Raw genomic sequence first — 57,671 nt, 5'->3', positions numbered from 1 at the left:
CGACATTATCCATATCGAATCGCTGTCCAATGACCATATGGTTTTCATTCTCTGAAATCCACGTGCTGTTTGCATAATAAATTTCACCATTAGCGTCAATTAATTGATTAAACACGCCTTTAAATTCATTTTTTTTATAGGTTAAAACTTTATATTCAATTTCAAAGTTATCTTTTATTTCAAGCTCGATATTAATATTCTTAGGCTGAGTAATGATTTCTTTCTTGTCAAAATCAATTACTACTATATCATCAGTCTTATCAATGGCTTCAATTTCTCGAAATTCAATTGTAATACTTTTTGGGATACGGAAATAATTGCTCTCGAGCATGATGCTAAATTGTTTATCTTCATAATTACCAAATCCAGAATAACCGTTTCGAATTTTGCCCCATTGCTCTTGATGTTCATCATATATGCGAATATCATCAAAGTTTAATATTTTCTTGGAATTCGATGAATCAATCGACATTTTTAATTCAGTTCTAATCGGAGAAATTATAAGCTCATGAATAGTAAAGCCTTGCCCATCAACAGTTAAATGTTTATTAATAGGGTATTTTTTCGATGCTTTAACTTCATTTTTTAATGTAAAGGGTATGTCAAAGACTATTTCTGGATGCTCTCTAAGAGACAAAGTAATTTCAAAATCTTGCGATGAATAATCCATACCTTGGCTTGCGGCCACTTCAATTGTATTTTCCACTTCAAACGTTCCTTCTTGCTGTGCTGACCAACTAGTTCCTACAGATGCATAGATTTGTTCACCTTGCTGTGTAACCTCTGTATTGATGCCAGTGATATTCGCTAAGTCTTCATCTGATTGAAGTTTATAGGAAATGATCATTCCTGATTCATCTGCCACAACACTTGTAATCGTAAGCGTTTTTCCATCGATTGTTTGGCTAACATTTATAGGTTCGTAATAGTCATTGTTAATAATATCTTTAATGCCTTTATCTAAAGCAATCATTTCAACAAGTGGTTTTAATACTGGAATTTGTGCCATCGTATAAGCAAGAGCGGGCGATACCCTAATGGAACTAATAAGGGCAATCATGAGAATCGCAGCAGTAATCACAACTTGTAAAAGTCGCTTATGACGAGTTCTTTTTTTCAATTGCTTGTATGCCGTGAACTGTTTATTTGACTGTAATGATTCCATAGGCACCGATTCAAGTAACTCTAAATATCTTTGTTGCTGTTCATTGTCCAGCTGGCTCATGTAATGCCCCCCTCTCCTAATAAATGGCGAAGTTTTTTTAATGTTTTATGTAATCTTGATTTAACTGTGCCTTCAGGTATTTTTTGTATCGTGGCAATTTCGCTGTTTTTTAAATCTTTAAAGTACTTCAAATGAATAAGCTCCTGTTGTTCAATAGGTAGCTTTGTAATAACCTCATTAAGTTCAAATAGTTCCTCCATTTGCTGAGGTTGTTCTCCTATATCATCTGTTACGACAATGCGTTTTTGCTGACGTTTCATCATTAAACATGTATTGATAACAATGCGTACGAGCCACGTTTTAAAATACTGAGGCGACTGCACTTTATGAATGTTTTTTAAGCATTGATACGTCATTTCTTGTAGCGCATCATTTGCATCATGTTCATTTTGCATATAACTATACGCAACGCGATACATAGGTTCTTTATATATTTGTAAAAGGCTTAGCTGTGCTGCTTCATTTCCATTAATCGCTTGTTTGGCAAGTTCGATTTCGTCCATCTCCATGCCTCCTTTAATGATTAGATGCACCAAGTAAATCATTCGTTCATTTTATTTTAATAATTTTATAAAACACTTTTTAGTGGGGAAATTTTGGGTCAGCAGTAGTCGGGAAAATCGGGGGAGTTGTTGAACTTTAGAGATGTCGTGTTACATAAAGAAATCCCTTCCATGAAAAACCGTATCACAAGTAAACAGAGTATGCCAAATAGAAAAAAGGAGCCTTTCGATTAAGAAAGGCTCCTTTTATTTTCTTGCTAGTGAGTAATCGCTTTATTTAGCGATTTCTACAGTAGGTTGATCTTTATGCTGGATGTGACTTGAAATCCAAGCAATGATGAAAGCGATTAAAAGATAGATGAGTAAAAGCGATCCTTGTGTGACTAAGTTTGACCAGCCACCGAGGGTAATCACTTCTTGGAAACCTTGTAGTGAGTGCGCCATCGGCAAAAATGCGCCAATCTTAGCTAGTATAGGATTTCCAAGCTCACCAGGGAAAGTTCCGCCACATGTTGCTAATTGGAATACTAATAACGTAACAGCAATAAATTTACCGACATTTCCTAATAAAATAATGAGCATTAGGATGAGGGTCATGAAAGTGAGGGATACAATCATACTTGAAAGGAAGAACAGAGGTACACTTGCTACTTCTAATTTAAATCCTAACAATATAACGATATCTACAATAATAGATTGAATGAAACCAACTACGTAAACTAATCCTAGTTTATTAATAAAGTGAACGGTACCAGTCACTTTAAGAAGTTCTCTGCGTCCTAGTGGCAGAATATTAGAGGCCATAATGCCCCCAACGAATAGTGCAAGTGACAAGAAATAAGGTGCGATGCCTACACCATAGTTTGGAACGTCAGATAAATCAGATTCTACTAATTCGATTGGTTGCGCAAACATCGATGTCGTTGCATCGCCAGATTGAAGCGTAGATGTTTTTACTGAAGCACTATTTAGTTTGGATGCTAGCTCGTTAGACCCCACTACTAAAGAGGAAAGCCCTTGCTGTAGTTTTGGGAATCCGACTGATACTTCATTGATGCCATTAGATAGAGCTGTAATGCCCGTATTAAGCGTAGTAAAGCCTGTAGACCATTTTGCAAAACCATTTGCAAATTCAGTCGCTCCTTGGTGAAGTTGTTTTGCCCCAGTGGTAGCTTGAGTCATGTTTGTGCCAAACGATTGCATGCTAGTTTGAAGAGTAGTTTGACCAGTAACGATTTTATTTGCAGCTGTGCCTACTTGTTGTTGCCCATCTGCTAAAGTGGTTTCTGTTGCAGATAATGTCTCTGCTAAAGCAATGATTTGTTGAAATGCTGAATCTTGCTTCGCTTCGGGATGGTCTTTTATATATTGAACTAATTGCCCATTTAAATCACTTGCAGCTTTAGCTGCTTGTTGTTGTCCTTGAACTAGCTCTGTATTTTTTGTAGACCAGTCTGTCATACTTTGGCTAATTTGACCGATTCCTGATTGAAGGGATTGTTCAGCTCCAGTTAGTTGCTGTAGTCCACTATATAGGGAGTCAGAACCGCTAATGAGTCCTTGTGCGCCATTAGATAAGTTTTCCTGCCCAGCTGAAAGGTTTGTACTTCCCGTTTGAAGTTTTTGAGCGCCTTCATCTAAACTGTGAATGCCGTCTGCTAACTTATCACTTCCACTTTGTATGGCAGTCGCTCCTTTATAAAGCTGTTCAGCTCCAGTTCCAGCCGTAGCAAAACCAGTAGAAGCATCCTGGAATTTAGTGAGAATAGATTCAGAATAAAACTTCGTAATGCTAGTGTTAATTTTCGTTTTCATTTTTTCCACGGCTGTTGTAGTAATCTGTGAAGCGACAAAGTTTTTCCCAGGGTTAATTTCATATGAAAGCTTAGCTGTTTTTGGAGTTTCTTCCATTAAAGTGGTTACACTTTTGGAGAAATCCTTTGGAATGGTGATGACCATATAATAGTCGCCTGCTTTAAGTCCCTTATCAGCAGTTTTTGCAGAGACAAAATGGAAGTTTAATTCTTTACCTTCCTTCAGTTCGGTAATAAAGTCATCACCAACATGTAAAGATTCATCATCTATAGTAGCTCCTTCGTCAAGATTTACGACAGCGACGGGGAGTTTGTCTAATTGACCATATGGATCCCAATATCCTGCTAAAAAGAATCCAACGTAAATTAAAGGAACAAGAATAAGAAAAATAAAGGCTGTTCGTCCGTGCTTATGTTTCCAAATAGCCACTAAGTCTTGCAATATTAATTGAAATCCTTTCATGAAATAATCCTACCTTCCTATTTTTAAAAGATTATTTCATAATAATCTATTATATATATGTTGTATAATACATAAATCGTTATTATATAATAGATTTAAATCTATGCAATAGGGGGAACAATATGGAACTTTTACAGTTAAAGTACTTTCAAACGGTTGCTCGGCTTGAACATATGACAAAGGCAGCAGAGCAACTTCAAATTGCACAGCCGTCACTCAGTAAAACCATTGCTCGCTTGGAAGAGGATTTGGGTGTGGCGTTGTTTGACCGAGAACACCGTAAAATTAGCTTAAATGAAGCGGGAAAAATCTTTTTAAACCGAGTGGAAAGAGCATTTGCAGAATTAAATGAAGGTCAAAGGGAACTGGCTCAATTCTCTGAGCAAGATCAAAAGAGCATTACATTGGCAGTAACGATCCCAAGAGTATTGCCTGCATTATTAGGTTCGTTTTTATCGAAGTATCCAGATGCTCGTTTTCAACAGTTTCTAAAGTCTGTGTCGTCTATGAAAAAATTGTTGATGGAAGGGGAATTAGATTATTGTATTTCTTCCGTCCCTATTGAGGGTGAGGGGATTAGATGGGAGCCACTCATTACAGAAGAAATTTTTATTATTGTGCCTCCTAATCATCGGTTAGCCAATAGGGATAGTATTCAACTGGCAGAAGTGAAGGATGAGGCGTTTATTAGTATGAATACAGGGTTTGGCTTCCGCAGCTTGACGGATCAGTTTTGTCGGGAAGCAGGGTTTGTTCAAAATATTGCTTTTGAGGGAGACGAACCTTCCGTTATTTCTGATCTAGTAAGACAAGGATTAGGTGTTGCTTTCGTCTCTGAATTATCTTGGGTTCCAAAGTCAGAGGAGTTCCCACATAAACTGCGGATTGTTGAACCAGCTTGTCAACGAACAATTGGGCTAGCGTGGTCCGAAAAACGCTATTTAACGCCTATGGCTAAACAATTTCGTCAATTTGTGTTTGAATACTTTTCCACTCTTGCTTAATAATTTAAAATTTAAGGTTGCATCTAATAGATGACCCATTTAGTAAGTAGGGTCATCTAATAGTAGGCTTTTGTCCCTTAACTAATTATTACTTAGGGGTCGAAACATCTTAGACATTGAACTATAAAAGTCTTGTAAAATTGGATTGCTTAGGTTTTTGGTTAAAGCAATGAGTTTGACTGGAATGTTCGACGTATAGGTTTCTAAAACGGTTGCCGTGCCATCCTCGATTTCCTTTTTTATTCTGTTTGTCCCAATCACTCCGAGATACGGATGATTGAGGACGGCATTTTTTATGCTCTCATCACTATTACAGTGAATCGTATTGGGGAAATGAATTCCTTTGTTTAATATTTCAAATTTTATAAAGGGAGCTCTTAGGTCGACCAATACAGGATATTTTGCTAAGTTGCTTTCCATTTGAGAAGTGTCATTCGCCACTTTCCTTGAAGAGAATAGCACTAGGCTTTCATAATCAATGCATTGATTGGAAATATCCGAGTTTAACGTTCTTCCATTTACAATAGCAAAGTCCATCTCATTTTGGGTTACCTTTTTTAAAGCCTCATCACTACTATCTACAGAAAAAACCTCTATTAAAATATCTTGGTTCCTTTTCTGGAAATTCACTATATGTGGTAGAAAAAAGCGGTCACAATGTTCATCTAATGCACAAACGCGAATAACTTGCTTTTCTCCTTGGAATTCTTCGATTTTTCTTTGCAACGTAAACATCTCATTTAAGATATTTTTTGCATGTTCATAAAGAATTTCTCCAGCTTTAGTTAACTTCCTTTTATTATCTACTTTTTCAAAAAGGGGTACGCCAATCTCATCTTCTAAATGCTGTAAATGCTTTGTAACAGTAGGTTGTGAATAATTAAGGCGCATTGCTGCTTGGATTAGTCTTTTTTCTTCTGCTACGATCTGAAATGTCTGAAGGTGTCTAATTTCCAATTAAGTAACAACCTTTCCTGTTAATTTCTGAAGCTATAAAGTAAATAAAAATGATTATATATTGCTGATTTAATTTTTGAAATATAATTATAACGCGAAATATTTAAAATAGTAATATTGAATATTCACTATTAGAATATCAACGACCTGTAATGCATTATAAAATGAAATCTATGAAAGCGTTAGCAATATTGGGTATTTTCTAAATTTTTCTAATTTTATTTTTAGCCGAGAGGATGATTAAAACTCGACCGTTTTTTAGAGTTCATTCATAGTATGACAGATTGCTTTTTACACAAATCACAAAGGGGTGTTATGTTTGAGTACTGCCAAACCATTAAAGATAGAAGAGGGTACTGAAAAAAAGAAAAAGAAAAAGGGCGGGTTAAATGCCTATGTCTTGATGTTTTTAATTATTACTGTTCTTACAGTATTAACCTATGTTATTCCAGCTGGTCAATACGATAGATATGAGGAAAATGGCAGAACGATTATTGATCCTACTAAATTTGAATATATTGACAATACACCTGTAGGGTTGCTAGACATGTTTAATGCTTTCCACCAAGGGATGGTCAAAGGTGCACCAATTATATTATTTGTTTTGCTAATTGGTGGTGCGCTTGGGATTATGCAAGCTACAGGATCTATCGATGCGTTAATTCGATTTACTGCGCAAAAATTTGGTAAAAAGAAGAAATTAATTATTCCAGTGATGGTACTGCTGTTCTCATTACTAGGGACCCTTATCGGAGCGGCTGAAGACTCACTGGTTTACATTACGATTGTTGCTCCAATGACGATTGCTTTAGGTTTTGATGCGCTAACAGGCGTTGCGATAGTATTTCTCGGTATGATAGGTGCCGGATTCACTGCTGGTATAACAAATCCATTTACAATCGGTGTTGCGCAAACAGTTGCCGAGCTCCCAATGTACTCAGGTATGGGCTTACGTATCGCGATTTACGTAATCTTCTATATTTTATCGGTTGCCTTTATTTTACGACATGTCAATAAAATCGAGAAAAATCCTGAACTAGCTGAATACGGCAAATTTAACCCGAATGAAAGAATTACGTTTGATGATGATTTCAAGTTGAGTAAAAGACATGCACTTTCTCTTTTAGTGTTCTTAGGATGCTTTATCGCGTTGATTTATGGCGTTATTAGTCTTGGCTGGTACATCAGTGAAATTGTAGGAATTTTCTTATTAGGTGCAATTATTATGGGTCTTATCGGAAGACTTTCTGGAAATGAAATGACAGATGCATTTTTAAAAGGATGTTCTGAAATGATTTCAGGTGCGATGATTATTGGGATTGCTAATACAATTCTTGTCGTACTTACTTCAGGCAACTTATTAGATACGATATTACATGTTACTTCTAATTTACTAAATGGCCTTTCACCAAGCGTGACAGCGGTAGGGATGGCAGTTGTCAATTTCTTTATCCATTTCTTAGTACCATCTGGAAGTGGACATGCATCATTAGTAATGCCAATTATGGCACCGTTAGCAGATCTAGTTGGAGTATCAAGACAAACTGCTGCATTCGCTACTGTAATGGGTGGCGGTGTCTCTAGTTTAATTATCCCGACAGGTGGCTTATTGTTAGCAGCTTTAGGTATGATGGGCATTCCTTATTCAAAATGGGCTAAATGGGTATTCCCATATGTTGCTATTCAAATTGTCATTGTTGTGATCTTTTTATTTATTGCCCAGGCAATTAATTATGGGCCGTTTTAATAGCGAAGATAGATCAGTATAGAGCGTTGACTCTTTTCTTTATTCGCCATTTTGCTGAGGTGAAATGGCGAAATAATAGGGAAGTATGATGCATTTGTTAGGATTTTGAGCTTAATAAAGTTCTAACAAAAATATTATTCTAACGGGGTGAATGAAATGGATTATCGTACTATTTTATCAAAGGTTATTGAAGAAAAAAGACAAAAATTAATTTCTGTAAGTGATCAAATTTGGGGTTATGCAGAAACAGGATTTGAAGAGTTCCAATCAGCACAATTATTATGTAACACTTTAGAAGAAGAAGGCTTTACTGTAGAAAAGGGAGTAGGCAATATCGATACTGCCTTTATTGGTAGTTATGGTACAGGGAAGCCGATTATTGCTGTATTAGGTGAATTTGATGCACTAACGGGCTTAAGTCAAGTTGGTGGAGATATTCAGTACAATCCAGAAGTCACGAATGGTAATGGACATGGGTGTGGACATAATTTACTTGGTACAGGGGCATTAGCTGCGGCCATCGCAATTCGTTCATATTTAAAGGAAAACAATCTTGAAGGCACTGTTCGATACTATGGATGCCCTGGCGAGGAAATCGGTAGTGGTAAAACCTTTATGGTAAGAGAGGGACTATTTGATGATGTAGACTTTGCTGTATGCTGGCATCCTTGGTCTCGCAATTCTGTCTGGTCCATGTCATCACTTGCTTGCTATGAAGTTTCCTTTAGATTTAAAGGGAAAAGCTCTCATGCCGCTAGTACCCCTCATCTTGGTAGAAGTGCACTCGATGCAGTTGAACTTATGAATGTCGGAGTTAACTATTTACGAGAACATATTATTCCTGAAGCAAGGGTTCATTATGCTGTAACAAATACAGGTGGTGTTTCACCTAATGTTGTACAAGAAAAGGCGGATGTATTGTATTTCATTCGTGCACCACGCGTAGCTCAGGCAGAAGAAATTTATCAACGTATTTGTGATGTCGCAAGAGGAGCGGCTCTTATGACTGGTACGCAAGTTGAAATTGATTTTGCTTCTGCAGCTTCTGATATATTGCCGAATAATACATTGGAAAAAGTGATGCATGATAACTTTGTTGCCCTAGGTGTTCCACAGTATGATGAAAAGGAACAACAATTCGCGAAGGACATCCGTGCAACTTTATCGGAGGCGGATAAAAAAGAAGATATTAAGGCGAATAAAGAACTAAAAGGCAAAGATTTGGCACATGTTATCGATCCATTTATTCCATCTAACGGAATATTACCAGGTACGAGTGATGTTGGCGATGTTAGTTGGGTTGTCCCAACCGTACAATGTATGGTGGCATGTGAACCGATAGGAACACCGCTTCATACTTGGCAGATTGTTTCAACAGGTAAAACGTCAATTGCACATAAAGGCATGCTACATGCTGGTAAAGTTATGGCGGCAACTGCTATTGAAGTACTACAAAACCCAGAAATTCTTGAAAAGGCGAAACTAGAATTAATTGAACAACGAAACGGGGAGGAATATGTATGTCCGATTCCTCCTGAAGTAAAAAAGTATAAACTTCAAACTGTTTAAAATAGATAAAATCCACTGTGCTTCTATACAGCGCAGTGGATTTTTACTATTGAGGAGCAATTAGAAAGGAACACCCTTTTAGGTGCTTAACACCAAACAATGACTTCATGTGGCGTAGTTTGTGCAGGAATGCTTCTTGTCGTAGGTCCATACACAACAATGAGAGTACGATTTGCAGGGCTCTTTGAAAAAGGCTGCCCATTTCTAAGCAAAATCGGCGTGTATGGAGCAAGGTTTAATTGTAATTGACCATCACTACTTAATAATTGGGAGTTAAAAAAGTCTACTTTTACATTTTGATAGCTATTTTCTTTAGCAATGATCAGTGCTTGATATTGTGGAGGATAGATTAACGGGACAGGTGCATTTGCATCATAATAGCCAACAATACGATCACCACGGCTTACGACCTCTTGATTTACAAAATAAGTAGAAGGCGAAATAACAAAATTAACAATGCCGCCTGCACCATTTTCTACTGTCATTAACGTATAACATCCTTCACTTTCACCGTTTTGCCCGACTGCAAAATCATTTATCTGTGTAACTGTGCCCTGAAAAAAATTAAAATTTACCATAGCCATTCCTCTCTTAAAAAAGTTTAATCAATTATTGAAGGTGACTTTTTGTGTCATTAGCGAAGTAACCTTCTTTTAATACCATGTCATTTTAATCTATGTCACAAAACATTTATGGGTGACAGTATATGTTTTAGCTTAATGTCATTATAAAAAGGAATAATATATTTTTTTCACAAATCACTATATACTAAACATGGACTAAAACGTAATTTTTCTAAGGAGGGGAGCCTTTTGAATTGGATTTCTAAAAATAAGAAACCCTTTTTAGCATTCATCGTTATTATCATAATTATTGCGGGTCTGCTCGATATTAAATATGAGGGACTATTCTTTCAAATGTTACCTAAATCTTTGCAATCTTATTTAGCTAACATGTTTTAAAAACGTTTCAGCTTACATGACCCTTTTTATAAATAAAAACGCATGAGGTTGGCCAAACTTTATGATGAAAAGTATTTGAACAGAGATTAACTGTTTTATTACTTTTCAATAAAATCAATGGGGGATGGCTATGTCAAATATAAACACAAATTGTAACAATGCAAAAGTTCGGGACAAGCATAGTGCGAAAAAACGAGAAGTAAATCAAAACGGTAAAAAGCTCTATAAAGAGGAGTTTGGATCTGATTTCGATATTGATGCAACATCCGCTCAAGCAAATAACTTTCCTGAAGCACGGGGGAAAACCGATACCCAGCAACCAGTAAGTGAGCGAACTGCATGGCACTAGTTTGTATTTGACATCTATTCAATTCATTGAGTTAAAGGACTAAGGTGGAAGCCTTAGTTCTTTTTTTATAATGAATACAGATTACTGCTTTTGCGATTTTCCTGTAGAAGTTGCCCTATAATAATAGGCATCAAGCGTATGACCTTCTTGATGCCTAATAAAAACTGTTTAGCCATTTTAATTTATTTCCTGTGGAATTTTAATTGTGACAGTCGTACCGATTGTTGGGCTTGAATTAATTGTAATTCCATAGTTAGAACCATAGTATAGCTTAATACGTTGATCTACATTTTGAATGCCAACCCCACCAAGCTTAGTTCGCTTCTCGGTAGTATCCGTACTTAGTTGTTTAACGTTAAAGCCTTGTCCGTTGTCTCGGACTATTAGCTCCACATCTTTACCACTCGCTATTGCACTAATATGAATATGTCCATTATGAGGGATACTTCGAATACCATGATATAAAGCATTTTCAACAATTGGTTGTAAAAGAATTTTAGGCATTCGTACATTTCGGATGGATTGATCACAGACAATGTTGTAATTTAACTTATCTCCGTAACGCTCTTTTTGTATAAACAAATATTGACGAACATGATGCAATTCATTTTCTACGGTTGTCATTTCATTCCCGCCACTAAGCGATAAGCGGAAAAATTGAGCAAGTGCTTTTGTGATTTCTATAACCTTCTCACTGTCATTAAATTCTGCCATCCAAACGATTGTATCTAAAGTATTGTATAAGAAATGAGGGTTGATTTGACTGTGAAGCGCACTAATTTCTGTTACTCTTAAGTGTTTTTCCTTTTCCGTGATTTCCTGCATTAATTTTTCAATTTGCACAATCATACTATTGAAATGTTTTGCCAAACTTTGTGCCTCAAAGCATCCTTTTTCATCGATTGGTATTTCTTTTAAGCCATGCTCGATATTTTGCATTGCTTTTTCTAGACGTTGGAAAGGTATCGTGATTCGTCCTGCAAATAAAGCAACACTAAAAGCAGCTATAATAAAAAGAATCATGCCTACTAATAAAAAGATTTCGAGCAGTTGCCTTTTAATCATTAATAGCCCGTCTTGGGAAGAGACTCCAACAAAGGTCCAGTCGGCATTGTTCAGCATATAGGTGTGCGTCAACGTATTTTTTTCTTTATCATAGCCCGCTTGATTGGTGATAATTTGCTGTAATTGTTGTTGTTTCAAATGATTTTCAAAATACGCGGTATCCATATGATATACGACTTCGCCGTTGTCATTCATAATAAAAGAAAAACCATTCTTCCCTAAATCTAAGTTAGCTAAAAAGTCTTCGATAACTTTATATTGAATATCGATAAGCAAAACACCAATATTTTGACCTTCAGCATTTTTAATTTCGCGGCTAATCGAGATTACCCAGTTATCTTTATCCATTGAAAAGTGTTGCATGCGTGCAGATGTCAGTACAGGCTTACTGCCATTATTAACAGCTGCCACATACCATTGTTCCTTCATCATATTGCTCGACATACTCATAATTAGGCCCTTTTCATTGGATAGGACTTGCCCGTCTTTACTAACAATAACTACCGATTGAATGAATCGATCCGTTGCCATCGTTGTTTGAATCAAGGACAATACATTCTGTTTAATAGTAGGGTCTCGCTCTGCACTCGAAAAATACGTTACAAGCTGAGGATTTTCAGCGAGTAAACCAGATACTGCTTTGAGCCGATCGATATAGAGGTCAATATACATACCGCTCTTTTCAACGGCCGTTTTCGTGCTAGAGGTTGCTTCACTTAACACGACAGAAGAAATACTGTAATACAAAATAATGCCCATTAATAATAAAATAAGTGCACTCGCTTTTAAATAATGAAGGGCAATTTGCATGCGTAAAGTTTTTAATATATTTGATTTCTTCATCGCTACTCTCTCATTTTCTCTCTAAATTGATTTGGAGAAATATCAAATTTCCTCTTGAATGTGGCGCTGAAATAATTGGGGTCCTCAAAGCCTACTGCCGCTGCAATTTCGTACACTTTCATATCTGTACTAAGCAAAAAAATTTTTGCTCTATCTAAGCGGATTGATAGCATATAATCTTGAAAGTTTTTACCGTATAGGCTCTTAAATAAGCTACTTAAATAAGAATTGCTGAGTGCCATTTTTTTTGCTAAATAACTTAATGAAAAATCGACGTTTGCAATATTGCGGTCAATTTCTTTTTGTATTTTCGCTTTATAGCCCATGTCATTATTTATATTTGTTTCATTCAAAAGGCCTTCCACAAGACGAGATAGCTCATGTTGACTTTGTGTTGCTTGAATCTTTGCTATCAGATTTTTTAACGTTTCTTGAATGTCTTTTTTAGAAACGGGTTTTAAGACGTAATCATCAATGCCCGCCTTTAATGCCGTTACAGCATAATCAAAATAATCATAACCAGTAATAATAGCGATTTTTACATTCGGTTTAATTGTTTTTGCTGAAATGGCAAAATCGAGGCCATTCATCTTCGGCATATTAATGTCAGCTAAAACGAGATCAGGATGGTGGTTTTTAAAAATTTCAAGTGCGGTCTCTCCATTTGATGCCTCAAATACTTCCGAAATGGAAAGCTCCTCAAAGTTAACAAATGAGCGAATTCCTTTTATAATAATCGCTTCATCATCGACCACTAATAATTTGTACATCATATCACCTCTTTGAGAACAAATACTTAAAGGGACTGTTCGATTAGTAACTCCAAGCACGCAAAAAAATAATATCTAAATCGTAAAAATCCACTGCGCTTTCCGCGGGCACAGGGTAAGCCGCAACCCTCGCTGTCGCGCGGATTGTTGCGTCTTACATCGTGTGCTGTTCCCGCAGGAGTCTACGTGGATTTTTACTTGGCTAGTAATAAATAGGACTGCATGCAGTGCTAGGATTTTTAATTGTGTCAGTGCCTGGCACTTTCGTAAAAATCCACTGTGCTTTTTCGCGGGCACAGCGTAAGCCGCAACCTTCGCTATTGCGCGGATTGTTGCGGCTTATGTCGTGTATTGTTCCCACAGAAAATTTTTGTGGATTTTTACTTGTGCCGCTCGTCATAAATAGGACTACTTGTTGAGCTATAAAGATTCAGAATTGTGTCAGTGCCTGGCACTAGTTATTTAGTTAGCTGTACTAAGTAACCATAACCAGCAGATTCCATTTCAGCTTGTGGAATAAACTTAATTGCAGCACTATTGATACAGTAACGCAAACCACCGCGATCAATAGGTCCATCATTAAACACATGTCCTAAATGACTATCGCCAGTACGGCTTCTCACTTCAATACGGATCATATTATAGCTAGTATCTACGAACTCTCGCACTACTGCTGGATCGATTGGCTTAGTAAAGCTTGGCCAACCACATCTAGAGTCGTATTTATCCGCTGATGAAAATAGTGGCTCACCTGTGACAATATCAACGTAAATACCTGGGTCGTAGTTGTCCCAATATTCATTAGAATAAGCCATTTCCGTACCATTACCTTGTGTTACTCGATATTGCTCTTTTGTTAACATTTTTTTAATTTCCTCATCACTTGGCTTTGGATATAGCGCTGGGTCGATAAGGGATGGCATTTCTTGATCTTTCAATGAATCAAACTCTACATGGCAATAGCCATCTGGATTTTTTTCTAGATAATCTTGGTGATATTCTTCTGCAAGTGTAAAGTTTTTAAGTGGCTCGACTTCAGTAACAATCGGGTCATCATAGCGTTCTTGTTCTTTTGCAACTACCTGATCAATAATGGGTCTATCTGCTTCATCTGTATAGTAAATACCTGTACGATATTGTATACCGCGGTCATTTCCTTGCTGATTCAATAAGGTAGGGTCAATAATTTGGAAGAAATGTGTTAAAATCTTTTCTAAATTAACTCGTTCGGGATCATAACGAACATGAACGGTTTCCGCATGTCCTGTGTTCCGCCAAATAACATCTTCATATGTTGGATTTTCTGTATTGCCATTTGCGTAACCTGACGCTGCATCATAAACACCATATACACGCGCCATATATGCTTCTACACCCCAGAAACAACCACCTGCAAGCCAAATATCTTTTAAATTATTTGTATCAAAATTTAAGTTAACGTTTGGGTTTGGTGGATATTTCGATTCTGCTTGGGCTGTACTTGCACGACTAGTTAACAAAGAATTGTTGACCGAGCATGCTGATAAAAATAATAAAATACTAAATAATACGCCGAATAGTTTAATATTCATTAAATTTACCTCCTTTTATTATTGGATACTTTTAAATTTCTCAATAATTTGTGGATTGCTTACATGGCCAGGGAGCGTTTGAATGAGTTTACCATCTGAGCCAATATAGGACGACGTTGGATAGGCTCGTATATTGTATTGTTTCGCGATTGCACCATCTTCATCTAATAGCACTTTAATATTGGATGTACCTTCAACACCATTAAACCATTTAATAAATGCATCACGCTTTTTTTCATTATTGAAATTGGGTGATACGATGCTTAAAACAACAAAATCCTGCTCTTCACCAGCCAGTGTATTTAATTCCTCTAATCCTGCTAAGCAAATAGAGCACCAAGAAGCCCAAAATTTCACATATACTTTTTTGCCTTTATAGTCAGCAAGATTGTAAGTGTCACCTTTTGTATCAACTAATTCAAAAGATGGAGCGATAGTCCCTTCGTTTTTCGCTGCCGCTTTCGTAGAGGATGTAGAATCCCCCGCACATGCACCCAAAAGAAACACTGCTGCTAACATAATAACGAGCAGTTTAAAATTGTACATGTTAAGTCTCCTTTCTTATTGTGGAATGAACGTAAGTAACAGATTTAAATTATTTGTCATTAAGACAATGCCCATAAAAATAATGATAAGCCCACCGATAACTTTGATTTTCTCCGTATGTTTATTCAATTTTTTTACATGTCGTAATAGGAAATCAGAGAAAATAGCGAGAAGTAAAAAGGGGATTAATAGCCCGAGTGCATAGAAAAACATCATAAGTGCCCCGTAAGCTGCTTGCCCCTCACTTGCTGATAATCCTAATACCGCCCCTAAAATAGGTCCGATGCAAGGTGTCCAGCCCATACTAAACGTGAGCCCTAATAAATAGGTACCAAGTAAATCACGTTTATCGCTTCTACTCAGTCGTACTTTTGTTTCTTTATGAAGCACAGCTACTTTCAATAGACCTATTTGATGTAGGCCGAGTAACACTACGACTGCACCGCATATGGCGATAAACCAGTCTGTATTAATAAATGCACCAAGAAAACCAGCGCCAAATCCTAAGATGACAAAGCTTGTAGAAAGACCAAAAACAAAAATGATTGTCTTAAAAACTAAATGTAGATTCACTTGCCATTTAAATAGAGGCAAGCTGTGTTGTATAGTGACACCACTTGCATTGGTTGAAAGTACTGAAAAGTAAACAGGTAGTAAAGGGACAATACAAGGAGAAAGGAAAGACAGAATCCCTGCAATAAACACCGTACTGAATAAAAGCTGTTCGTCCACGATCGAAGCACCACCTTTCTTGTATAGTTTTATAGTAAGAAAAGTGAAGGAAAAGCAACATAGAATGATTTTATGTAACTCTTAGATATGATCTTGTAATGAATTTATAGAGAGTTTGCAAGGATGAGTAAAAAATTCGAATGGCTTTATCCATAATATTTAGAAGTAAATGGTAAAATATTAAAAAGGAGGGATTGCGGTGGGGATGATTCGGAAATATGGAATGTTATTAGGGGGATTTGGCTTTTCTTATCTTGGAAATTGGATTTATCTCGTTGCATTAAATTTAATGGTTTGGCATTTAACATATTCTGCAACAGCAGTTGCAGGTATCTTTATTGTTGGCCCGATTGCACGCATATTGACCAATTTTGTGGCAGGCTCAATCATTGATCGGTCGAATAAGAGAAATATTATGATAGCAATGGATATTATACGTGGGATCATCGTTTTCCTTATGCCATTTATGACGTCTATTTGGCTTATTTATAGCTTGTTATTTTTAGCGAATATTGCAAGTAGTTTTTTCGGGCCAAGTAGTACATATTATATTGCAAAATACGTAAGCGATGAGGATAAGCAACGTTTTAATGCATTGTTAGGCACTTTAAATTCTGGTTCTTTTATGTTAGGTCCTGCAATCGCAGGTGTCCTTATTGCTGTTTTTAATATAAGTATCGCTATATGGATTAACAGTGTGACCTTTTTTGTTTGTGCGTGGGTTATTGCACGTTTGCCGAATATAGAAGAGGAAGTAAAAGAGAAGCGTGTAGTGCTAACACTCAACGTGATTATAGCTGATTTTAAAGTAGTTTGGGCTTTTATATTGCAGCAACGGAATTTCCTGAAATTTTTTATGTCCTATCAAATTGCGCTAATGGTTGCTTTTGCATTAGATTCTCAGGAAATGACTTTTATAAAGAAAGTTTTATCTGCTTCGGATAGTCTTTACGGTGTATTAGTGAGTATTGCGGGGGTTGGTGCTATTGTTGGTGGCTTATTGGCGATGGTTTTAGTACATAAATTTTCGATCGCTACCTATGTAGGGGTAGGACTTACTTGCACGATGTTATCCTATACGGGCTTCTATGCTTCAAGCAATATTTGGTTTGCTACGTGTTGCTTTATCACGTTAGGCATTTTTATGGCATTCAGCAATACTGGGTACGATACGGTCTATCAAAAAAATATCCCGCCCAATTTAATGGGGCGATTCGGCAGTTCTGTTAGCCTTGTTCAAAGTGTTATACAAATTGTGCTGACCTTTAGTTTAGGTATATTAGCAGACTGGTTTTCTTTACAGCTAGTTGCAGTTATTTTTGGTGTAGTCGGACTTGTATTTGCACTCTTTATGTCTTTCCATATAGTAACAAATAAGCAAGCATTGCAAATCAGGGGAAATAAAAATTAGGAATTAGTTATAAAGGAAAAAAAGTGATAGAAAAGGTTCGAACAATAGGGTGTTAAATTTGAACCTCTTTATCATTTATAGCTCTAGATTTTTAGCATTGAGAAACAAAATGTTATGGAACGTTTTACATAAAGCGAACAATAAAACAGTAAGCCCGACACAGCAAGTGCTAAAGGGAGACTGAGAATGACTGGAACATCAACGCCAGGCCAAATACTCATATTTATTTGATCCACACCTACAGTCCTTAAAATGCCAGCAAGTATTGCTATTAAAGCACTGACAACTAGCCCTACGTAGAGCACAGCGAGAACCAAAAGTGCTAACGAGCAAAAAAATCCACGTATTATTATCATCGTTGCTCCCTCCGAATAACCTGCTGCACTTTCGCATTAGGGGAAATAGAATAACTTTTTGTGTAATAAAGCGTTTGTATTGTACAATGACTGCCCACTACAACAACATCTCCTTCCACGACCTCCGCATTTGTATAGGTAAGACGCAAATGTTTTCCTGTTATCGAGTGACAATGAAGTTTTTTTCTAAGGATTGAAATTGAAAAGGTATCCTTCTCTATCGTTAGTTCATCTGCAATTAAGCGGTCAATCTCGCTTGCTCCTGATAACTTTAAATGAAAATGTGCTGCATGTATTTCTTGTGCTTTAATAAAGCCAATTGCTTGAAACTGTTGCACTTGTAGCTGTTGCTCAATTGTTAGTTTTCCTGAGCTATTAATAGGCGAAAATTGACCATTACGTATTTTTAAATTCCCTGCATTTGTGACCTCAGCAATTTCACAATAATCCTTCATCACACAAGAGCCTGTATTTTTTAAAACATGCGCAATTACACTCGAATGGAATGAGCTGTGCCCATGGGTAGAGATTGTTTTTAATCGAATTTCTCGATGAAAAGAAACAGCTCCGCGAATCTTTAAATGTTGACAAGTAGGTGCTAAATCATTAATAGTGCCGCTCGTAATCGTCATACTATGTTGCTTTTGTATAGGTTCCTTAGACATAGTAATCACCTCTTTGGTTTAATTAATATATATTTTAATTATTAAAACATATATTAATTAAAGTATATGTCGCTTTAATTTGTCAAGAACAAAAAATGTTTATGGTGAATGAAGGAAAAAAGGATTTTCATTTTTTTAACTTCTATGGGAGTGTGGACATAGGTTCAAGAAAGGGGATTTTAGAAATGAAAAAGACTGTAGACAAGATTCGAAGCTTTTCGAATTTGTTTACAGTCTGTAGTTAATTTGCTTGAAATCTTAAAAAATCTTTTGCATTAATTGATTCACTTCAATTAACACTTTTGCTATATCGGCTAATTTTTCTTGTGGGAATTTCAAAAATATATCATGGACTTTTGTTTCTCCATCAGTTGTTAATACCATGTTTACGACACGTCTATCCTCATTTTCTCGAACTCGTTGTAATAAATTTAATTTTTCTAGTTTATCGCACATAGACGTAACAGCACCAGGAGTTACGCTAAAGAAATCTGCAATTTCCGTTGCTTTCATACCACCGTTAATTTTTAGCTGAAGGAGTAGGATTAGCTGATTTTGCGATAATGATTCACCTTCTGATAGCAGATTAACAAACATCATCGACTTTTGTTGTATTTCAAGCATTTCTCGCATTATCACTTCTACATTTTGCATTGGATTATTTTTTAACAATTGATCACAGCCTATTAAAATATTTACTAATTAAATTATATAGTAAGTATATGAAGTATGTTAAGTGAATAACATCAAGGCAACGCATTTACATCTGCGTTAGGTTTCTTTAACAGTAGTTTTCCGAATAAGATGACACCCACCATTAAAAGAAGTATAGGTATTATAAATAATAAATGTCCTATTCCAGGCGCAAATAATGTTACCGTAGATAGTGGACCAAATAATTGGGGGAATCCAATTAAGATAAATAAAGGAATTAGAAAGTTAAATACAATGAGAGAGAACCAATTAACAACTGTTCGGAAAATTGATGTTTTATGATTGTTATGTTTAAAAATTATATAAATAGAACGTGTAATTAATACAATGATAAGTACAAAAATTAAATCAAAAATTATATATTTCATAAAAGGGTTTCTTTTGGTGTTAGAAGGTTGTTCATGATGGACAAGTTTGTTAAGGCCACTAACTATGGCATCATATTCATTTAAATTAAAATAATCCATAGCATTGATTTGAAGACTAATACCGTAATCCCCATCTAACAACACTTTTGAATAAGTGTTTTCTGTCCATCCATTGTGGGAGATGGCATCATTCGTTACTTCCCAACCCATAGCATAATAGGTATCATGCGCAACGAGTGAGTAAGGTTGATGCAGAGCATTCATGGCATTTGCTGACAAAATATTTTTTCCATTAAAGTGACCTTCATTCAATTGTGCCACCATGTAATTAGCCATATCTTCTGCGCTAGAAATAATGTAACCAGAAGGAACGGTGCCGTCATGGATTAATTGCTCTGTTGGTACCTTAATGCCGAATACGGTTTGATAGCCGTGTGCGATCGTATTGTTAATATCATCTTTTGGATCAGCATAGCTATTGTTCATGTCGAGCGGCTTGAAAATAAATTCATTCATATACTCTTTATAGGGTGTATTTGTTACTTGCTCTATGACTGCACCTAAAATGCTGTAATTTAAATTCGAATATTCGTAGTGTTCGCCTACAGGTGATGTCACATTGATATTTTCTAAGCTTTGTACATGTTCTTTTAATGTTTTATCTCCGTGCGATATCGCTACTTGACCATCATATGTAGAAAGACCGCTCGTTTGGTTTAGTAAGTGTTGAATCGTTATTTTGTTAGATTGCTCTTTATTTGCAAGTTGAAATCCTGGTAGCACGATGTATACTAAATCGTCTAAATGAATTTTCCCTTGCTCTACAAGCTGCATAATGGCAAGTGCTGTAAATGACTTACTAACTGATCCTATAACAATAGGTGTTTGCGGTGTCATTTGTGTGCCATCTGGGCTAGAGACGCCATATCCTTGCAAATATGCAACTTGGTCTTTCTTAACGATAGCAAGCGAAGCACCTGGAATGTTTAATCTCTCGATTTCTTTTGCCATAAATGCATCGATAGCAGAAATATTAAGAGCTTTATCTGTAACATTCTCACTGTTTGCAAAAACAACGTCGTTACAGGTTGTGAATAGCATCAGCAAGGTCATGGCGAAAATTTTTAGAATGGCTAATTGTTTATACATAACGTACATTCCCTTTAATCGTATTTTGTTAAATAGGGACAGGCTACTACGAGAGTGATTGCATAATGCCTTACATTGTCGAGCTTTTATAAAGCCTTCTTTTATAAACATAAAAATACATACTTAGTGGCCACCACAGAACTAGGAAGATTGGATAGATAGCCCAAATGACGCCTGGTGAGGAAACGATGTTGACGATAATAAAAAAGATACTGATGTGTATGCTAGCGTAAACTGAGAATGCAACAAATGACTTTTTCTTAGCGTGATATAGTGATAAAGGCCACCATATAACTAAAAAGGCAGGGTAGATTGCCCAAGGATATTGAGGGGACATAATGAAATTAGTTATTGAATAATAAATGATTGTGCTTGCACAGCCAATAAGTGCAATGTTCATAGATTTAGCTTTTTCCTCTAAAAACATAAGAATAGGCCACCATATGATCGGGTAAATGGCGTATATGAACCATAAATGCTGCGGTGTATATAAAAGATTTTCAATAATAAGGAAGGCAATGACCATGGCACTGCAAATGACAGCATACTGTTTATATAGTTTTTTTGACATGAAATATAGAGTGATAGGCCATAGTAATAACAATAAGCAAGGGTAAATAAACCATATTGTGTTAGGTGTTGTTGAATAATTGACAATTCCTAAAAACAGCATAGTCATCAAGCTACCGACAACTGAAAAACTAATGTAATGCTTCATTTTACTCACTCCATTTCTTACGGGACCATACGAAATACATTGAAAGCGGCCACCATAATATTGCGAAAATCGGATAGATTGCCCAGATTGTATTTGGTGTGTAATATAGATTGATAAAAATAAAGAACGCTGATATTAAGCCACTTCCCCATAAGGAAAATTCTAAGTTTAACTTCGCCATACTTTTCTTTGCTGGTGCTTTAACGCCTAATTCCTTTTTTAAATCGTCAATATCTCCAAATTCAACGATTGCTTTATTAATGGCATCCTCTTCATCTTTTCCTTGCTCCATTAAATAAAATACTTTTTCCTCTAGATTTTCGATGATTTCTTGTTTTACCATTTCGGTTTCATTATTGCGTGGCATGTCTTTAAATAGCTCATCAATATGATGTTTGATTTTTTTCATTCTAAGCCCTCCATAAATAAGTCAATAATTTCCTTCACTTCCGTCCACTCTTTAACAAGCTCGCTTAAATAAGCTTTGCCTAATGTGGTAATGCGATAATATTTCCGTTTGCCTCCATGTGAAACATCGCCGTAATAGGCTTCAATTACTTCTTTTTTTTCTAAACGTTGAAACACTGCGTATAAAGTTGCTTCTTTAATTTGAAAACGATTATTTGTACGGACGCTTATTTCTTGGGAAATTTCATACCCATAACGATCCTTCTCTAAAATTAGCCGTAAAATAATGGAGTCCAAATGTCCACGAATAATGTCACTTCGAACCATAAGTCACCTACTTAACTTTTATTGCTCTATCTGATGGAGTAATATTAGCAAATATTACTCTGTCTGTCAAAGTAATATTTGTTTGCTTTTTAGAAAAATTTTTACAAAATACAAAAGCCGAAAATGAAGGACAAGTATCCCGCATGTTCGGCTTTTGATGTTTAGAAGTATTTGATTGTCACAAATATAGGCCAGCTAGGAAAATCCCTAAAGCTTCCTCGTAAATCTCATCAAACTGACTGATTGGGAGCGGGTTCGTGCCGCTACCTAGTTCCACGGTAAACCCAGGTCTGCGCCAATCCTGTATGAACCAATCTTTATAGCCAGCGTAGCTATTGGCTGATTTAACAGGCTCATAGCCACTTACACGACTAAATTCCTCCACCATCGTTTGTGATTCAGGTGGTTCGAGATTTTCAAAACCCCAATAGATGACTTTACCTTGTGTATGGAAAGCTAAAACCCAAGCAAAATTGCTTTTCCTCGTTAAATCGGCCATGGCGATTGCTTCAGGCTGAGTTAACGGTGCTTCTCCTCCATAGTCTCGTGGTCCAGGTGATTGAGGATTACGGGCACTTTCTAGCTCCCATTTTGCAGGGAATTGGTCGTTTAAATCGACACCATTAATATTCGCCTTCCATCCAGAAAAATCTGTACTGTCATTGTTCCAAGTAATAAGTTTATTTTTAATTGCTTCATTATCTGGTGGGCCATTGAGAACTAAATTAACTCCATCGGGATTAACCATCGGTACGATAGAAAGTGTTGTTTGCTCGTAAAGGGGCCATGTGGAGAGCCCTCCAATGGTCGTTTGATTTGTTAGTGAGAGTAGATAATCGTTTAGGAATGTCATAATAATCGGTGTAGTAATCCATTCATTGGCATGAAATGAACCGTTGTAATGTATGCGCTTTGAGCCTTTACCAATAAGAATCTCGGGTATTGGACGCTCTAAAACGGAGTTGCCAATGGAGGCATTTTGAAGAAATGGGTAGGCAGCTAGTAGCTTTTCAATATCATTTATCATAATGTTGTAGTCGTAGTTTTGTTTACCGTTAACGAGCCGCCAAGTAAGCCTTTGAGGGACTTGGATTGTTTGGCCAATTTGCAGTCGATTTGGATGAACATCAGGATTTGCAAGCAAAATGGCATCGAGCTGTAGATTTTGACTTTGGGCAATTTGCCACAAAGAGTCTCCTTGTTTAATTGTATAGCCAGTTGTAACAAAACCAGGAATTCGAACGCGTTGTCCAACTTGAAGTCGTTGTGGGTTGATGTTTTGGTTGGAGTCTATAATTAGTTGAAGTGGTATCTTGTATAACTCGCTGAAATACCACAGTGAATCACCAGGCCTTACAAATATGTCCACAGTTATTCTCCCCTTATATTAAAATAATAAATAAGTGACAGGCACGGAAACAATTCTGAAAATAAACGCAGTGCGCGCGTAGGGAAATTTCGATTAATTAGATTAGCTGAAACTTCCTCTCTGTGGGGTTTTATGTATGGTTGTTCTAGGGAAAACAACTAGAGTTGGACTAAGTAAATTTAATCTGTTAATTTCAATTCCACCATTATACTGTTAATATAACAATATGACAGTAAAAAAAGTAGGGGGATTAAATGTATAAAAAGATAAAAATGGGTATACGTACCAAGATTATCCTCGGTTATGTAGTTATTATTCTTTGTTTACTTGCATCTGTGATTATATTAAATAATCAAATTACTTCCCTACAACAGGAAAGAAATCACATTATTAAATATGATTCACAAGTACAAACACTTACTAATCGTATTGAAAAATATATTTTAGATATGGAATCGAGCCAACGAGGCTATATGATTACCGGTGATTCGAGCTACTTAGAACCTTACAATAATGCCGAGGAAAATTGGAAGCTTGATTTTAATGAACTATATCAGCTATTAGAAGATAGGGGTAACCAACAGGAGAAGTTAGATGCTATTAAAGTAACGATTGAGCATTGGATTGCAACTTCTGGGGAACCGACAATAAGATTGAAAAAAGAAAATAATACGGAAGCATTAAATGAATTTTTCAAAGTAGACGTTGGTCGTAAAGATATGGAAACGATGCGCAATCAGTTTGATTCTTTCCGTTTAGACGAGAATACGTTAACACAAAGTAAGGCCAAGCAGCTGGATAAGAAAAATAGTAATTTAACATCTGGCTTGTTCGGCATACTAGTACTTGTATCTCTTATCTCAATCGTCATTGCTAGTGGGATTTCACGGTCAATTGTTAAAACAATGAAGGAAGTCACACAAACAATTAAAGTGATGGCGGCTTCTAAGGGAGACTATAAAACTAGAATTTATGTGAAAACTAACGATGAAATCAGTGATCTTGCAGACGCTACAAATGAGTTGCTGGATACATTTGAACGAAGAGAATGGTTGCAAGCCAATCTTGCTGAAATTGTGACTAAATATCAAGGTATTTCAGCTATTACGAAATTGGCGGAAACTTTCCTTTCCGAAATGTCGCACAAGACAGGGTCTTCATTTGGAGCATTTTATGTTAGGGAAATGCATAATGGCGATGTCCATTTTGTAAAGAAAGCAGCATTTGCAGATGCTGGAGATAATGTTGGGATAGAGAAATTTAAAATTGGACAAGGTTTAATTGGCCAATGTGCACAGGAAAAACGAGTTTTCATAAACAGTGATATTTCTCAGGATTATCGTTTAATAGGCACAGGCTTAGGAGAAGCGCCACCGAAGAGCATTTTTGTCTTCCCGATTATATTCGAGGATGAAGTGATAGCTGTCGTAGAATTAGCGACAATGACTAGCTACACAGCGCTACAGAAAGAATTAGTAAATCAAGTAATTGAAACATTTGGTCTAACGGTTAATAGCATTTTAGGCCGCATGGAAATTGTACGTTTACTAAATGAATCGAGAGCTATGACAGAGGAGTTACAAGTTCAATCTGAAGAGCTACAAACGCAATCGGAAGAATTACAAATGCAAACAGAAGAACTAACAATGATTAATGAACAGCTAGAGGAAAGAACAAAAGATGCTGAAATTAAAACACAAGAGTTAGAAAAAGCTAAAAAAGAATTAGAAGATAGTTCTGAGCAACTTGTATTACATTCTAATTATAAATCTCAATTTTTAGCTAATATGTCTCACGAATTACGAACACCATTGAATAGCATTTTAATATTATCTGAAATGTTATCTGAGAATGGTAATAATAATTTAACAGAAGAAGAAATGGAATTTGCGAGAGTTATTCATTCATCTGGTGAGGATTTACTCGTATTAATTAATGATATTTTAGATATATCAAAAGTCGAGGCTGGGAAAATTGAAATTATTTTCGACGAAGTGAACATGAGTGAAATGCCGACACAAATAGAGCAAATCTTTGCTCCAGTAGCAAAGAAAAAAAATCTAGAATTGCAAATATCGAAGGCAGCAAATGTTTCTGACATTTTCTATACAGATGAAAAGAGATTCCAGCAAGTTGTAAAAAATTTATTATCAAATGCATTAAAATTTACAGAACAAGGCTATGTGCATGTAGATATCAAGCAACTTGACCTTGAACAGTTATCAACGAATATGCAAGATGTAAGCTCGGAATGGCTTGAAATTACAGTAACTGACACAGGAATAGGTATTCCAAAGGACAAACATCAGTTAATCTTTGAATCATTCCAGCAAGCAGATGGTGCTACTGTAAGAAAATATGGTGGAACAGGGCTAGGTTTATCCATTTGTAGAGAGTTTGCAAAATTACTAGGTGGTTGGGTTTCATTACAAAGTGAAGAAGGAAAGGGCAGTAGCTTCTCGCTTACTATTCCAAGTTTACCGAATGGCTTAAATAATACGCCGACGATTGATTCTGCTATTGTCGAAGTAGTGGCTACTCTAGAAGCTCCTGAAGTAGTAGAAGAGCTACAGGAGCAAGAGGGTGAAAACGATCTTGTCTCTACACAGGAAGTTGATATGTTCCAAGGGAAAAATATATTAATTGTAGATGATGATTATCGCAATATTTATGCTTTGAAAGCAGCTCTTGAAAAGAGGGGCATGAATATTCTCGTTGCAAAAGATGGATTAGAATGTTTAGAGATTATGGAAACGAATAATAAAATAGATCTTATTCTCATGGATATCATGATGCCAAATATGGATGGATATGAAACGATGTCTATCATTCGAACAAAAATGAAGCTTACAGATTTACCTATTGTCGCTTTGACGGCGAAAGCAATGAAAACGGATCGTGATAAATCTTTAGAGGCGGGAGCTTCTGATTATATTAGTAAGCCATTAAATTTAGATCAATTAGAATCGGTATTACGCGTATGGCTAGTTTCTAAAGGGAGTTAGAACAGTATGGATAATCAATTCCAAAATTTTGAGCTAAAGCAGCAAATGAATAAGCATGCGAATATGGAAATTGAGTTACTACTCGAAGCAGTCTATCGTTTATCAGGTTTTGACTTTCGACAATATAATCAATCTTCTATTTCTCGTAGAATATACAATCGAATGAGGGTTAGTAATATTCCAACGATTTCTCGTGTACTGGAAAAGGTTATACACGAAGAAGATTTTTTGGAGCAGCTATTAAATGATTTTTCAATTAACGTAACGGAAATGTTTCGAAACCCTAGCTTCTTTAAAGCTTTCCGTAAAGAAGTTGTTCCTTATTTAAAGCAGTACCCAGAAATCCGAATATGGCATGCGGGATGTGCAACAGGTGAGGAAGTCTATTCAATGGCGATTTTACTTCAGGAAGAGGGACTAATAGATAGAGCGGTGATTTACGCAACAGATATGAATGAGCATGTGCTTGAGAAGGCAAAGAGGGGCGCATTCTCCATTAAGAAAATGCAAGCATATACAACAAATTATATGCTTGCAGGCGGGAGCCATGCTTTTTCAGAATACTATAAGACGGATTATCAATATGCCTATTTCCATCCTGAACTATTAAAAAACATTATTTTTGCACAACACAATTTAGTGACGGATCAATCATTTAATGAATTCCATGTAATTATATGTCGCAATGTATTAATTTACTTTTCTCCTGTATTACAAAGCCAAGTACATCATTTGTTTTACGAGAGCCTAAGTCCAAATGGCTTTTTATGCTTAGGAGATAAGGAGACGCTTCGCTGTGAAGCCATTATTTCGAACTATAAAGAGACTGTAGCCATTGAGAAAATTTATCAAAAGTTAGATTAATAAGTGAAAATAAAAAATCCGCTATACTTTCTACTTTGACATTGCTTTAATGCATGTCATTGGCAGAAGTGTATGCGGATTTTTGTATTTGTCGCTATCTAATTTAATGCCTGTGCTTGAATCATTAATACACACATATCGTCTGGTTGGTTTGTTTGTTTTTCTTTCGGAAGCAGGTTATCAATAAGACATTGCGTATAATTCCATTTACTGGATGTTAGCGTTTGCAAATGTTTTTCAGACTCTATTTCGCAAGGACCCATCGCCTCTAAAACACCATCAGTATATAAAACAATTTGTACATCTTTTTGATATTGGATAAATTGCTTTTCTACCTTAATTTCCTCAAAGAAACCGACAGCACAGCTTCCTTGATTTAAAGGAACTAATGTTTTTTCATCAACAAGAGCGTAGCCAGAAGGATGACCCGCATTTACGTATTCAATCATTTTTTGTTCAGTGTCAATCACTATGTAAATAGCTGTGAAGTAATGAATATTTTCTTCCTTAGCATTCTGTAACAGTGTCATATAACGGTTTAGTTCCTTTATAACCAGCTCAGGCTCCACGAGCTGTTTAACAGCTTCTCGTAGGACGGATGAAATAAACATACAAACAAGTGCAGCTGATATACCGTGACCCATCATATCAAGCAAAATGATGGCGTAGCGGTGATCATTAATTTTATACCAATAATACATATCGCCTGCTAAATTAGAGGATGGTAGATAGGAAACCTCTATTTGAATATTATCTTCATGTAAAGGTGCACTTAACAAACTGCGTTGTACATGTGTAGCTAAATCTAATTCATATTTGATTTTTGCTTCTTGTTTTGTATGCCAATCTAATTCAGCCTTCAATCGTAGGGCAACGCGAATTCTTGCAAGAAGTTCCGTCTTATTGATGGGTTTTGTAATATAATCGACCCCTCCGATATCGAGTGCTTCAGCCAGCTTGGTTTTATCTTCTAATGCTGTAACGAAAATAATTTGAATGTCTTTTAATTTTTCATTTTGTTTAATTCGTTTACAAGCTTCAATACCATCCACTTCAGGCATCATAATATCTAAAAGTATTAACTCTACTGAACTACCTGCTGGATTTTTAGCATCTAATTGAAGATAGTCAAAAAGTTCATAAGCTGATGAAAGAGAAACACAGTTTTCATAGCCTGCATTCTTTAAAATTTTTTCAATTACGAATAGATTGACTTGATTGTCATCTACAAGAAGAATTGTCATAGTTTATTTCCCCTTATTCTGCTTGAACGTTGATGAAGTGCAGATTATAAATTGTATTAAAAATACTCTTAATATCATTATTATACAAAACATTAGATAATAACGGTATTTTAATGAAATTAAGGTATATATTACTAGGTATTAAGTTTGCGTTATTATGTTATAGAGGGGACTATGTTTTTCATAGGTGAAAGTCGTCAATGGAAGAGAAATAATAACAACTAAACTTATACCCTATTTCATCGATTCTCTAACCTATTTTTTAAAAAAAGTTTCATTTTTATTTGATTTAGCCCTCTTAAAACCACTATAAATATCAAAAGCACTTGCTAGAATGGTAATAACAATACAAACGAACAGTATACGGTCTAATGTTACCATAATCTTTGTAGATGTGGTTTCCATAATAGCTGCCATATATGGTATAGCTGCACTATGAATAAGGTCAGGCTGGTTTGCCATGACTATAAAAACAATGGTGCCGAAACATTGAAGAAGTGCACTTGTGACGGCAATTGGCATGGTCCATTGCCGAACCTTCCATCTATATAGAGTTAAGGCAAAACTTAATACAATCCAACATAAAATAATGGGTTTAAAGGACAAAAGGGTATCTTGATTAAAAATGGGCATGACAAATTTTAAGCCAATTCTGTCATCAGATGAGTAAATTCCGATAAGACGAGAAGCGTTAAAATATATGAAAGAAAAAAAGGCTATACCTAAAAAGCTAAATATAATATCACTTAGGGGTATGTTATTGCTTTTGGAGCTTACGATAACTTTGTTTAAATCTTCAGGTGTCCATTCTTTGCTCCTTGTAATAAATGGAATTTGAATATTAGTGGCACTATAGCGCTCGGCTATAATAAATGTAATCGTAACCCAAAAAAGTACGTGTAACACTACGCCAATAACGCTGACAATTGTTGTAGTAAATGCTTTGATAATTGTAGTCAAAAATATTCCTTGTTCTGGAAATGAAAAAACACTACTTACAAGGTGAACAATTAATGTAATAAGGATTGCCCAGGGAATAATCAATTTCATTGTCTGAATGTAAGTATTGTATAATTCAGGACCAATTAAATATTTTGGGCCATTTTGATAGTTCACAGCAAGTTTTGCAGGGTCTCCAAGCTTCATTAGCACTTCTTTAACTTCTAATTCTGAATAATGATCTGGTAACATATCCTCAATTGTCGATTTTAGCTCAAGCTCAATCGCATTTCGCTTATTTTTCGCAATCCTTCTCGTCACTTCATAAATATAGGCATCAATTAGATTCAGCATTTTCATCCTCCTCAAGTAATGTATATAGCTCTTACAACATCGTTAGAAGTTAAATAAAGACAGAGCTATACATACTGTTACATAATCTTTTGGGGCAAACTTCGATACTGTGCTTGTTTTACAGCGTAATGTATAGAGAGTGATAATTTGTCGTTAAAGAATGCATGCGGCTTGAGAGGCAAGCGCATTATTTATGGTACTTTCCTTTTATCATACAGTATTAAAAGTCCTGTGGTAATATATGTTATTAATAGATGCGTAAAATAATGTAAAAGCAAAGGGACTAAACCAAAATTATTTTGGAAAACAGGAGGGGTAAATGCGAATGGTAACGAAATTACTTCAGGAAGATGACATTTTAAAGGATGTAAATATGTGATGGGCACCTATCCAGGGCGAGAGAAAGCGTCCCAGAACGATTAATATCAGCAATGAGCTGCTATTGACTACTATGGTCTATGGGATCATTAGGTGGTGTAGGCAAGTTGCCGTTGACTTATTACATAGCCGTTGAACAACCGTATTTTGTCGCTGATAATTGACAGCCTTTTAATAATAGGAGAGGAACTTTCTACTCCTTTTTAAAAAGAATCGATGATCGAACAGGTCTTTCTAATGGAGTAATATTGATAATGAAATAGCTAATAATTAAAATTAAAATAATAAGCGAATAGATTAAAGTATTAATAGGATGATCATGCTCCACAATAATCAATCGAATCATGGCAGTTATGCCAATATAAATAAAGTATCTTAAAGGGAAATGATAGTCCTCTTTAAAGTACTTAATAATCATCGTAATAAATTCAAAATACAAGAAGAAAATTAAAATATTTGCGAGGAAAAGTTTATAATCACCAGTACCATCTGCTAATAAGATGTGTAGAAATTCAATTAGTTCTTTCATAAGCAGGAAGGCTAATATAAGAGCTAATAATACAAGGCATACGTTAAGAAATAATTGTAAAGTTTTTGGCACAGCTTTCACAAGTTGCATATACGTATAATGCTTTTGGTTCATGCTATTCCTCCATTTACTTATTTAAAAATAATATTTATTTTATAGAATATGAAAAAAACATTATAAAGAGAATGGTGACTGTCAGAATAATTGTTACTATTTCGTGTATTTTGTTCATACTATAAAATATAACATGACAACGTAAACATGGAATGTGTAAACTGTAAATTACTGTATAGTATTGTAAAAGAAAGTTTTTAAAAAAATTAGGCGGTATGCTAAAATAGATGTGCATGAATATAAAATAAAAGGGGTTTTTTTAAATGGCAAATGCAGCAAAAAATGATGCGAAAATTACACCAGAGCGTTTAGAAGAAGCGTTAGATGTTCGTGACCGTCTTATTATTGAATTATTAGTAAAAGTACTTGACGAGAAATTAGTCATTGAGCGTCCTGTATTACGTGAGCGCTTAGGTAACCTTGTTGACCTTTCTAAGTATGATGCAGAGTTAAAAGAAACTTTGCATGCAGTAATCAACAAGCTGTAAAAATTATTTCTGACTGTAGACAAATTCAAAGCAATTTGAGTTTGCCTATAGTCTTTTTTTATCCTAATGGTGAACCACCGTTCCTCTATAAAAAAAACAAAATACCTCGAAAGTAGAGCTTCCGAGATATTTTGTCTATTTAAGTGTTTTTGCAAAACAGATGTTTAAAAAATCTTAATATACTTTATCGCCGTTAAAAATTGAATTCTTGACGATGACATAATCTACATTTCGAATAGCTTCTAGCTTAGTACCACCTGCATAAGAAATAGAAGATTGAAGGTCTTGTTGCATTTCAGTTAACGTATCTTGTAGGCTACCTTTATGTTCTACAAACATTTTTTTACCTTCAACATTTTTCTTCTCACCTTTTTGGAATTCAGAAGCAGAGCCGAAGTATTCTTTTACTAATTTACCATCGATTTCGATTGTTTCACCTGGTGATTCTTCGTGACCTGCAAATAAAGAGCCAATCATAACCATTGAAGCACCGAAACGAACAGATTTAGCAATATCACCATTTGTGCGGATACCGCCGTCAGCAATAATCGGTTTAGTTGCCGCTTTTGCACACCAGCGTAATGCTGCTAGCTGCCAGCCACCAGTACCAAAGCCTGTTTTGATTTTTGTAATACAAACTTTACCTGGTCCAATACCGACTTTAGTAGCGTCAGCACCAGCGTTTTCAAGTTCACGCACAGCTTCAGGTGTACCAACATTACCAGCAATAACAAAGCTGTTTGGTAAATGTTTTTTAATATGCTGAATCATACGAATGACAGCGTTTGAATGACCATGTGCAATATCAATTGTAATAAATTCAGGAACTAAACTGGCAGTTGCTAACTCTTCTACAAATGCATATTCCTCTTCTTTTACACCAACACTGATCGAAGCGATTAAACCACGATTTTGCATATCCTTAATGAATTGAATACGTGTTTCTGGATTAAAGCGGTGCATGATATAGAAGTAACCGTTTTCAGCTAGTTTAGCTGCAATATTTTCATCAATAATAGTCTGCATATTTGCAGGAACTACAGGTAATTTAAATTTATGTCCACCTAAAGTAACAGATGTATCACATTGTGATCTACTTTCTACAATACATTTTGCGGGAATTAGTTGAATATCCTCATAGTCAAATACGTTATCCATTATATACACTCCTAAAATACGAATATTTTTAAATGTTTAATTTAAATTGTTCGCCATTTGGTAATTTACATGATTTTTAAGTAAAAGTCAAAGATTTTATCAAAATAAATAAAAAATATGTAGGAGGAGACAAGAAAGTATCAAAAACATAGAAAATCGCAAACATTTTAATAAGTATAATATGTAATTGAAAAAGTAAAACTATACAGGATTTCACATGATAGGACTAGCTTATCGTTCGTAATCTAAGTACAATATAATTGTTTCAGAAAATTCAAAGGAGTGGTGGAATTGGCGGTAGAGGTGTATTTAATTTTTAATGGCAATTGTCGTGAGGCTGTATCATTTTATGAAAATGTGTTTAATACGGACAAGGCTGAAATTATGACATTTGGCGATTCACCAAGTGATCCAAGTTATCCATTACCAGAAGAAGCAAAAAATCTCGTTATGCATACGCGATTATCCATTTTAGGAAGCACGGTAATGTTTTCTGATACATTCCCAGGTTCACCATTTACAATAGGCAACAACGTCACATTAGCTGTTGTGTCTGATGATGAAGCTCAATTACGACAAGCATTTGAGGGCCTTAAAGAAGGTGGCAAAGTAACGATGGAACTACAAGAAACATTTTGGAGTAAATGTTATGGGTCTCTAACTGATAAATATGGAATTGAATGGCAGATTAGCCATGAAGAAAAAGCTAAATCATGATATAAAAAGCACGATGAACAGAGGGTAACCTTTGATCATCGTGCTATTTTTTAATATTTAAAACGGTTTACATAGCTTTGCAATTCGTCTGCCATATCGAGTAAAGCTTTTGCAGCTGCAGTCATTTCCTGCATTGAGGATAATGTTTGCTCAGTTGAGGCGGCAACTTCCTCTGAAGCCGCAGCATTAAGTTTAGCATGGTCGGTTAACTCAATAGCCGTTGCTGAAACTTCCTCCACTACGGCAGAAATTTCTTGCGTGGAAGCTGAGATACCCTCCATTTTTGGTGCAATATTACGTAAACTGTCAGTAATGCTAGCGAATTTTTTGCTTGTGTCTTCGGATAACTGTAACCCTTCTTGTACATCTGAAGATGCTTTAACCATCGTTTCCACAGATTTAGCAGTATCTTGCTGAATACCAGTAATAAGCGAAGAAATTTGCTCTGCTGATTGATGTGATTGCTCTGCTAATTTTCTTACTTCATCGGCCACTACAGCAAAGCCTTTACCCTGTTCACCTGCTCTAGCAGCTTCAATAGCAGCATTAAGAGCTAGTAAATTCGTTTGATCAGAAATAGCACTTATAATTTCTAAAATGGAACCAATCTCTTTCGAACGATCGTAAAGTGACTTAATCATTCTGTCTGATTGTGCAACCGATTCATTAATGGAATTCATTTGGTTGACAGTGCGTTCAACAGATTGACCACCTTCTTCTGCCTGTACAATAGCGGTGCTAGACAGATCTGTCACTTGCATAGCGCTATCGGCCACTTCCACAATGCCTTGTGCAATTTCCTCAATAGAAATAGCATTTTGGTCACTACCTGTTGTCTGGCTTTCTGCACTAATTGCTACTTGTTGCATTGCCTGTGCAACTTGCTCTGAAGAAGCAATATTTTGCTCTGCATGCGCAGATAATCCGTGTGCAGATGCTTGCACATGTTGGACGCTTCGATCAACATTGCGAATAAGCTTTTTCAAATTAACTTTCATTGAAACGAAAGCCTCTCCAAGCTGTCCAATTTCATCCTTAGAATGTATTTCGATAAATTCTGTTAAATCGCCTTCGCTAATTTTAATCGCGCTATGCTTTAGTCGATTAATCGGATTCACAATGGATTTAATCATCAGAAGCATAAACACAACGCCGACAATAATTGAAATAACAATAATGATTAAGTTGATATTAAAGGTTGAAGCGGCAGCTTTTGTTGCTTCAGCTGAAAACATTGTACCAACAAGCTTCCAACCTGTTAGTTCATTGGTAATAAATTGTAGCTGACGATCCTTTTCAACAATTGTGCCACTATCTTGCTCATAAATTTTTGAAATATAGCTTTCGTTAGCTTGTGAACCACTTTCTTTATCATGTTGAGAAATATATGTTTTGTTGTTATCTAAAAGTGAGGCAAAGCCCGTTTTCCCGATGTGAATATCATTAGTAATATCACTAAGTGTCGATATATTGAGATCTAATCCAATAACACCGGAGCCATCTGGTAAAGCTTGTGTAATCGTAATAACCATAGCACCTGATGCTTGAGAAATATAAGGTGGTGTAATGGCGATTTGCCCTTTATTACTTAATGCTTGGGTATACCAAGGTCTTGTACGTGGGTCAAAGTCACTTTGGTATTGTTGTGCAGGCTCATCTATAATGTTTCCTTCACTCGTGCCGAGGTAGACAAGCTCGACCTCTGGGTGCATATTTACGTATTCTTGTAATAGCGATTTAAGCTCTGGAACTTTACTTTCTTGTAAAAAAGATTGGTTAATTTTCTTAGTGAAATATTGGATGTCTTCAATCTTTGGTTTAATCGTACCTGTAATATTCGTATCAAGCATTCGAATACTTTCGGTTGCACTTGCTTGCTGTTCCTTAGAAATTTGCTTCTCCGCACTTTGGTATGAAATGATACCAATGATTAATGTAGGGATGAGAAGTATTGCTAAGAATGAAAAAATGAGCTTTTTTCGTAAACTTAGTTTTGTCACGTTTGTTATCCTCACTATAATATTATTGTTCTATACATTTCCCAAGAAGGTAAATAATAGATGACTAGCTCATTTTAACAAAAAAAAAACAAAAGTTAAGTCTTTATCAGTATTTATTTTATTAAGATAATTAAGAAAATCTCAAAAATTCATTAAAAATCATGGCTACTAAAGACATATAAATTATCATTTGATGTATACTATTGTTCAAAAGGGAGGGTTTTGTCATGATTCAACAAATTGGACAAGTAATGCTATATGTAAATGATCAAGATGCAGCGGTAGCGTTTTGGACTGAGAAAATTGGCTTTGTAGTAGTAGCGGACAATAAGGAGGGAGAAATGCGCTGGATTGAAATTGCTCCAAAAAAAGGCGTACAAACGACCTTCGTTCTACACAACAAAGAAATGATTGCTAAAATGGAACCCGAATTAAATTTAGGAACACCTTCTATAATGTTTTACGCCGACAATATAACGGAGATGTATCAAGATTTCCAAACGAAAGGCATTAAAGTGGGGGACTTAGTTATGATGCCAATGGGGAGAGTCTTTAACTTCGCCGATAACGAAAATAATTACTTCGCTTTAGTTGAAAAATAATATTTAGAGCCATTAAAATGTTCTATAAAAATAAAAATCCGCTTTGCTTTCTGTTGAACATAGCGTAAGACTGCCTTTGTTTTTCTCAAAAGGCTTTTGTTTTATGCTTTGTTCGCAGAAATGTATGCGGACTTTTTAGTTTATAGCGCTATTCACTTTTTATGCTAAATCTTCGCCAAATATGGAAACCGTTTGACGATCAACTACAAATTCTTGACCGTTCCATTTTAAGATGTTTTCAACATAGCCTAATCCATCTGCATGATATCTGCCTGCAATTTCCTGATAGGCTAATAGTTGATATGTTCCATCACGAGCATAATCAACAGGGTATAAACCACTAATAGGATCAACCCAGCCTTCAATCGGTTGCTTTAACGTGCCATCTTTATTATAAATTTCCGCTAAATAATCAGGTCCTTTATAACTTAAATCAAGAATATATCGTTTTTTAGGATTTGTGCTACTGACAGACGCTTTATAGTTATTTAAATAATTGACGGAGTAAGTTAGCTTATTATTAAATGACTCGGTATCAAATATTGAAAGTAATGTTCCGTTTCTCGAGGAAAAAATCTCGCCATTAATTATCCCACCACTGCCACCAGTATCAGAAATAACAAGAATATCTTCTATATGATCCCCTGTAAGATCGCCTAGAAAAATCGTAGGGTTATATCCAACGTTTTGTTTCAGCGCAATTTGTTGGAATTGTCTTGTTTGTCCGTAAAAAACAACAAGTGTCACATTACGCCATAACGGACTGTCTGTCGTCTTAGTACCCATTAAAAAAACCGTATCAAAAAAGCCATCACCATTTATATCTCCAAATTTCGTTTGAATAATTTGAGGAGCTATATGTGTAATGTTTACAGTACTTGGAGACGGATTAATATTTCTGGTCATTTATACACCTCTTTCTTAGTGTTAGCATATGTTTTAAATACAGCTTGGTGCATAAAATAAAGGGCTGAAATAAGGAGAAAGCAAAACCCTATAATTCTTACAAAAAAACTTGTAATTAACCATTGACAATTAAAGATGTTGAACGTATCATAATGTCAATGAATCAGAAAATTCAGTACTAAAGTGGTCTCACTACAAATGTAGGTGGAGATTTTTTTTCAACATTAATCCTTAGTAAATATATATGTTTTATATAATTTAGGAAGAAGGAGATTTTCTTGAAAGAGTTATTTATTAAAACTGAGCGCCAGCATTACTGGTTGGAGCAGCTTGCAACAATTGCGGAGCCAATTAAATCTGAGGCTGTAGCAGTCGATGAGCAATCGCGCTTTCCATTTGAGGCACATAAGCTACTATTACAGATCGGCTATCCAAAACTAACATTACCGAAAGAATATGGCGGAGAGGGATTATCTGTTTACGATATGATACTCGTTCAAGAAACGCTAGCTAGCTACGACGAAAACGCCTCTCTTTCACTAGGATGGACACTTGGCGTTGTTGGCGAAATATATGACAAGAAACTATGGACAGACGATATTCTCCAAGCGTTTGCCTTGGAAGTACAAAAAGGTGCCATTATAAATCGAGCGGTCAGTGAATTAGCAACTGGTAGTCCGACACGAGGTGGTCGCCCTGGTACTACAGCTGTATCTACAGATAATGGCTGGTTATTAAATGGCCGTAAAATATTTACGACTGCTTCACCTGTACTCGATTATTTTTTAACTTCTGCTTGGATTGAAGAAAAGGGACAAATCGGCTTCTTCCTTATTCATAAAGATGTAACGGGGCTATCCATTGTAGAAAACTGGGAAATGTCTGCAATGCGTGGCACAAGCAGTCATGATTTAGTGTTAGAGAATGTCGTTGTCCCTAAAAACTATTTAGTAGAATTGCCGAATCATCCAAGTGGCGGCAAAATTAATGGCTGGATTTTACATATTCCAGCAACTTATTTAGGGATTGCACAGGCCGCTCGTGACTATGCGTTACATTTTGCTAATCATCATCAACCAAATAGCTTAAATGCCCCAATTAGTACATTACCTAATGTACAGCAGCTATTAGGTGATATTGAATTAAAGCTTCATCAGGCACGCTTTGTACTTTATGGAGTAGCAGAGGCTTATGATGATCCAGCTAGACGCGCTACTTTAACGAATGAGATGGCGGTTGCAAAGCACACGGTGACAAATCTCGCGATTGATATTGTAGATAAAGCGATGCGTGTCGTCGGAGCAAAAAGTTTGCAGCTTACGAATCCACTACAGCGCTATTATCGCAATGTGCGTGCAGGGTTACATAACCCACCAATGGATGATATGACAATTATAAAACTAGCAACAGCTGCTATTGAGCAGCAGAAACTAAAGGAACAATAATAAAATTACTTGAGATTAAGGGGAAATGACATATGTTCAAACAAAAGAAAAAATTATTTCAATTTGCCGCAGTCGGGTTAGCTTCTCTTGCTATTTTAGCAGGTTGCAGTTCTGGCGAAGCATCTAAAAATGAAACAGAAGATGGGGTTAAAGTTCGTACTGTAAAAGTAGCTTACGATCAAGCTTCTAAGCCAATTAGCTATATTGACGATAAGGGCAATCCAACTGGATATGATGTGGAAGTAATGAAGCTAGTAGATGAATTATTACCTGAATACAAGTTTGAATACGTAGGAACTACAAGTGATGATTTACTAATTGGTGTAGAGCAAGGGAAATACCAAGTAGGTGTAAAAAATGCATTCTTTACACAGGAGCGAACTGAAAAGTTTATTTTCCCAAAAGAGTTTTTAGGGTTAAGTAGTGCAGGTTTGGTGCTACGTAAAGAAGATGAAGGTATAAAAACATTGTCAGATTTTGCAACGAAGGGCTATTCACTAGCGCCAATCGCTGCTAACAATGCACAGTATACAATTATTGATGAGTACAACAAAGCCAATCCAACTAACGAAGTTAAATTACAAGCTGGTGATGCATTCACTGTTGATGTTGTGCAATGGGTAAATGAAGGTCGCGTTGATGGTGGCGTCATGATTGAAGGGCCATTTAAACAGCAAGTATTAGCCGATGATGGGGCTTATCATAACTTAAAAGATGAAGTTGTTTACAACGAATTTGCAGTGATTAAAACATGGCCACTGTTCAATAAAAAAGAGCAAGAATTTGCAGATGCTTACGATAAAGCGGTTGCCCAAATTAAGGAGCAAAAGAAAACAAGTGAATTAAGTAAAGAATTTTATGGCCGTGATTTATTTGAAGTGTTAGAAAACGTTAATCGATAACTTTTTTAAAGGCTGCCTGAGTCAACATACTCAGCAGTCTTTCTTAATAAACGGAGAATGAAGGTGTTGTTTCATAGCAGCCTTTAGTGAAGACATTTTATAAAGTTGGTGAGGAAATGGAGAAGTATTTTGATGCATCGTACATTTGGAACGCTATTCCCTTATTATTGCCGTTTTTAAAAATCACCTTTTTAGTTGCTGGTTCTTCTATTGTATTAGGTACATTTTTCGGCTTAATATTAGCTGCTGCAAAGTTAAGTTCAAAGAAAGTGTTACAAAAAATAGCGAATTTGTATACAACGATTATGCGTTGTACGCCGTCTATCGTTCTATTATTTCTTGTATATTACGGCGTACCTGCATTAGCGGAAAATATCGGTTTAAATCTTCATTCGATAGAAACAGCGTTCTTTGTAGTCGTAACATTCACATTGCAGTTTGCTGCAATTATGTCAGAAGTCATTAGATCAGCATATTTGGCAATTAACAAGGGGCAGTATGAAGCGGCTGTCAGCGTAGGGTTAACACCATTCCAAGCATATCGCCGTATTATTTTCCCACAAGCACTTGTTATTGCATTGCCGAACTTTGGGAATGGGATGATTGCGTTATTACAAGAGGGAGCATTAGCTTACACAATCGGGTTAATCGATATTGTCGGGAAAGCGAATTTAATTATAGCGAGTAATATCAATGCGCATGCACTAGAAATATATATTGCACTTGCGATTGTCTATTGGGTACTATCGATTGTTATTGAAAAATTCTTTGCTATGTTGGAAAAGTTTTTTGGCAAGGGAAAAAGAACGTTAGAAACGACGTAAGGAGGCGTAATCATGAACTATCAATTTTTAGTTGAAACCTTTTTTGTGGCATTATCTGGTGTACCGATCGCACTCCTTGTAACAGTCGTTGCGTTGCTCGTTGCCCTACCACTGGGATTTTTATTAGCGCTAACACGCATTAACAAAATTCCAATCATTCATCATCTAGCAAAAATTTATGTATCCTTTGTTCGAGGTACTCCGATTATTATTCAGATTTTCATTATTTATAGTAGCATTCCACTCTTACTAAAAATGATTTTTGAAAAATATCATATTACTTACGATATTTATAAAATCAATCCGATTTGGTATGCGTTCATTGTCTTTGCTTTTAGTACAACAGCAATTTTAATAGAGGTATTCCGCTCGGCGTTAAGTACTATTGAAAAGGGCCAGTTGGAGGCAGCGCATGCGGTCGGTTTAACGACATTTCAAGCCTATCGGCGAATTATTATTCCACAAGCTCTAGTAGTAGCAATGCCGAATATTTGTACAGCCACAGTGAATTTAATAAAAGCGACGTCATTGGGCTATGCCATGTCATTGCCCGAAATAACACTGAAGGCTAAAGTTGCTGCCAATGTTGGCTACAATTATGTGGAAGCATATCTTGATATTTTCATAGTGTATTTAATTTTATGTAGTACGGTTGAATACTTATTTAAGCGGTACGAGAAACATTTGAGCAAATACAAAATGGCAAATGCCTAAGGGGTGATATTCATGTTACAAATCAAAAATATTCATAAATCATTTGGCAACAATGAAATTTTAAAAGGTGTAGACTTATCGATTGATAAAGGGGATGTAGTCGTAATTTTGGGTCCGAGTGGCTCAGGTAAAACGACATTACTGCGGTGCATTAACTTTTTGGAAAAGGCCGATCAAGGGCATGCGACATTTGGAAATATTGATGTGGATTTTCAAAATGTAAAGAAGAAGGATGTTCATGCTATTCGACAACGTGTCGCTTTTGTATTCCAAAATTACAACCTTTTTACGAATAAAACAGCTTTAGAAAATGTTACAGAAGGGCTTGTTATTGGTCGGAAAATAGCAAAGGCAGAGGCCATTGAAATCGGCAAAAAAGCGCTCGATAAAGTGGGGTTATCGGAAAAATATGATGCTTATCCAAGTCAGTTATCAGGTGGTCAACAGCAGCGTGTTGGTATAGCTCGTGCAGTTGCCTTGAATCCAGATATTATTTTGTTTGATGAACCGACATCTGCGCTTGATCCAGAGTTAGTAGGAGAAGTCTTGACCGTTATGAAAAACATTGCAAAAGAGGGCACTACAATGCTTGTTGTAACGCATGAGATGGGCTTTGCAAAGGATGTAGCAAACCGCGTTATTTTTATGGACGGTGGTGTTGTTGTGGAAGAGGGAAGCCCACATGATATATTCGTTAGTCCGAAAGAGGAGCGCACGAAAAAGTTTTTAAAGCGTGTAACACCAGAGGACTATACGTTTTATATTTAAGGTTCTGTACTAGGGAGTCTAGTTAAACGTCTTATAGTGGCAGAGATGTGGCTCCCATCGTTGTATATCTCTTTTCGACCGATTATTGAGTTTTTTGATTGTCAATGCTCAATATAGAATTTATACTTTTACTTGAAAAAAGGGGTCTAATCATAGTATGCCTATACTATATTGTCTTCACCTATTGTAGGCATAACATGGAGTTGAACTTCACAGTTTATCGAAAAAATTTAGAGAACTTACAGCAAAAGATAAATTTACAAAAGGGGTTTAAAACAATGCCACTCACTTTTGCACATCCTGCTGCCGTCTTGCTGTTCTCCAGAAAAAGCAAATACATTAATTTCTCTGCAATGGTTTTCGGTAGCATGTCTCCAGACTTTGAATATTTTTTAAGAGGTCAACCTCAGGGTGAAATAGGGCATACTTTTATAGGTTTTATTACTTTAAATCTACCATTAGTAGCTTTAATCTACTTTATATATCATTTCTTTATTCACCAAACCTTAGTTAGTCATTTGCCTATTTTACTTCAAGATACTTATACCAAAAAAGTAGATTCTAATATAATGGTGAATTTAGTAGTCTTTATTTATTCTGCACTGTTTGGCATGTTTACTCATGTAGTGTGGGATTCCTTTACTCATATAAATGGGTATATGGTGCTTAATTTCCCTGCAGTTTTTACCAAAATCTATAGGATTTATGATTTTGAAATACCTTTGTATAAGTTATTACAACATGGTAGTACTTTAATTGGAATAATTTTTATAATTGGTTATTTGTATTTTAGAGCTTTATCGCAAAGGCATGAAAATACCAATGTTTGTATTAAGCGTAAACTCATATATTGGTCAACATTATTTCTAGTGACATCAGTATTAGTTATTGTTTGGTATGTTATAGACTATGTTTCAATTTTAAATTACGGAATATTTGTTGTCAGAATAATAGATTCTTTTTTTATAAGTTTATTACTAATATCAAGCTACTTAAAATATAGCCCATTGCAATTAGATTGAATGGGAGCTTGGCTGTCTTTCTGTAATAAATGAGAGGCTTAAGACTTTATCACATAGTTGGTTCTTCTAAAGAGGCTGTTCCGAAAATGGAACAGTCTTTTTTAGATGATAGAAAGTTACTGAAAATAAAGTAATGTCGTGTATTCAAAAAAGGGAAATATTAGTACTCAGACAATTTTCCCAATGCGTAGAATTACGGTTTTCTAAAATAAAACACATATAATTTACAATGCTTTAATTAGTTAAAGTAGTAAATTTGTGCTGTATTGTGAATAAAACATTCACGCCTTATTAAACAGAATTATCAAAAAATATTGACATTTAAGTTTTATTTTTTTATATTTTTACTAATATATTTCCGTTTGTCGGAATATATTTCCGTACAATGGAAAAGGGGGTGGAGTAGTTTCTTGTTAATGTAGCAAGTTTCTACTTTTGAAAGAATTTCATATTACGAATGTAAAGGGGAGAGAAAATGGCAAATCTACAGGAAGATAATAATTTAGAAGAGCCTAAAATTAAAGGAATCAATGCATTTGTTTTAATGTTTATCATTATTTTAGTAATGAGTGCTCTTACGTATATTATTCCAGCAGGTCAGTACGATCGTGTGGAGAGTAATGGTCGAATGGTAGTGGATCCAGAATCATTTCACTATATTGATTCAAGTCCAGTTGGCTTTCTTCAAATATTTAATAGTGTCCATTTAGGGTTGCTAGAAGGTGCCTCCATTATTTTATTTGTATTTTTATTTGGTGGAGCACTTGGTATCATGCAAAAAACGGGAGCTATTGATTCATTTATTAAAGTAATGGCTTCGAAGTTTGGCAAGAAGGAGTATGTACTGATTCCTATACTGATTTTAATCTTTGGTAGTTTAGGAACTTTAATCGGTTCAGCAGAGGATACGCTCGTATACATTGCGATTATTATTCCGCTAACGATGGCTCTTGGAATGGACGCCATAACAGGATTTGCAATCGTGATGCTAGGGACGTTAGCCACTGGCTTTACATCGGGGATTACGAATCCGTTTAACATCGGAGTTGCCCAAACAATAGCTGAATTGCCAATGTATTCGGGTATGTCCTATAGAATTATTGTATTTTTTGTTTTTTATCTTTTAACAGTAATTTATATTATACGCCATGCAAAAAAAGTGAAAAAAGATCCGTCTAAAGGAATTTACGGGAAATTTAAGCCAGAAGAAAGTGTTGAAATATCTTTAGACTTTAAAATGAGTGGACGCCACTTATTAGCATTGCTTGTGTTATTAGCGAATTTTGTCGCATTAATCGTTGGTGTTATTAAATTCCAATGGTATATCAGTGAAATTGGTGGCGTGTTCCTACTAAGCAGTATCATTATGTCAGTTATTTGTAAAATAAGTCCGAATCAAATGGCTGAAGGCTTTATTTCTGGAGCTAGAGATATGGTAGAGGGTGCACTTATCATAGGATTTGCTCAAACTATTTTAGTAATTACTACGGCTGGTGGCTTAATTGATACGATTTTACATTTTGTAGCGAATGCAGTAAGTGTATTACCTGCTTCTATTAATGCGGTGGGCATGTTCTTATTACAGCTTTGCTTAAACTTCTTAGTCCCATCAGGAAGTGGACAAGCTGCTTTAACAATGCCAATTATGACACCGTTAGCAGATTTAATTGGGGTATCAAGACAGACAGCAGTATTGGCTTTCCAATTTGGAGATGGCATTTCAAACATGGTCATTCCTACGAGTGGTGTATTATTAGCAGGTCTAGCAATTGCGGGTATACCATTCTCTAAATGGTTTAAATGGGTATTCCCATACTTCGCAATTCAAACTACTTTAGCAATAATATTACTAATAATCGCACATGCTATGAATTATGGACCGTTTTAACTTAGTAGTTTGATAGGAGGATTTGAAAATGATAGAAACAACAGATTTAAAACAACAAGTCATTGCCTGGAGACAGCATTTACATATGCATCCAGAGTTATCACATCAAGAATATGAAACAGCAAGCTATATTTATAATCAATTAATAACATTCCCACATTTAGAAGTGAATCGCTTAACGGAAACGAGTGTTTGTGCAATTTTAAAAGGCACAAAGACAGATGGTAATGGTCATACTATTTTATTGCGTGCTGACATCGATGCTTTGCCGATTGAGGAAGAGACTGATTTGCCGTTTAAATCAAAAAATCCAGGTGTTATGCATGCATGTGGGCATGATGCACATCCATCTATGTTAATGGGAGCTGCAAAAGCATTAGCCGAGCGCGGAACAGATTTTAATGGTGAAATTCGCTTTGTTTTCCAACATGCAGAGGAAGTAACACCAGGGGGAGCTGCTCAACTTGTTTCCTTAGGGATTACGGAAAACGTAGATTATGCATTTGCATTACATGTTAGCCCTGATTATAAAGTAGGTCAGTTTGCCATGAAGGATGGGAAGTTTACAGCAGCCGCAGATGATTTTGAGATTAAGATTTATGGACGTGGTAGCCATGCATCAATGCCTGAAGTAGCTATTGATCCGTTATTAATTGGTTCGGAAATTGTCGTTGCACTACAAACAATCGTGTCGCGTAAAGTACCAAGCATCCATGCACCTGTCTTAACGGTAGCACAATTCCATTGTGGCACAGCATTAAATATTATTGCTGATACTGCTGAGCTAGGTGGTACAATACGTTCTCTAGATGCGACAGTACGTGTCGATGCGCGTCGTCATTTAGAAAAGATTGTAAATGGTATAGCATCCATGCACGGAGCGACAGTAGAGATTAAGTGGGAGCTTGGCTGTCCTTCTGTAACAAACGATAAGGAGCTAACGGCTTTGTCACGTCGCATAGCGGGTGATATTGTTGGAGCGGATGTACAAGAATTACCTGCACCCATGTTTGGTACAGAAGATTTTGCAGACTTTTCAGAGGCTGTCCCTTCTTCTATGCAGTTCATAGGGGTGCATAACGATGAATTTGGTGAAGCCTATCCATTGCATCATCCTCGCTTTAAAATTGATGAAGAAGCCCTTATTTACGGTGTACGCTATTTTGAAAATATCGCACGGACATTATGTCCATAAAAAATACCCGCCATTATTGGCGGGTATTTTATTGAGTCGATGTAATGTAACAGGAGTTGATTGGAGTGGAGGTCGGCGACTCCTGCGGGAACAGCACAATATGTAAGACGCAACACACCCCGCATTAGCCAGCGTTGCGGCTTACAGCGTGCCCGAGAAAAGCGTCCAACCGTAACGGAAATCAACGCCAGTAGTCATCTGCAAACGAAAACACCCGCCTATACAGGCAGGTGTTTATCTATTTAAGCGTATTATTTTGTATAGTTATCAAAATAACCTTGAATATAAATCATTGGTGTTCCTTTGTCGCCTGAGCCTGAAGTTAAGTCAGAAAGAGAACCGATTAAGTCTGTTAATTTACGAGGTGTTGTACCTTGAGCGGCCATTTGACCAGTTAAATCCTCGTCTTTATTTTGAATATATTCAGAGATAGCTGCTTTTAATTCTTCACCACGAAGATCAGCAAAATCGTTATCTGCTAAATATTTTAATTTCACTTCATTCGGTGTACCATCTAAGCCAGCAGTAAAGGCAGGTGATACGACTGGGTCAGCAAGCTCCCAAATTTTACCCACTGGATCTTTGAATGCGCCATCGCCATAAACCATTACTTCTACTGTTTTCCCAGTAGCTTCTTTGATTTTTGCTTGGATACCATCAACGATTGGTTGGCAAGTATGTGGGAATAGTTTTACACTTTCTTCTGTTGCTTTGTTTGAACCAAGTAAGCCGTATTCAGCATTAAAGCCTGAGCCATTTACAGAAACAGCTAAAATGTTATCTAATGAGAATACTTTTTCAGCACCATTTGCTGTTAAAATACGTTTTGTACGGAAGCGAGTGTGAATATCACATGCTAGTACACTTTTTGTATAGTCTAAAATTGTTTTTGGGTTGTTTGAGAAGATGACTTCACATGCAGCACCTTCAGCTTCGATTAATTCTTTGTAGTATTCAATATAATCGACACCTGTAAATGTATGTTTTTTATAGCCGAAATGCTCACGGAATTGAGCTTCAGTTAAAGTATCTGTCCAAGGGTTAATGCCTTTCACATCTAGTTCATCGATATCAACTAAGTGGTTACCAACTTCATCAGATGGGTAGCTTAACATTAAAACAACTTTTTTAACGCCTTTTGCAATACCGCGTAGGCAGTTTGCAAAACGGTTACGGCTTAAAATTGGGAAGATAACACCAACAGTATCGTCGCCAAATTTAGCAGCTACATCCGCTGCAATGTCATCGATTGATGCATAGTTACCTTGTGCACGAGCAACAACTGACTCTGTTACTGTTACAATATCACGATCTTCAATTGAATAGCCTTCCACTTTAGCAGCATTTAACACTGTATCTACTACGATTTGTTCAATATTATCGCCTTCGTTAATAATAGGACCACGAAGACCTCTTACAACTGTACCAACTACACGTTCCAAAATAATCTCTCCTCATAAAAAGCTATATGTTAAGTTAATTAATATGAATAAAAATCAATATGATTTTACTATACGCTGAGTTAATGATATAAGTAAAATTAATAGTTCGTATAATAGCTATAAGGAGTACTTATATGATAGGGAAATTAGATTTATATCGTGTTTTTAGTGTGGTGGCTAAAAATAGTAGCTTCTCTAAAGCGGCTAAAGATTTATTTATGACGCAGCCAGCAGTTAGCCAAGCAATGATGCAATTAGAAAAAGAGCTTGGAACGAGACTCTTCAATCGTACACCAAAAGGAGTAACATTAACGACAGAGGGAAAGTTGCTGTACGAATATACAAACTCGGCATTAGGTCTTTTAGATGCAGGAGAGGAAAAACTTCTAGAATTTAAAAACTTAACGACAGGACAATTAAAAATAGGTGTAGGTGATACGATTTCACGCTTCTTTTTAATGCCATATCTTGAGGCATTTCATACGATGTATCCGAATATTAAGCTACAGATGTTAAATGGCACGACATCGGAAATATGTAACTTTATTAAATCTGGTGAAGTCGATGTAGGGCTTTGTAATTTTCCGATAGAAGATGTGAGCCTACAATTAACAGTATGCACGGAAATACAGGATATTTTCGTATGTGGAGAGAAATATAAAACACTGCAATCAAAGAGCTTACGTTTTGAGGATTTACTTAAGTTTCCGCTAATTTTTCTAGAGAAAAAATCAAACTCAAGAAACTATGTAGAAAATTATTTAATGTCGAAAGGAATTCAAATTGCACCTGAATTTGAACTCGGCTCCCATGATTTAGTGCTAGAATTTGCACGTAGTAATTTAGGAATTGCTTGTGTAACAAAAGAGTTTTCTCAGGATTATTTACAGCGAGGGCTACTATATGAGCTGCCATTAACAGAAAGCATCCCAAACCGTAGCATTGGTATGTGCTATTTAAAAAGCGTTCCATTGTCCCGAGCTGCTACAAAATTTATAGAGATTATCGAGCGTAAACAGGCTCGGAAACCGATAAACCCAAGAACATTAAAATAAGCTTAGCGACTAGAATATAGCCAGCTAAGCTTTTTTTATGCCTCATGTTTCTTCGTAATAAATTCAATAAGTGCTTCCACATTTCGTTTGTTTTTCATCGTCGGCGAATGAAGGTAAGAAAAAGTCCGCATAAAACGTTGCTCTGTTAGTGGCAAAATGGCAATATCACCATTCCGAATGTCACGCTCAATGACACTGCCAGATAGTAAAGACAGGCCAAGTCCTTCGATAACACTTTCTTTTACGCCTTGATTGCTACTAATGGTTAGAAGTGAATGTACTTGCAGGCCGTTCGTTCGAAATAGATGGTCTAAATAATTGCGTGTCCCTGAGCCAGCTTCACGAGCAACCCATTTTTGTCGTTGTAATTGTGAAATAGTAATGGACGGTTGCTCAACAAGGGGGTGGTTGCTTGCACTGACGATAAATAATTCATCTTGCATAAATGGCTGAATGATGAGCTCGTGGTCATGTGCTTGACCTTCTATAAGTCCAATATCTACTTGTAATAGCTTAGTAAATTGAATAATTTCTTCGGTATTGCCAATAATAACTTGTAACTCTAATTGAGGAAATTGTTGTTGAAGCTTTGACAATATAGATGGCAAAATATTTTCACCAATTGTAAAGCTTGCCCCAATAATGAGCGTTCCTTGAATGGAATGATGATAGGCTAAAATATCTTCCTGTGCAGCCTCTGCAATGGCTATAATTTGCTTTGCGCGTTTATACAAGATTTCACCAGTTGGTGTAATTTGCACAGACTTAGGTGAGCGAATAAATAAGGTCGTGTGAAACTCTTGTTCAAGGTTTTTAATATGCAGACTTACACTAGGTTGGGAAATATGTAAAATTTCTGACGCTTTTGTGAAATTATTTACTTCAACTAATGTAACGAAAGTTTTTAATGCATCGTATTGCATCTTATGCCCTCCTTACTATTAAAAAAATTAATGATAGCAATTATATATATGTATTTTACTAATGATTACCTTTTTTATAAAGTAATATTCATAAAGAATGAAAGAAGTGGACAGCATGGATCAACAACGAGGGATTAAGAAATTCTTAACGCCACCCTTTGTGAAGGGGATTATTTTGACGTTGGGGCTTGCCTTAGTGGCTAAGTATATTTCGACATTTCCTTTCTTCTCGATACTAGGGCAGCTTGTAATAGCAATTATTCTAGGGATGGCTTGGAGAGCAGCGTTTAGTGTACCAGATGCGTGGCAAACGGGTATATCATTTTCTAGTAAAAAACTATTGCGTTTCGGTATTATCTTGCTTGGTATGCGTTTAAACTTGGCTGATATTTATCATGCAGGGGCAGGCGTATTTCTTATTGCATTTATCAATTTAGTATTTGCACTTTTTGTCGTTTACGGCTTAACGAAGGTATTGAATGTAGATAAAAAGCTCGGCATTTTAACAGCCTGCGGAACAGCTATTTGTGGAGCTGCGGCTGTAGTGGCGATTGCACCTCAAATTAAAGCGAATGAAAAGGAAACAGCAGTAGGTGCAGCAATCGTAGCGTTGCTTGGTACAGTATTTACACTTGTTTATACACTGTTGTATTCGATTTTCGGTTTAACACCGACGCAATATGGTATTTTTGCTGGTGGGACATTACATGAAATAGCGCACGTCATAGCAGCTGCGGCTGCAGGCGGTGATGAGGCTGTTGATATGGCGGTCATTGTAAAATTAACTCGCGTTGCATTACTTGTACCAGTAGCAATTGTAATCGGTATTATGTATCAAAGAAGGGATAAAGAACAAGGAGGGAAAGCATTTTCGCTATCTATCATTCCTTGGTTTATTCTAGGGTTTTTAGTCATGAGCGGTATTAATTCATTAGGGATTGTACCACCTGCAGTTGCGCAAACACTTGTGAGCTGTGCCTATATATTAATTGCCATGGCGATGGCAGGGTTAGGGTTAAATGTAGAAATTAAAACCTTTAAGCAATTAGGTATTAAAGCATTTATCGCAGGATTAATCGGTTCTGTTTGTTTATCAGTTGTTGGCTATATTTTAGTAGTCGTGTTTCAATAATTGTGTGCGTGACTGGCACTTGAATTTGTATTACCTGGGGAATATTCAAAATTGTTTGAGTGACTGTCACTCAGAATATAAAAAAACTATGCATATTTCTAGAAATATGCATGGTTTTTTAGATAGAATCAGAAGATATTTAAGAGGTTTACAATTCGTTATTAGCTTTGTGCTTCAATAGAAGAAGCAAGCTCAGCAATAACAATTTTACTGCCGATAATTGGGCTATTCTCAGGTTTTGCACCTTCAGAGCCGGGTTCAGGACGGTGATGTGCCGCAGCAAAAGCATCACTATTACGCCAAGCTTGGAAATGTTCCTTCGACTCCCAGTACATATTGACGCTCATTTCGTCATATGTAGGATCGTCTGTCGAAATTAATACCTCTACTTTATGAAAGCCCTCAAACTGTTGTAGAGGACCTGGTTTCGTAAAGTTCGGTGCCATTTTTGCAGCAAAGCCAGGCTTTACTTGAATACGATTTGTAACAATAATCATACTTTTACCCCCTAATCATTTTATTATAGATAGATTAAACTACAATTGAATGAATTATCAATGATTATCATTCGCAATCAATGATAAGTGTCCTAAGAAGCCATTGTCAACAGAATTGCAGAAATTCAATTGAAGAAAAATAACTTTTCTCTATAAGTACATTGGATAGATAGATTATATGAAGTATTGTACAAGTCGGATTTTAAAATGACATATTGCATTCTTTTGTGGAGCTTGCTGACATTTAGCTGACATAAACAGATGCTATAATAAAAAATCAACAAGCCGCGGCGGGGTGAAAATGATGACCAAAATATTAGTAGTAGAAGATGAATTCGCAATTAGCCAAGTATTGAAGGCCTATTTGCAAAAGGTTGGTTATGAAGTTGTCCAATGCTTTACTGGTGGTCGGGCACTCGAATTGTTTACGGAACATCAGCCTGATTTAGTACTATTGGATATTATGTTACCAGAAAAAAACGGCTGGACAATTTTACGAGAAATTCGCAATGTGAGCGCTTGTCCAGTGATTATGCTAACTGCATTAGGGGATGTAAATTATCGTTTAGAAGGTTTCGATCAAGGTGCAGACGATTATATACCTAAACCATTTATTGCGGATGAAGTTGTCGCGCGAGTAAAGGCTGTATTAAGGCGAGCTGAAAGTAAAAATGAGACAACGTTAAAGAAGCGATTCGGGCAGTTGGAAATTGATATGCAGGCGCATCAAGTGCACCTCAATGGGCAAGAAATTGTGTTAACACCACGAGATTTATCGGTGCTTTTATTTTTAGCAGAACATCCAAACCAAACATTCACTCGAGACCAGCTTATCGAACATGTATGGGGGTGGGAATATGAGGGCAGTGATCGAGCCGTCGATTTAGCGGTGAAGCGATTACGTAAAGCACTTATAGACTGGGATGAAACAGAAGGAGAGATTAAAACATTACGGGGATTGGGGTATCAGTTAAGTGTTCAAAAAAAATAAGCGAATTTCCTTACTTAACTATTGGACGAGCCGTTATTTACTTACGCTCTTTATAGGGCTAGCTATTATTTCTTTAATTTCTGCTAGCTGGATACGTCATACAGCTTTTGAGAATCGACTTGATTTAATGAACTTTTTAGCAGAAGAAACGGTATATCGTTTGACGGATACAACAGGTTCCAATAATGCGCCTACAGACGGTATTCCAGGTTTTATCGGTAATCGCGAACGCTTTAGTATGAGAGAAATTGATCCGATTTTATATGTCGTTGATGTAAAAGGTAATGTTCTGACAAGTAATCGACCAATGCCACCAGGAAGCGCTAATAATGTGGCTAACTTTTTAGATGGTGAAGAGGGTACGAAGAAGATACTAGTCGAAACAGATGGCAAAAAGACGGTTCAATATGTCGTGAAAAAGAAAATTGAAAAGGACAATAGTGTAGTCGGATGGGTGCTAGTGCTAGAGAAAAAGGATAATTTGACGAAAGTGCAACAAGAATATGGTCAACTGGCCTTACTAATTGGAGCACTTGCTGTCCTAGGCTGGGGAGCAATCTACTTTTTATCGAAGCGTTTAGTACGTCCAATTAAGCAAGTAGCTGAAGCGGCTAAACAAGTTCAAGAAGGCAATTATACATTTGATTTACCTCAATATAATAAAGAAGAAGAAATTTTCGAGCTTGTTACATCCTTTAAGGAAATGGCTAATAAGCTTGAACAATTAGAGAGAACACGAACTGAGCTGCTTGCAGGTGTGACACATGAGCTAAAAACGCCTGTAACATCTATTAGTGGACTTTTGCAGGCTGTAAGAGATGATGTTGTAACTGGTAAAGATGCTGAAGAATTTATTCAAATGGCCCTGCTAGAAACGACGAAAATGAAAACGATGGTTGGAGATTTACTAGCTTTTAATAGTTTTGCAGTAGATGCTATTCCTGTTAAGCTCGTCACAGTGAACGTCAATCATTTGGTACGTGATGCTGTAGCACAGTGGGAAGTGATGGAGGATGATCAAAACGTTAAAATACAGGTCAATTATCTTCTGGATTCAGTGCAAGTCCAGGCAGATGTTGTACGAATGCAGCAAATATTCACCAACCTTTTAACAAATGCAAAGCAAGCAATGCAGGAAGGATTAGTGACCATTACATTAAAGCAAAAACTTGATAGTGTCATAATTGCTGTTAAGGATACGGGGAACGGAATATCTCAGGAGGATCAGGCATTTATTTTCGAACGATTTTATAGAGGAGAAAATAAAAAATACACTGTTCGAGGACTGGGCTTAGGCTTACCATTAAGTAAAATGATGGCGCAATCGATTGGTGGAGATTTACGTTTAGTTGAAAGTAATCCATCAGGAACATGCTTTGAAATAACCTTATTAAAGGCTACTACGCTGTAATAGCGTGGTGGCTTTTTTTGTTGTGCTGTATATAAAAAGATATGAATTTGTGAAGATAGTCTAAAGATTCACTAATAGAAATGTAAAAATTTTTGAAGGAATTGTAAAGCTGACATCTGACTGACACATAAGCACTTTATAGTAAGCAATGTAAACGAGAAAATAAACGAAAGGATGTTATAGAGAATGACTATAAATTCAAGGTTTATCAAGATATTTGCTGTGCCCGTTGCATTAGCAATGCTATTAACTGGATGTGGAGAGAGTAGCGATTATGTGGCAACGGTGGACGGTGAGAAGATTCTCCAGACAGAGTTAGATGAGGCATTGCGCAGTCAATATGGCACAGACATGTTAAACACACTCATAGACAATAAAATTATCGAGCTTGAGGCGAAAAAAGAGGATATTACCGTATCGGATGACGCCATTCAAGCGGAATATGATGAGCTTGTAGAATCTTATGGTGGAGAGGATTCCTTACAAGAGACACTCGATGCAAATGGTCTGACAAAGGAAAGTGTTAAGGATAATATTCGCATGTATCTGATGACGAAAGATGTTATTGCGGCAAGCATTGACATTACAGATGAGGAATTAAAGCAATATTTTGAAGAAAATAAGGATGACTACGGTCAACCAGAACAAGTTGCAGCTAGTCATATTTTCCTTGAAGATGAAGCAACTGCAAAAGAGGTTGAAGCGAAAATAACAGCTGGCGAGGATTTTGCAGAGCTAGCGAAAGCCTATTCAGTTGATACAGATACGAGTGAAGATGGCGGCGATTTAGGCTATATTAGCCGCGGTCAGATGGATGAGCAGTTCGAAGAGGCTGCATTCGCTCTTGAAAAAGGGGCCGTTAGTGGCGTAGTACAGTCAGCAGAAGGCTATCACATTATTAAAGTGACAGGTAAAGTGCCAGCAGAAGAAGCCGTATTTGAAGATGTTAAAGATGAAATTTATGAAACAGTATTGGAAACACGTATCAATGAAGAATATACGACTTGGTTAGCTGAAAAACAAGAGCAATACAAAATTGAAAAGAAATAGTAGGAAGGAGAAAATATCATGCCTAAACTGACGTCATTTAATCCAAATGGTCGCAAGGAAATTAAACAGGCAATCTCATATCCAGACTACGCACTTTTAAAAAGCAAAATTCAGCATTTGATGAAGCTGGATCATAATGCGGGTCCTGACGGTAAATATTTAATTCGAAGCACATACTTCGATAATTTTGCTAACAAAGTTTTGAATGAAAAAAAAGAAGGGTTTATTAATCGTGATAAATACCGAGTACGAATTTATGGAAAATCCGCTGCTTTGGTGAATTTAGAGCGTAAAAGTAAGCGTAATAATTTAACGTTCAAAACGAAGTGTGTCATTACACAGACAGAGTACGAAAAAATGCGTAGTGGTGAAATTGCATGGATGGAAAATGATGATCGCGTGTTAATACGGGAATTATTTCACGAGATGAAATATCACCAAATTAAGCCGACGACCGTTGTCGATTATGAGCGTGAGGCGTACATTTATCCCTTTGGCACTGTACGTGTAACGTTCGACAGTAAAGTGCAGTCAAGCCTTCGCAATACAGATATGTTCAGTAAAAACCTACCTATGGTAGATGTACTGGAACCGAATCTTGTCATTTTAGAAGTGAAATACGATGAGTATTTACCAGATGTTATTAAGTATTTACTACAATCAGTGGATACACGTGCTGAAGCATATTCAAAATACCAGCTTAGCCGTATGCATGTATAAAAAGGAGAAATGAAAAATGGATAATATGAATTTTAGTGATATTTTTAAATCGAATTTTCTAGAGAAAACAACATCATTTTCATTAACAGATTCAATTATTGGACTAGTTGTTGCTTTCTTTGTTGGGCTATTTATTTACGCAGTATATAAGAAAACCTTTAATGGTGTGATCTATTCGCATTCCTTTAATATTTCGTTGCTCATTATGACGATGGCAACATCGCTCGTTATTATGGGTATTAGTTCAAACGTCTTGTTGTCACTTGGTATGGTAGGGGCACTATCAATTGTTCGTTTCCGTACACCTATAAAGGATCCAATGGATTTAGTTTATATTTTCTGGGCAATCGTGTCAGGTATTCTTTGTGGAGCAGGATTCATTCCACTTGTAATTATTGGCGCAATATTGATTGGTCTCGTGCTACTAGTATTAGTGAATAAAATTACGATTGAAAATCCTTACTTATTAATTGTGAAATTTGAAGAAGATTTAGCTTGTGAAGAAGTGGAGCGAATCATTGCTGCACAGTCTAAAAAGTATGCGTTAAAATCAAAATCCATCATTCAAAATGACGAAATCGAAACAACATATGAAATTCGCGTGAAGCAAAACGACGCAAAGTTTATGGACAATTTAACAAAAGTACCTGGTGTAAAATCAGCAATTATGCTTAGCTACGATGGTAACTTCACAGCGTAATGATAGTGAACAATAGCTTTCTAACTACGAGCAAGAGAGGTGCAGTCAATGATTAAAAATCGAATTGTCTATACTAGTATGGCGATTCTCCTCCTACTCTTTGGCGTGATGGTTGCTGTGCTTCCAAACTTAGGCATTGATACGAAAAATACAGAATTCTCCTATGAGACACTGGTGTTCAATAAAAGCAAAGTAACAACTGTTGATATTGAAATAGCTGACGAAGACTGGGAGGACATGCTAGAAAACGCTGCTGATGAGGAGTTAAAGCAAGCCGATATTACGATAAACGGTAAGACAATAGAAAATGTAGCGATTCGTACAAAAGGAAATTTATCGCTACGTTCTGTTGTCAATAGCGACTCTGATCGTTATAGCTTAAAAGTTGATTTTGATTATTACGATGATACTAAAAGCTTATACGGCTTGAAAAAACTAAACTTAAACAATAACTACAGTGATTCAACTTTAATGCGGGAATATATTTCGTATGAGCTGATGGAAAAAATGGGCTTACCAACACCTGCCCACTCTTATATGTATGTGACAGTGAATGGAGAAGAACGTGGCTTATATCTTGGAGTAGAAGCGGTTGATGAAACATTTTTAGCAAACAATTACGGTTCCAATAACGGATTTTTATTTAAACCAGATGGTACAGGCAGTGATTTAAAATATATTAGCGATAATATTGCTGATTATACTGGAATTGGTTTAAAAACAAATGAAGACAATGTTGAAAACTCGAAGCTAACAGAAATGTTAGATGCGATAAATAACGGCGGAGATATTGAGAAGTATATTGATGTCGATGAAATGCTACGCTACTTTGCTGTTAATACCGCGCTAGTAAATTTAGATAGTTACCAAGGGAATATGAAACACAACTATTATTTGTATGAAAATAATGGAGTGTTCTCTATAATACCGTGGGATTATAATATGTCATTCGGTGGCTTTGGTGCTGGCGGTGGTGGAATGGGCGGCGGCAATCCAAATCAAATGCGAGGGAATACTAATAAGGAATTACCTGAAGGCGAGACGGATGAAAATGCAGACATACCAGCAGTAACGCAATCACAAGAAGGTCAAGCAAATGGAGAGCAAGCACAAGGTGGTCAGCCAAACGGTGAGCAACCACAAGAAGACCAGTCAAATGGCGAACAGACACAAGATGGACAACAAAACGCTAACCGCAATAAAGGGAACTTCGACATGGTTGGCGGAATGTCTAGCAATTTAATGTCAGATAGTGCAATTAACTTTAGCGTAACTACGCCTGTATCTGGGACAACTCTTGAAGAGCGCCCGCTTTTAAATGCGCTATTGTCTAATGAAACGTATCGAGCTAAGTATGAAAGTTATTTAGAACAACTCGCAACGACTTATTTAACAGAAGATTATATACAGTCGATTACAAACAATTTAGCAATGCTATTAACAAGCTATGAAGAAGCAGATCCTACAAAATTTTATACAACGGAACAGTTTTTAGAGGGTGTATCAGGGGATAATAGTCTACCTGAATTTGCTAAACAACGTTCTGCATCCATCTTAAAGCAACTGTCAGGTGAATTAGTTGTAGAAACAAGTGCGACTGCTCAAGGGAATATGGCTATGCCAAATGGCGATACAAATGATGAGGCATCTGGCAATCAGATGCAAATGCCTGACGATTTTGATCCAAGCCAATTACCAGAAGACTTCGATCCTAGCCAATTACCAGAAGACTTCGACCCTTCACAAATACCTGAAGGTGGCATGGGCAATGGACAAGGCGGAGGAGCCAATGGAGGTCCTATGCAACGTCCAGATGCAAATGGAGGGCCTAACCAAGGAAATGGACAGGCAACTCAAGAAACAGGAATTGATAAAAGCACAGTGCTAACAGCAACCGCAACGTTTTCATTTTTAGTGGCTGCACTCCTCTTCGTTTTCAGATTTAACCGCAGAGGACGCTAAAAATACACTATTCATCGAAACGTTTTAATATGGTCGGAGTGTCAAAAATGGCATCAAGAGGCTCACTCTTGATGCCATTTTAGTGCCAGGCACTCAAACAATTTAATCAACAGCGGGCGAAAGAAAA

54 protein-coding genes (1 of these 54 running past the window's edge) are annotated in these 57,671 nt (G+C 36.3%); 27 read left to right on the top strand and 27 right to left on the bottom strand.

Annotated features, from left to right (window positions below; translation table 11 throughout):
• The 3 genes from FH508_RS23495 to FH508_RS23485 form a co-directional block, all read right to left on the bottom strand.
• A protein-coding gene (locus FH508_RS23495) for a DUF4179 domain-containing protein (RefSeq protein ID WP_173479190.1) crosses the window boundary here: on the bottom strand, positions 1-1,225 show its 5' portion. It extends 92 nt beyond the left edge of the window; the window shows 1,225 of its 1,317 coding nt (coding positions 1-1,225); it begins with the start codon at positions 1,223-1,225; its stop codon lies beyond the left edge, outside the window.
• Positions 1,222-1,728 (bottom strand): sigma-70 family RNA polymerase sigma factor, encoded by a 507-nt coding sequence (locus tag FH508_RS23490; protein WP_173479191.1) that lies wholly within the window; start codon positions 1,726-1,728, stop codon positions 1,222-1,224. The genes FH508_RS23495 and FH508_RS23490 overlap by 4 nt, the downstream gene beginning before the upstream one ends.
• A 273-nt stretch (positions 1,729-2,001) precedes the next feature.
• Complete coding sequence (locus FH508_RS23485) at positions 2,002-4,005, bottom strand: YhgE/Pip family protein (protein ID WP_173479192.1); 2,004 nt, start codon at positions 4,003-4,005, stop codon at positions 2,002-2,004.
• A gap of 122 nt (positions 4,006-4,127) precedes the next feature.
• On the opposite strand from FH508_RS23485, the gene FH508_RS23480 reads away from it, so the two are divergent.
• Positions 4,128-5,009 (top strand): LysR family transcriptional regulator, encoded by an 882-nt coding sequence (locus FH508_RS23480; RefSeq protein ID WP_173479193.1) that lies wholly within the window; start codon positions 4,128-4,130, stop codon positions 5,007-5,009.
• An 81-nt stretch (positions 5,010-5,090) separates the two neighbouring features.
• On the opposite strand, the gene FH508_RS23475 is transcribed toward FH508_RS23480, so the two are convergent.
• A complete protein-coding gene (locus tag FH508_RS23475; RefSeq protein WP_139860033.1) occupies positions 5,091-5,966 on the bottom strand; it encodes a LysR family transcriptional regulator in 876 nt (291 codons plus the stop codon).
• 319 nt (positions 5,967-6,285) lie between these two features.
• On the opposite strand from FH508_RS23475, the gene FH508_RS23470 reads away from it, so the two are divergent.
• Positions 6,286-7,713 carry a YfcC family protein gene (locus tag FH508_RS23470; RefSeq protein ID WP_228134210.1) on the top strand — a complete coding sequence of 476 codons (1,428 nt, stop codon included), beginning with the start codon at positions 6,286-6,288 and terminating at the stop codon, positions 7,711-7,713.
• Positions 7,714-7,869: 156 nt separating this feature from the next.
• On the top strand, positions 7,870-9,282 hold the full coding sequence (locus FH508_RS23465) for a M20 family metallopeptidase (RefSeq protein ID WP_173479194.1): 1,413 nt from the start codon (positions 7,870-7,872) through the stop codon (positions 9,280-9,282).
• A gap of 86 nt (positions 9,283-9,368) precedes the next feature.
• Here the strand turns inward: FH508_RS23465 and FH508_RS23460 are convergent, their stop codons facing one another.
• Positions 9,369-9,860: a hypothetical protein gene (locus tag FH508_RS23460; RefSeq protein ID WP_173479195.1), complete on the bottom strand. Its 492-nt coding sequence runs from the start codon at positions 9,858-9,860 to the stop codon at positions 9,369-9,371.
• 234 nt (positions 9,861-10,094) lie between these two features.
• Between FH508_RS23460 and FH508_RS23455 the strand changes: the two genes are divergently transcribed.
• Positions 10,095-10,244, top strand: coding sequence for a hypothetical protein (locus tag FH508_RS23455; RefSeq protein ID WP_173479196.1), 150 nt, complete (start codon positions 10,095-10,097; stop codon positions 10,242-10,244).
• 130 nt (positions 10,245-10,374) lie between these two features.
• Positions 10,375-10,593 carry a hypothetical protein gene (locus FH508_RS23450; protein ID WP_173479197.1) on the top strand — a complete coding sequence of 73 codons (219 nt, stop codon included), beginning with the start codon at positions 10,375-10,377 and terminating at the stop codon, positions 10,591-10,593.
• A 177-nt stretch (positions 10,594-10,770) separates the two neighbouring features.
• Here FH508_RS23450 and FH508_RS23445 read toward each other — a convergent pair whose 3' ends face one another.
• The 5 genes from FH508_RS23445 to FH508_RS23425 form a co-directional block, all read right to left on the bottom strand.
• Positions 10,771-12,501: a cache domain-containing sensor histidine kinase gene (locus FH508_RS23445; RefSeq protein WP_173479198.1), complete on the bottom strand. Its 1,731-nt coding sequence runs from the start codon at positions 12,499-12,501 to the stop codon at positions 10,771-10,773.
• Positions 12,502-12,503: 2 nt separating this feature from the next.
• Complete coding sequence (locus FH508_RS23440) at positions 12,504-13,274, bottom strand: response regulator transcription factor (RefSeq protein ID WP_228134209.1); 771 nt, start codon at positions 13,272-13,274, stop codon at positions 12,504-12,506.
• 455 nt (positions 13,275-13,729) lie between these two features.
• Complete coding sequence (gene msrB / locus FH508_RS23435; RefSeq protein ID WP_173479200.1) at positions 13,730-14,842, bottom strand: peptide-methionine (R)-S-oxide reductase MsrB; 1,113 nt, start codon at positions 14,840-14,842, stop codon at positions 13,730-13,732.
• Between the two features lie 18 nt (positions 14,843-14,860).
• Entirely contained in the window at positions 14,861-15,388 is a 528-nt protein-coding gene (locus FH508_RS23430) for a redoxin family protein (RefSeq protein WP_139860151.1), read from the bottom strand.
• Positions 15,389-15,403: 15 nt separating this feature from the next.
• Positions 15,404-16,120: a cytochrome c biogenesis protein CcdA gene (locus FH508_RS23425; protein ID WP_228134208.1), complete on the bottom strand. Its 717-nt coding sequence runs from the start codon at positions 16,118-16,120 to the stop codon at positions 15,404-15,406.
• A 205-nt stretch (positions 16,121-16,325) separates the two neighbouring features.
• On the opposite strand from FH508_RS23425, the gene FH508_RS23420 reads away from it, so the two are divergent.
• A complete protein-coding gene (locus tag FH508_RS23420) occupies positions 16,326-17,531 on the top strand; it encodes an MFS transporter (RefSeq protein ID WP_217270331.1) in 1,206 nt (401 codons plus the stop codon).
• Positions 17,532-17,614: 83 nt separating this feature from the next.
• Here FH508_RS23420 and FH508_RS23415 read toward each other — a convergent pair whose 3' ends face one another.
• The 8 genes from FH508_RS23415 to FH508_RS23380 all read right to left on the bottom strand — a co-directional run bounded on the left by FH508_RS23415 (position 17,615) and on the right by FH508_RS23380 (position 23,605).
• Entirely contained in the window at positions 17,615-17,887 is a 273-nt protein-coding gene (locus FH508_RS23415; RefSeq protein ID WP_139860156.1) for a hypothetical protein, read from the bottom strand.
• Positions 17,884-18,552, bottom strand: coding sequence for a hypothetical protein (locus tag FH508_RS23410; protein ID WP_139860158.1), 669 nt, complete (start codon positions 18,550-18,552; stop codon positions 17,884-17,886). Before FH508_RS23410 ends, FH508_RS23415 begins: the two co-directional genes overlap by 4 nt.
• A gap of 258 nt (positions 18,553-18,810) precedes the next feature.
• Entirely contained in the window at positions 18,811-19,224 is a 414-nt protein-coding gene (locus FH508_RS23405; protein ID WP_228134207.1) for a MarR family winged helix-turn-helix transcriptional regulator, read from the bottom strand.
• 74 nt (positions 19,225-19,298) lie between these two features.
• On the bottom strand, positions 19,299-20,783 hold the full coding sequence (locus FH508_RS23400; protein ID WP_173479203.1) for a serine hydrolase domain-containing protein: 1,485 nt from the start codon (positions 20,781-20,783) through the stop codon (positions 19,299-19,301).
• 70 nt (positions 20,784-20,853) lie between these two features.
• Positions 20,854-21,501: a hypothetical protein gene (locus tag FH508_RS23395; RefSeq protein WP_173479204.1), complete on the bottom strand. Its 648-nt coding sequence runs from the start codon at positions 21,499-21,501 to the stop codon at positions 20,854-20,856.
• Between the two features lies 1 nt (position 21,502).
• Positions 21,503-21,910, bottom strand: coding sequence for a permease prefix domain 1-containing protein (locus FH508_RS23390; RefSeq protein ID WP_173479205.1), 408 nt, complete (start codon positions 21,908-21,910; stop codon positions 21,503-21,505).
• On the bottom strand, positions 21,907-22,236 hold the full coding sequence (locus tag FH508_RS23385; RefSeq protein WP_173479206.1) for a PadR family transcriptional regulator: 330 nt from the start codon (positions 22,234-22,236) through the stop codon (positions 21,907-21,909). The genes FH508_RS23390 and FH508_RS23385 overlap by 4 nt, the downstream gene beginning before the upstream one ends.
• A gap of 178 nt (positions 22,237-22,414) precedes the next feature.
• Positions 22,415-23,605, bottom strand: coding sequence for a M14 family metallopeptidase (locus tag FH508_RS23380; protein WP_173479207.1), 1,191 nt, complete (start codon positions 23,603-23,605; stop codon positions 22,415-22,417).
• Positions 23,606-23,859: 254 nt separating this feature from the next.
• Here FH508_RS23380 and FH508_RS23375 point away from each other — a divergent pair, with 254 nt between their 5' ends.
• Positions 23,860-26,610, top strand: coding sequence for an ATP-binding protein (locus FH508_RS23375; protein WP_173479208.1), 2,751 nt, complete (start codon positions 23,860-23,862; stop codon positions 26,608-26,610).
• A gap of 6 nt (positions 26,611-26,616) precedes the next feature.
• Positions 26,617-27,474, top strand: coding sequence for a CheR family methyltransferase (locus FH508_RS23370; protein WP_173479209.1), 858 nt, complete (start codon positions 26,617-26,619; stop codon positions 27,472-27,474).
• A 98-nt stretch (positions 27,475-27,572) separates the two neighbouring features.
• Here the strand turns inward: FH508_RS23370 and FH508_RS23365 are convergent, their stop codons facing one another.
• The 3 genes from FH508_RS23365 to psiE all read right to left on the bottom strand — a co-directional run bounded on the left by FH508_RS23365 (position 27,573) and on the right by psiE (position 31,032).
• Positions 27,573-28,718: a SpoIIE family protein phosphatase gene (locus tag FH508_RS23365; RefSeq protein ID WP_173479210.1), complete on the bottom strand. Its 1,146-nt coding sequence runs from the start codon at positions 28,716-28,718 to the stop codon at positions 27,573-27,575.
• A 255-nt stretch (positions 28,719-28,973) separates the two neighbouring features.
• Positions 28,974-30,011, bottom strand: coding sequence for a hypothetical protein (locus tag FH508_RS23360; RefSeq protein WP_228134206.1), 1,038 nt, complete (start codon positions 30,009-30,011; stop codon positions 28,974-28,976).
• Positions 30,012-30,582: 571 nt separating this feature from the next.
• On the bottom strand, positions 30,583-31,032 hold the full coding sequence (gene psiE, locus FH508_RS23355) for a phosphate-starvation-inducible protein PsiE (protein WP_173479211.1): 450 nt from the start codon (positions 31,030-31,032) through the stop codon (positions 30,583-30,585).
• A gap of 263 nt (positions 31,033-31,295) precedes the next feature.
• Here psiE and FH508_RS23350 point away from each other — a divergent pair, with 263 nt between their 5' ends.
• Positions 31,296-31,520, top strand: a complete 225-nt coding sequence (locus tag FH508_RS23350; RefSeq protein ID WP_173479212.1) for a phosphate-starvation-inducible protein PsiE — start codon at positions 31,296-31,298, stop codon at positions 31,518-31,520.
• Between the two features lie 174 nt (positions 31,521-31,694).
• Here FH508_RS23350 and guaC read toward each other — a convergent pair whose 3' ends face one another.
• Entirely contained in the window at positions 31,695-32,678 is a 984-nt protein-coding gene (gene guaC / locus FH508_RS23345) for a GMP reductase (RefSeq protein WP_173479213.1), read from the bottom strand.
• Between the two features lie 291 nt (positions 32,679-32,969).
• Between guaC and FH508_RS23340 the strand changes: the two genes are divergently transcribed.
• Complete coding sequence (locus FH508_RS23340) at positions 32,970-33,395, top strand: VOC family protein (RefSeq protein WP_139860512.1); 426 nt, start codon at positions 32,970-32,972, stop codon at positions 33,393-33,395.
• A gap of 50 nt (positions 33,396-33,445) precedes the next feature.
• Here FH508_RS23340 and FH508_RS23335 read toward each other — a convergent pair whose 3' ends face one another.
• A complete protein-coding gene (locus tag FH508_RS23335; protein ID WP_139860514.1) occupies positions 33,446-35,395 on the bottom strand; it encodes a methyl-accepting chemotaxis protein in 1,950 nt (649 codons plus the stop codon).
• A 227-nt stretch (positions 35,396-35,622) separates the two neighbouring features.
• Between FH508_RS23335 and FH508_RS23330 the strand changes: the two genes are divergently transcribed.
• Positions 35,623-35,997, top strand: coding sequence for a VOC family protein (locus FH508_RS23330; RefSeq protein ID WP_173479214.1), 375 nt, complete (start codon positions 35,623-35,625; stop codon positions 35,995-35,997).
• Positions 35,998-36,156: 159 nt separating this feature from the next.
• Here the strand turns inward: FH508_RS23330 and FH508_RS23325 are convergent, their stop codons facing one another.
• Entirely contained in the window at positions 36,157-36,903 is a 747-nt protein-coding gene (locus FH508_RS23325; RefSeq protein ID WP_173479215.1) for a hypothetical protein, read from the bottom strand.
• A 278-nt stretch (positions 36,904-37,181) separates the two neighbouring features.
• Between FH508_RS23325 and FH508_RS23320 the strand changes: the two genes are divergently transcribed.
• The 8 genes from FH508_RS23320 to FH508_RS23285 all read left to right on the top strand — a co-directional run bounded on the left by FH508_RS23320 (position 37,182) and on the right by FH508_RS23285 (position 45,661).
• Positions 37,182-38,348, top strand: a complete 1,167-nt coding sequence (locus FH508_RS23320) for an acyl-CoA dehydrogenase family protein (protein ID WP_173479216.1) — start codon at positions 37,182-37,184, stop codon at positions 38,346-38,348.
• Positions 38,349-38,380: 32 nt separating this feature from the next.
• Positions 38,381-39,250, top strand: a complete 870-nt coding sequence (locus FH508_RS23315) for a transporter substrate-binding domain-containing protein (protein WP_173479217.1) — start codon at positions 38,381-38,383, stop codon at positions 39,248-39,250.
• A gap of 86 nt (positions 39,251-39,336) precedes the next feature.
• Positions 39,337-40,074 carry an amino acid ABC transporter permease gene (locus FH508_RS23310; protein ID WP_228134205.1) on the top strand — a complete coding sequence of 246 codons (738 nt, stop codon included), beginning with the start codon at positions 39,337-39,339 and terminating at the stop codon, positions 40,072-40,074.
• 12 nt (positions 40,075-40,086) lie between these two features.
• Positions 40,087-40,788 carry an amino acid ABC transporter permease gene (locus tag FH508_RS23305; RefSeq protein ID WP_139859594.1) on the top strand — a complete coding sequence of 234 codons (702 nt, stop codon included), beginning with the start codon at positions 40,087-40,089 and terminating at the stop codon, positions 40,786-40,788.
• Between the two features lie 12 nt (positions 40,789-40,800).
• A complete protein-coding gene (locus FH508_RS23300) occupies positions 40,801-41,556 on the top strand; it encodes an amino acid ABC transporter ATP-binding protein (protein WP_139859597.1) in 756 nt (251 codons plus the stop codon).
• 197 nt (positions 41,557-41,753) lie between these two features.
• Positions 41,754-42,578, top strand: coding sequence for a DUF4184 family protein (locus tag FH508_RS23295; protein WP_228134204.1), 825 nt, complete (start codon positions 41,754-41,756; stop codon positions 42,576-42,578).
• A gap of 475 nt (positions 42,579-43,053) precedes the next feature.
• A complete protein-coding gene (locus tag FH508_RS23290) occupies positions 43,054-44,466 on the top strand; it encodes a YfcC family protein (RefSeq protein ID WP_139859599.1) in 1,413 nt (470 codons plus the stop codon).
• Positions 44,467-44,494: 28 nt separating this feature from the next.
• Positions 44,495-45,661 (top strand): M20 metallopeptidase family protein, encoded by a 1,167-nt coding sequence (locus tag FH508_RS23285; protein ID WP_173479218.1) that lies wholly within the window; start codon positions 44,495-44,497, stop codon positions 45,659-45,661.
• A gap of 251 nt (positions 45,662-45,912) precedes the next feature.
• Here the strand turns inward: FH508_RS23285 and FH508_RS23280 are convergent, their stop codons facing one another.
• On the bottom strand, positions 45,913-47,103 hold the full coding sequence (locus FH508_RS23280; RefSeq protein WP_173479219.1) for a coenzyme F420-0:L-glutamate ligase: 1,191 nt from the start codon (positions 47,101-47,103) through the stop codon (positions 45,913-45,915).
• A gap of 134 nt (positions 47,104-47,237) precedes the next feature.
• Here FH508_RS23280 and FH508_RS23275 point away from each other — a divergent pair, with 134 nt between their 5' ends.
• A complete protein-coding gene (locus FH508_RS23275) occupies positions 47,238-48,158 on the top strand; it encodes a LysR family transcriptional regulator (protein ID WP_139860281.1) in 921 nt (306 codons plus the stop codon).
• 35 nt (positions 48,159-48,193) lie between these two features.
• Here FH508_RS23275 and FH508_RS23270 read toward each other — a convergent pair whose 3' ends face one another.
• A complete protein-coding gene (locus tag FH508_RS23270; protein WP_139860283.1) occupies positions 48,194-49,081 on the bottom strand; it encodes a LysR substrate-binding domain-containing protein in 888 nt (295 codons plus the stop codon).
• 115 nt (positions 49,082-49,196) lie between these two features.
• On the opposite strand from FH508_RS23270, the gene FH508_RS23265 reads away from it, so the two are divergent.
• Positions 49,197-50,213, top strand: a complete 1,017-nt coding sequence (locus tag FH508_RS23265; RefSeq protein WP_139860285.1) for a YeiH family protein — start codon at positions 49,197-49,199, stop codon at positions 50,211-50,213.
• Between the two features lie 161 nt (positions 50,214-50,374).
• Here FH508_RS23265 and FH508_RS23260 read toward each other — a convergent pair whose 3' ends face one another.
• Positions 50,375-50,710, bottom strand: coding sequence for a heme oxygenase (locus tag FH508_RS23260; protein ID WP_173479220.1), 336 nt, complete (start codon positions 50,708-50,710; stop codon positions 50,375-50,377).
• A gap of 304 nt (positions 50,711-51,014) precedes the next feature.
• On the opposite strand from FH508_RS23260, the gene FH508_RS23255 reads away from it, so the two are divergent.
• From FH508_RS23255 to FH508_RS23230, 6 genes are all read left to right on the top strand, one after another.
• Entirely contained in the window at positions 51,015-51,701 is a 687-nt protein-coding gene (locus FH508_RS23255) for a response regulator transcription factor (protein ID WP_173479221.1), read from the top strand.
• Positions 51,685-53,112, top strand: a complete 1,428-nt coding sequence (locus FH508_RS23250; protein WP_173479222.1) for a sensor histidine kinase — start codon at positions 51,685-51,687, stop codon at positions 53,110-53,112. The genes FH508_RS23255 and FH508_RS23250 overlap by 17 nt, the downstream gene beginning before the upstream one ends.
• 186 nt (positions 53,113-53,298) lie before the next feature.
• Positions 53,299-54,162: a peptidyl-prolyl cis-trans isomerase gene (locus tag FH508_RS23245; protein ID WP_173479223.1), complete on the top strand. Its 864-nt coding sequence runs from the start codon at positions 53,299-53,301 to the stop codon at positions 54,160-54,162.
• An 18-nt stretch (positions 54,163-54,180) separates the two neighbouring features.
• Complete coding sequence (locus tag FH508_RS23240) at positions 54,181-54,882, top strand: polyphosphate polymerase domain-containing protein (protein ID WP_173479224.1); 702 nt, start codon at positions 54,181-54,183, stop codon at positions 54,880-54,882.
• Positions 54,883-54,898: 16 nt separating this feature from the next.
• Positions 54,899-55,582, top strand: coding sequence for a DUF4956 domain-containing protein (locus FH508_RS23235; protein ID WP_173479225.1), 684 nt, complete (start codon positions 54,899-54,901; stop codon positions 55,580-55,582).
• Positions 55,583-55,630: 48 nt separating this feature from the next.
• Complete coding sequence (locus FH508_RS23230) at positions 55,631-57,544, top strand: CotH kinase family protein (RefSeq protein ID WP_173479226.1); 1,914 nt, start codon at positions 55,631-55,633, stop codon at positions 57,542-57,544.
• The last annotated feature ends 127 nt before the right edge of the window (positions 57,545-57,671 follow it).

Origin of the sequence: Lysinibacillus sp. CD3-6, from assembly GCF_006351725.2 — a bacterium.
Taxonomy (GTDB): Bacteria; Bacillota; Bacilli; order Bacillales_A; family Planococcaceae; genus Lysinibacillus.
This window is presented reverse-complemented; position numbering and strand designations above follow the sequence as displayed.

Coding starts and splice junctions, on each gene's coding strand:
- FH508_RS23490 (WP_173479191.1), bottom strand. CDS start 1,728: ATGGACGAAATCGAACTTGCCAAACAAGCGATTAATGGAAATGAAGCA.
- FH508_RS23485 (WP_173479192.1), bottom strand. CDS start 4,005: ATGAAAGGATTTCAATTAATATTGCAAGACTTAGTGGCTATTTGGAAA.
- FH508_RS23480 (WP_173479193.1), top strand. CDS start 4,128: ATGGAACTTTTACAGTTAAAGTACTTTCAAACGGTTGCTCGGCTTGAA.
- FH508_RS23465 (WP_173479194.1), top strand. CDS start 7,870: ATGGATTATCGTACTATTTTATCAAAGGTTATTGAAGAAAAAAGACAA.
- FH508_RS23460 (WP_173479195.1), bottom strand. CDS start 9,860: ATGGTAAATTTTAATTTTTTTCAGGGCACAGTTACACAGATAAATGAT.
- FH508_RS23450 (WP_173479197.1), top strand. CDS start 10,375: ATGTCAAATATAAACACAAATTGTAACAATGCAAAAGTTCGGGACAAG.
- FH508_RS23445 (WP_173479198.1), bottom strand. CDS start 12,501: ATGAAGAAATCAAATATATTAAAAACTTTACGCATGCAAATTGCCCTT.
- FH508_RS23440 (WP_228134209.1), bottom strand. CDS start 13,274: ATGATGTACAAATTATTAGTGGTCGATGATGAAGCGATTATTATAAAA.
- msrB (WP_173479200.1), bottom strand. CDS start 14,842: ATGAATATTAAACTATTCGGCGTATTATTTAGTATTTTATTATTTTTA.
- FH508_RS23430 (WP_139860151.1), bottom strand. CDS start 15,388: ATGTACAATTTTAAACTGCTCGTTATTATGTTAGCAGCAGTGTTTCTT.
- FH508_RS23420 (WP_217270331.1), top strand. CDS start 16,326: ATGATTCGGAAATATGGAATGTTATTAGGGGGATTTGGCTTTTCTTAT.
- FH508_RS23415 (WP_139860156.1), bottom strand. CDS start 17,887: ATGATAATAATACGTGGATTTTTTTGCTCGTTAGCACTTTTGGTTCTC.
- FH508_RS23410 (WP_139860158.1), bottom strand. CDS start 18,552: ATGTCTAAGGAACCTATACAAAAGCAACATAGTATGACGATTACGAGC.
- FH508_RS23400 (WP_173479203.1), bottom strand. CDS start 20,783: ATGTATAAACAATTAGCCATTCTAAAAATTTTCGCCATGACCTTGCTG.
- FH508_RS23395 (WP_173479204.1), bottom strand. CDS start 21,501: ATGAAGCATTACATTAGTTTTTCAGTTGTCGGTAGCTTGATGACTATG.
- FH508_RS23390 (WP_173479205.1), bottom strand. CDS start 21,910: ATGAAAAAAATCAAACATCATATTGATGAGCTATTTAAAGACATGCCA.
- FH508_RS23385 (WP_173479206.1), bottom strand. CDS start 22,236: ATGGTTCGAAGTGACATTATTCGTGGACATTTGGACTCCATTATTTTA.
- FH508_RS23375 (WP_173479208.1), top strand. CDS start 23,860: ATGTATAAAAAGATAAAAATGGGTATACGTACCAAGATTATCCTCGGT.
- FH508_RS23370 (WP_173479209.1), top strand. CDS start 26,617: ATGGATAATCAATTCCAAAATTTTGAGCTAAAGCAGCAAATGAATAAG.
- FH508_RS23365 (WP_173479210.1), bottom strand. CDS start 28,718: ATGACAATTCTTCTTGTAGATGACAATCAAGTCAATCTATTCGTAATT.
- FH508_RS23360 (WP_228134206.1), bottom strand. CDS start 30,011: ATGCTGAATCTAATTGATGCCTATATTTATGAAGTGACGAGAAGGATT.
- psiE (WP_173479211.1), bottom strand. CDS start 31,032: ATGAACCAAAAGCATTATACGTATATGCAACTTGTGAAAGCTGTGCCA.
- FH508_RS23350 (WP_173479212.1), top strand. CDS start 31,296: ATGGCAAATGCAGCAAAAAATGATGCGAAAATTACACCAGAGCGTTTA.
- guaC (WP_173479213.1), bottom strand. CDS start 32,678: ATGGATAACGTATTTGACTATGAGGATATTCAACTAATTCCCGCAAAA.
- FH508_RS23330 (WP_173479214.1), top strand. CDS start 35,623: ATGATTCAACAAATTGGACAAGTAATGCTATATGTAAATGATCAAGAT.
- FH508_RS23325 (WP_173479215.1), bottom strand. CDS start 36,903: ATGACCAGAAATATTAATCCGTCTCCAAGTACTGTAAACATTACACAT.
- FH508_RS23315 (WP_173479217.1), top strand. CDS start 38,381: ATGTTCAAACAAAAGAAAAAATTATTTCAATTTGCCGCAGTCGGGTTA.
- FH508_RS23305 (WP_139859594.1), top strand. CDS start 40,087: ATGAACTATCAATTTTTAGTTGAAACCTTTTTTGTGGCATTATCTGGT.
- FH508_RS23300 (WP_139859597.1), top strand. CDS start 40,801: ATGTTACAAATCAAAAATATTCATAAATCATTTGGCAACAATGAAATT.
- FH508_RS23295 (WP_228134204.1), top strand. CDS start 41,754: ATGGAGTTGAACTTCACAGTTTATCGAAAAAATTTAGAGAACTTACAG.
- FH508_RS23290 (WP_139859599.1), top strand. CDS start 43,054: ATGGCAAATCTACAGGAAGATAATAATTTAGAAGAGCCTAAAATTAAA.
- FH508_RS23285 (WP_173479218.1), top strand. CDS start 44,495: ATGATAGAAACAACAGATTTAAAACAACAAGTCATTGCCTGGAGACAG.
- FH508_RS23275 (WP_139860281.1), top strand. CDS start 47,238: ATGATAGGGAAATTAGATTTATATCGTGTTTTTAGTGTGGTGGCTAAA.
- FH508_RS23270 (WP_139860283.1), bottom strand. CDS start 49,081: ATGCAATACGATGCATTAAAAACTTTCGTTACATTAGTTGAAGTAAAT.
- FH508_RS23265 (WP_139860285.1), top strand. CDS start 49,197: ATGGATCAACAACGAGGGATTAAGAAATTCTTAACGCCACCCTTTGTG.
- FH508_RS23260 (WP_173479220.1), bottom strand. CDS start 50,710: ATGATTATTGTTACAAATCGTATTCAAGTAAAGCCTGGCTTTGCTGCA.
- FH508_RS23255 (WP_173479221.1), top strand. CDS start 51,015: ATGACCAAAATATTAGTAGTAGAAGATGAATTCGCAATTAGCCAAGTA.
- FH508_RS23245 (WP_173479223.1), top strand. CDS start 53,299: ATGACTATAAATTCAAGGTTTATCAAGATATTTGCTGTGCCCGTTGCA.
- FH508_RS23240 (WP_173479224.1), top strand. CDS start 54,181: ATGCCTAAACTGACGTCATTTAATCCAAATGGTCGCAAGGAAATTAAA.
- FH508_RS23235 (WP_173479225.1), top strand. CDS start 54,899: ATGGATAATATGAATTTTAGTGATATTTTTAAATCGAATTTTCTAGAG.
- FH508_RS23230 (WP_173479226.1), top strand. CDS start 55,631: ATGATTAAAAATCGAATTGTCTATACTAGTATGGCGATTCTCCTCCTA.